The organism is Candidatus Glomeribacter gigasporarum BEG34, assembly GCF_000227585.1.
Taxonomy (GTDB): domain Bacteria; phylum Pseudomonadota; class Gammaproteobacteria; order Burkholderiales; family Burkholderiaceae; genus Glomeribacter; species Glomeribacter gigasporarum_B.
Window position 1 is genome coordinate 1 of the sequence record NZ_CAFB01000040.1, and the last position, 57,671, is coordinate 57,671.

Here is a 57,671-nt window from a genome sequence, read left to right on the forward strand (position 1 = left end):
CGCAGGCAAAGGGTTCAATACCTATTACGCAACCTGGAATCTGAGGGGGGGAATCCGGCTGCAGGCGCTGCGCAACTGGATGACCGAGTCACCTTTGATGCAGAGGCAAGCCTAGAGGGTCAGCCTTTTTCAAACGGCAATATCAAAGATTTAACCATTGCATTGGGCAGCAGCCTGCTGCCTGAAGAGTTTGAGCAGGCCGCGCTGGGATTGAAGTCAGGCGAAACGCGGAGATTTGAGATCAGCCTGCCTGCCGATCATCCGGATGCCCAGCTTGCTGGCAAAGCGATTCAATATATATTAACGCTCAAGAAAGTCGAACAACCGCGCTATCCAGATATAGATGCGGATTTTGCCGTCTCGCTTGGCATCGACGGCGGCGATCTCGAAAGGATGCGCGCTGAAATCAAGGAGAACCTTGAGCGCGAGACGCAGCGCTGCATCCGGTTGCTGTTGCAACGCCAGGTGATGGATTGTCTTTTAGAATGCGCTGCGCTTGACGCGCCGCGCACACTCGTTGAACAGGACCAGCGGCGCCTGGCGGAAATCGCGCGCCAAAATATGGAAAAACAGGGCGCGCGCAACCATAATGCGCCGATCTCGGCGGAAATGTTCAAGGAACGGGCTGAACGCCGCATCAAACTGGGGCTGATCTGCGCTGAATTGATCCAGCAGCATGATTTACAGGCGCAGCCTGAGCAGGTGCGCGCGGCGGTTGAAACCCTATCCAAAAGCTATCAGGCGCCGCAGGAAATCGTGCGCTGGTATTATGCGGATACCCAACGGCTGGCGGAAGTTGAAGCGGAAGTCGCCGAGCGCAATATTATCGACTTCGTGCTCAGCAAAGCCAAAGTCGAGCAACAGCCGATGAGCTTTGAAGCATTGGCGAAAGCTTCCCAGAGCCTGTTCACGATCTGCGACAAGCGCCCGGAAGCCAAGGAGGGCCCGCCGGAACGCTGACCGAGGGACCCGCGCAGCGGGATCGGGCCGTAGGGCGGGCCACAAGCCGCGCAGTCAGATCGTGAACAGGCTCTCATTGAAATTTGTTTTCAGCGCCTCCATCTTTTATGACACTCAAGAATCCTGTGCACCCGCTGCAACGAGAATTCCCCAGTTGGGAAAAACCGCAGAGCGCTGTTGATGCGCAAGCGCTTGGCTTGGTGCCAATGGTGGTGGAAACCAGCGGTCGCGGCGAGCGCGCGTATGATATCTACTCGCGACTGCTCAAGGAGCGCGTTGTATTTTTGATCGGCGAAGTCAATGAACACAACGCCAATCTGATTGTGGCTCAGTTGCTTTTCCTCGAAAGCGAGAATCCGGACAAGGACATCAGCCTGTATATCAACAGTCCCGGCGGCTCAGTTTGCGCTGGAATGGCCATTTATGACACATTGCAGTTTATTAAACCGCAAGTCTCCACATTATGTATGGGGCTTGCCGCCAGCATGGGGGCTTTTCTGCTGGCGGCTGGCGCGCCTGAAAAACGTTTTGCGCTACCGAACGCGCGGATCATGATCCACCAGCCTTTGGGCGGCGCACGCGGCCAGGCGTCCGATATCGAAATTCACGCGCGTGAGATTCTGTATTTGAAAGAGCGTCTGAATCAATTGCTCGCGCAACATACCGGCCAGACGGTTGAACGCATCTCAAGCGACACGGATCGTGATAAATTTATGTCGGCGGAAGATGCCAAAGCTTATGGCCTGATTGATCAAATCCTTTCCAAACGCACTTGAGGACGGTTTGTATCGATGGCAAACAAAAAGGATTCCAGTTCCAAGAAATTTCCGCATTGCTCGTTTTGCGGAAAAAGCCAGCATGAAGTCAGAAAACTGATTGCCGGCCCGTCTGTATTTGTGTGCGACGAATGTATTGATTTGTGCAATGAAATTATCCGGGACGAAGCGGCGATTGCGCACAACAATGCGCATATCTCTAAAACGGAGCTGCCGGCGCCTCAGGAAATTAAAGCCTTCCTTGATCAATATGTCATTGGACAGGAGCGCGCAAAGAAGATACTTTCAGTGGCCGTTTACAATCATTACAAAAGATTGAAACATCTGGACCGGAAAAACGAGATTGAGCTTGCCAAAAGCAATATTCTGTTGATCGGTCCCACCGGCTCTGGCAAAACCCTATTCGCACAAACGCTGGCGCGTCTGTTAAATGTGCCCTTTGTGATCGTAGATGCCACCACGCTGACCGAGGCGGGATATGTGGGCGAAGATGTCGAAAACATCATTCAGAAACTGCTGCAGAATTGCAATTATGATGTCGGCAAGGCGCAAAAAGGCATTGTCTATATTGATGAAATTGACAAAATTGGCCGTAAATCCGATAACCCCTCAATCACGCGGGACGTTTCCGGAGAAGGCGTGCAACAGGCGCTGCTGAAACTGATTGAGGGCACGATGGCGTCCGTGCCGCCCCAGGGAGGACGTAAGCATCCCAATCAAGACTTTATTCAAATCGACACGACAAATATATTGTTCATCTGCGGCGGCGCTTTTGACGGCCTTGAAAAAGTGATTATCAGCCGCACTAAAGAAGCGGGTATTGGCTTTGGCGCAATGGTTAAAAGCCAGAAACATGCTTCCAGTGAAGCGCTATTAGAAGTCGAGCCTGAGGATTTGATTAAATTCGGCCTGATTCCCGAATTGATTGGCCGTTTGCCAGTAGTGACCGTCCTTGACGAACTGGATGAGAATGCTTTAATAAAAATTTTGGTTGAGCCCAAAAACGCGCTCGTCAAGCAATATCATGAACTTTTCGCAATGGAGCATGTAGCGCTTGAAATACGACCAGAGGCGCTTAAAGCGATTGTGCGCAAAGCCATCCAGCGCAAAACGGGCGCACGCGGGCTGCGCTCGATTCTGGAACAGGCGCTCCTCGATACGATGTACGAATTGCCCACGATGAAAAATACCAGCAAAGTTATTGTGGACGAGAAAGTCGTCCACGGCGCCGGTCAACCTCTGCGGATTTGTGAAGATGCGCCTAAGGTTGCAAGTGCGAATTGAAGCGCACATCTTGTGCATAGGCTCTAGAAAATAACCGATCTTCCACCTGGGACATCAATCCTATGTCAGAAACATCCAATCTCCCATCGAAGTGTGTATTACTCCCGCTATTGCCGCTTAGGGACATCGTGGTATTTCCGCATATGGTCGTTTCCCTGTTCGTCGGGCGTCCAAAGTCGATCAAAGCGCTCGAATTCGCGATGGCCAGCGGTAAACGCATCATGTTGACCGCGCAGAAAAATCCCGCCAAGGACGAGCTGAAATCCTCGGACCTGTACCCAGTCGGATGTATTTCGAATATTCTGCAGATGCTTAAACTTCCGGACGGTACGGTCAAGGTGCTGGTCGAAGGGTTGCAGCGGGCGCGAACCCACACCGTTGAAGAACAGGACGCGCAATTCTTCTGCGCCGCCGTTCCGCTGGATATTGCGGCGCCCGCGGGCGTGCAGGCTGAAGCGCAAACAGAAGCCTTGCGGCGTACCATCCTTGCGCAATTTGAACAATACATTAAACTGAACAAGAAGATTCCGGCTGAAATTCTGTCATCCCTTGCCAGCGTCGATGACGCGGGCCGTTTTACGGATACGATCGCTGCGCACCTTTCCATCAAACTTGACCAGAAACAGCGGGTTCTTGAAACTTTTCCGATCATCGAGCGTCTTGAATATCTGCTGACGCAAATCGAAGCGGAAATCGATATTTTGCAGATTGAAAAACGCATCCGCGGGCGCGTCAAGCGTCAGATGGAAAAAAGCCAGCGCGAGTACTATTTGAATGAACAAGTCAAAGCGATCCAGAAAGAGCTTGGCGAAGGCGAGGACGGCAGCGATCTTGGGGAGTTGGGGAAACGGATTACCGCCGCGCGCATGCCCAAGGAAGCGCACAAAAAAGCCGAAAGCGAGCTGAAGAAACTCAGGCTGATGTCCCCCATGTCAGCGGAAGCCACGGTGGTGCGCAATTATATCGATGCGATGATCAGTTTGCCGTGGCGCAAGAAAAGCAAAACCAATCATGATCTGGCCAATGCGCAGACGACGCTGGACGAAGATCATTACGGACTGGAGAAAGTCAAGGAACGCATCCTTGAATATCTTGCGGTGCAGCAGCGGGTTGGAAAAGTAAAAGCGCCGATCCTCTGCCTGGTTGGGCCGCCAGGGGTGGGAAAAACATCACTCGGACAATCCATTGCGCGCGCAACGAGCCGGAAATTCATACGCATCGCATTGGGGGGGGTGCGGGACGAGGCGGAAATCCGCGGTCACCGGCGTACCTATATTGGTTCAATGCCGGGCAAAATCCTCCAGAACCTTGCCAAGGCGGGCGTGCGCAATCCGCTTTTTCTGCTGGATGAGGTAGACAAAATGGGCATGGATTTCAGAGGCGATCCCGCTTCAGCATTGCTCGAAGTCCTTGACCCTGAACAGAACCATACTTTTGCCGACCATTACATCGAAGTCGATTTCGACCTATCCGATGTGATGTTTGTTGCAACCTCCAATTCTCTTCACATCCCCTCCCCTCTTCTGGACCGGATGGAAGTGATCCGTCTTTCCGGTTATACAGAAGATGAAAAAGTCAATATTGCGCGGCGCTATCTGCTCCCCAAGCAGAAACGCCTGAACGGGCTCAAGGAAGACGAGCTCGATCTGAGCGCAGCGGCTTTGCTTGGCATCATTCGCTACTACACGCGGGAAGCGGGCGTGCGTTCGCTTGAACGGGAAATCTCAAAAATTTGCCGGAAAATCGTTAAAAAACATCTGCTTGAAAGATCAGAGGTTACGCTGAAGATCGAAGAAGAGCATCTCGGCGACTTTCTGGGCGTGAAAAAATACAATTTCGGCGTCGCGGCGAAAGAAAACCAGATCGGTCAGGTGACAGGACTCGCGTGGACAGAAGTCGGCGGCGATTTATTGACCATCGAAGCCGCGCTGATGCCAGGCGAAGGCAAGGTGATCCGCACCGGCTCGCTGGGAGACGTGATGAAAGAATCCGTCGAAGCCGCGCGTTCGGTAGTGCGTTCGCGCGCGCAGCGCCTCGGCATTGCCGATGAAATATTTCGGACTCAAGATATCCATATCCACGTTCCGGAAGGCGCAACGCCCAAAGATGGTCCCTCGGCAGGTATTGCGATGGCCACCGCGCTCGTTTCCATATTGACGGGCATCCCGGTGCGCTCGGACATCGCGATGACCGGTGAAATTACCCTGAGAGGCGAAGTATTGCCGATTGGCGGATTAAAAGAGAAACTGCTCGCTGCGCACCGGGGCGGCATCCGGCTGGTGATCATTCCGGAAGAAAATGTCAAAGACCTCGCCGAAATTGCCGATGTTGTCAAAAATAGTATTGAAATTGTTCCTGTACGCTGGATTGACCGGGTGCTGGAACTGGCGCTTGAACGCATGCCTGAGCCCCAGGGCATCAATGCGCCGCCACACGCCGTTGTTCCAATCCCGGCGTCTGAATCCGCTTTGAACATCCCCTCGACGCGCACCACGCATTGAGCAATGGCTTGCATCGTCTATATTCTTAAACGTTTCTGTGTATGAGCGGCCCTCAATTGACAGAAAGCGGGAAAGAAAAAATGATCATTGAGGCCGCCTTGATGTGCGCTCAGGAGCCGCTCAAAGTCTCTGATTTGCGCAAACTGTTCATTGAGCCGGTCCCGGACAAGCACATCATGGGTTTCCTGGATACGTTGCGTGCAGACTGGTCAGAGCGGGGACTTGAACTGGTTGAGGTCGCGCAAGGCTGGCGTTTTCAGAGCGCGCCCGCGGTCCGGGCGTTCCTTGACCGCCTAAATCTTGAGAAACCGCCCAAATATTCCCGCGCGGTATTGGAAACGCTTGCGGTTATCGCTTACCGGCAACCCGTCACGCGGGGCGATATCGAAGAAATCCGCGGCGTCGCTGTCAATACCCAAGCGATACGACAACTCGAAGAACGAGGATGGATCGACATCATTGGCCAGCGCAATACGCCTGGACATCCGTCGCTTTATGCAACCACGCAGACCTTTCTGAATGACTTTGGCTTACAAACGCTTGACGCATTGCCCGCCCTGCCTGGCAACCACCGAGACAGCTCGAATCGCCAAGCTTGACGCGCTTACATTTAAAAATCTTTCAGAAGTCACCCCAGAGACTGCTTTGAAACCATCTGACTCCATTGATCCATCAGAACCTGAATCGGTGCAAGAAAACCGCAGCGAAGGGCGAAGCAGGCACGGTTTACGGCGCGGTCCGCGCAGCCTCATTGCCCGCCGTCATGCATTGAAGACACAAGAATCCGATACCCAGGCTTTGGCGTCCAATGCGTCTATACATCATCAAAAAGCCGCGCCCCGCAAACGCCAGTTCCCGCTTCAAAAGCCTCGCTCAGAGCATTCTTCAGTGAGATCGTCACTTGCGCGAGCGCGCAGACAGTATGAACAATACGGCGAGCGCAAAGCGATACAGGGCAAGTCACTGAAAAATGCGCCAGTCGTGGAGGACGATGCGCCCAAACTGCACAAGGTGCTTGCTGAGGCAGGCATTGGTTCGCGGCGCGAAATGGAAGAGTGGATTATGGCGGGCCGCATCTCTGTCAATGGCGAACCGGCGCATATTGGCCAGCGCATCATGCCGACGGATCAAGTCCGCATTAACGGAAAGCTGCTTCCGCGCAAGAATGCCCCCTGCCTGCCGCGCATCCTGCTATACCACAAGCCTAGCGGAGAAATTGTCAGCCATGCGGACCCGCAACATCGCCCATCGGTATTTGACGCGCTCCCGCCATTGAAAACGGGTAAATGGCTTTTCATTGGCCGGCTTGATTTCAATACGGAGGGTCTGCTGCTGTTGACAAGCTCCGGCGAGCTAGCGTATCGCTTCACACATCCGCGTCACAAGGTGGAGCGCGCGTATGCAGTACGAGTGATTGGCGAACTTTCCGAATCGGCCCGGCAACAACTATTGCACGGCGTCGCGCTCGAGGACGGGATGGCGAATTTTCTGCGCATTCAGAACGGCGGCGGCGAAGGCGTCAACCGCTGGTACCACGTTACGCTGGCCGAAGGCCGAAATCGGGAGGTGCGGCGGCTATTTGACGCGGCCGGCATCAAAGTCAGCCGGCTGATCCGCACCCGTCATGGCCCGGTCACTCTGCCGCGCGGCCTAAAACGCGGCCGCTGGGAAGAACTGGATGCGCGGCAGGTCAACGCTGTACTCGAAACCGTTGGCCTAAGCGCGCACGCACCTGAGCCTAATATCAATAGGAGCGCCTTTAAGCCTCGCCGTCAACCGGATCCTATGCAGTCTTCGGTTGATTTTTCAGAATACGTTAACGGTCGGGGCAAGGCATACCCTTATGCACAGATGCGCGCCCAATTCAATCATGCGCGGCGCCCAAACCGCGCCCTGCCAGAGCGCCGCGCAAGCTACGATGATCACCGTTCTGACATGATCAGGAGCCGTGGCCGCTCATGGAAACGCTAGGGCCTTTCTCATATTAAACACGTTGAGCGCGCGCAATCAGAGCGATTTTGACAAAATCATTCAAACCAAGCGTGCAGAAGCCTGCATAGCTGAAGATCAAGGCGCTTTGCGCGAGCGGCAATGGATGGAGTCTGCCCAGGCCGTATATCCCAATCCACAGGCCTGCGCAAGCATCGATTGCGATTGCAGCGGCAAACGGCGCGCTCGGCCGGGAAGTCCAGAACGCGCGCCGCTCGCGAACCGACAGGATGGAGAATAAACCGAAAAACAATAAAGTCTGGAACGTAAAAAAAGCATCTGTGTTGCAAGTCAAGTGGTTGGCGCTGGATTTTCCTGCCAGGGGGAGCGGCGCTGGACGAGGCTGTTCAGGATAGAGAGCAGCTTACGCAACACAGCGATCAGAGCTTTTATGGGTTTTCCAGCGGCTCGTAAGCGTTCGTAGAACGTTTTCATATCCTCGTTGCAACGAGCCGCCGATAAAGCCGCCATGTAGAGCACGCGCCGCACGCGCGCCCTTCCCCCCTGCATAAAGCGCTCGCCTTGATGCTTACCACTATCGTGATTGAAAGGCGCGCCCCCTACCAAGGCTGCCAGAGACTGATGAGCACAACGACCTAACTCCGGTAGAAAAGCTTCCAGATGCCAGGCAGTAAGATTTCCAACACCCGGCACAGAAGTTAACAAGGCATGCGTTTCCTGCATCTCTGCGGTTTTGGGTTGCTTTTCGATGGCTGTCTCAACGTTGCCTATCTCCTTGTCCAGCCAACGAATATGGGCTTTGAGCGAACGCTTGATCACCGTGTCCGTACAATGCTCCAAGTGATTTTTATCTCTTTGTGGTCCTTAACCCGCTGTTCACGTCGCTTGATCAGCCGCCCTCATTGCGCCTGCTCTGCCGATAGAAGATGCTCGTCCCCTTGGACTTTCATCGCTCCCCGTATTCACAGATCCACTGGGCGTCTATCCTGTCTGTTTTAGCGAGATACCCCTGCTCTTGGCAAAGGCTCGAACGCGCTTGGCATTGGCGAGATGGATAGGGAACCCAGCCTTGCGCACGGTCAACATTCAATCCCTTTCATAGCCACCGCTGGCTTCACAGACCACCGTACTGACTGGATTCCCTGATTGAATACATTTTTCTAGTGCCCGGATGAATTTCTTCAGTCCTTTGGCTGTGTTTTCTACTTGGAAATAATGAGCACCCATTTGTGCATCCAGCACGTGTTTACTGACATCTACCCCTATATAAGCTGCCATTGGATTGCATCCTCCTCTAGCTGTATGCTTGAAAAGTTGGCTCTCCCCATACTTGCCGATTGGATGCGAGGCTTGAGCCTCTCCCATCTGTCCGGAGCTTGACCAACATAAAAAGCAGAGAGCATCCTGTCTTTCTCCCAGTACTTCATTAACCTGTTTGCACGCGATTCCTCTCTGCCACCTCATAAAGTGATCAGCTTTATGGGGCCAATCCAATATACAACAAGGTTTGCCACGAGGGCTGCGAAGCCCCACTTGATTGAAGCGCGCAACGATCTGCGAGTCGGACAAATGCTGCGACAGTTCGCGGACTTGCTCGACGATAGTCACCGGATAGCGCATTGCGTCGGCGATGGGCTTGGGCAAATTGACGGTGATATCGTTACAGGTGCCGCCTTGCCAACGGATATGCAGAATGATTTGCCGCTGGCCGGACAATTTCTTCACCGTGATGCCTCGGATAAGGAGCCGTAGCATACGCTTGCGATCCTTCGCTTGTGTCGTCGGAGCATGCCACAGGCGTGGTAGATCGCGGGCCAATGCGAGGATTTGGGCCTCTTGCTCAGGCGTGACGATACGCGCCTTCTGGCTTTGAAATTGGGCAGCCTCGGTCTTACTCGATTCGAGGCGAAGCAACGCGTCGTTCCAACGCCGCTCAAGGGTTCCGGCGACCAATCGGTTAGCGGGATCGCACTCTTGATAGCGTTGCTCGGCGAGCGCGGCCTCATATTGAGCACGTTCAATGCGCATTTGCCATTGACGCATGATGGTTTGATCGCGTTGCTCAAGTTCCTTCAGCGCTGTTACGGCCAGTTCGAGTTCGGCCGGTTGTAGCCTCTTGAGCACCGCTTCGCTGATCGCGTCGTCGAGTAGGCTGCTGCGCACGCTCATGCAATCTTTGGTCGCTAAACTTTCGCGACGCTGCCAACTGCACAGGTAGACTGGGTAGATGCCACCGTGACCTTGATAGCGTATCGTGATTGCCCGGCCGCAGCGACCGCATACCAGTAGCCCCTGAAGCAGCGCGAGGCCTTCACGAGCCGGGCCGCTCAACAGGGTTTCTTCGCTGTTGGTCCGATTGTGCGCCATGTGGGCTTGGTTCTGCTCAAACTCATCCAGGGTGATATATCCCTTATGGTGTTCTGGCAGGTGAACACGCCAGCCCGCCCTCGGGACTCGCTGCACGCGCTGGCGCACGTCTCCCTGGCGAGTGATATGCTTGCGGTACTGGTAACGTCCAAAGACATACACGCCCGCATACGAAGGATTCTTAATCAGTCCAAGCACACGTCCATGGCTCAGCCGCCCCCAGATGAGTTGGCCCGCCCAGGCTCCGCCGTAGGCGCGCTTGGGAAAACGTAAGCCACTTTGCGTGAAGCGCTTGACGACCGCATAGGCACTACCAGTTTTCTGAAAGAGGCGAAACACCCACTGTACAGCACCGCGAACCTCGTCATTGGGATCAAGGACAATGCGACCTTCATCGTCATAACACAGGCCAACTGGCAGGGGAAACCGCAATTCCCCCTTCTGTGCTTTGTTAAGCTTACCGCCCTGGAGGCGCCCGCGCAAAAAGTGTAGTTTGGCCTGCGCCATTGTCCCTTTCAGACCTAACAACAGCCCGTCGTTGAAGTCCCCTGGATCGTAACAGCCATCGGCATCGATAACCAACGTATGGGTGAGTGCGCATAACTCCAACAACCGATGCCAGTCCAGGTTCGAGCGCGCCAGACGCGAGACCTCCAAAGCAAACACCGCGCCCACTTGCCCCATCGAGACATCTGCCACCAGTGTCTTGAAGTCCTCGCGTCCCTTCATCCGTGCACCCGACTGACCCAGATCCCGATCCAACGTGCGGATGGCCGTCTCTGGCCAGCCCAGTGCCAACGCTTTGTCCCGCAGCGCATACTGGCGTTCGGTACTCTCCTGATGATGCCGTACCTGGGCCGGAGTCGACTGACGGATATAGATGTACGCCGGTTTGCTGTAGTGCTGTTCGGTGATCTTGGTGATCATTCATAGCCTCCTCGGTCGCTTCTAGCGCGGGGGCCGCCGTGAGCCAAGCTTCGAGCATGTTGGCGATCAGCACGCCAGCAAATTGCGCATCGACGGAGGGAGTGAGCAATGGCAACGGCTGGTGGCTCATCAGGTCCCCTTAAAACGCTTCTCGGCGACGTAACAATTCGCGGTTGATCTCGCAGATCGCTTCGATGATCTCGCGAACCCGATGATAGTTTGCCAGGCGCTTGGTAACGTCGACGTAATGGGCTTGTGGCACGTAGTCCATTTGCGGTCGACGGCCGGAAAAACTCACCGATAGGTAGTACTTGGGACCGTGACCGGGAGTATGGGCGCACTTGCAGCCAGGTTTGCCACAACGCTTGTAGCGCTCGACCAGTGAACCCCGCAAAAGGGTCTCCAACACTGGCATTTGCCGTACCAACTGGGTGCGGCGTCTGCGCAAAGTGGACGATGGAGTATCCTGCATTATCAGACCAGTTAAATGTATGGTCTGATAATAGATCGACAATGTTCACTGATCAAGCCCTTTCCTAAATGACTCCTTGGAGGGGAACGTGGTGAGGCGCTCGACCAAAGCGATCAGCTCCAGCAGCATGTCAAGATCAAAGTAACATGCCGAGGCTTCACGATTGCCTTCGGCAGGCAGCGCGCCCCAGTCAGTCCATTCACGGTTAAGGCTGAAGCTGCCACGCTCCGAGTGCGCTAGGATCAGCGTGTCGATACCTGAAACTCGTCGCGTCTTCAGGACTGGAAATCGTTGACCTTTGAGCGGATGAAATGGATGACAGATCTCCACCCAACCCAAAGGCTCGTTGGATGTATGTGCAGTTCGCACTGACCATCGCAACGGTAGAAGATCGCATTGTGCAAACGGCAATGAAACGGGTCATGGAGCCCATCTTTGAAGCGGAATTTCAGGAATGCTCCTATGGATATAGGCCGAGACGAAACGCCAAGCAAGCCAGCGAGGCGATTCGACAAGATTTATATCAACAGGCATGGAGCGTTGTGGAAATGGATTTCCAGGCTTACTTCACCAGTATTCCGCACAATAAGCTCCTAGAGCTGATCAGCCGCAGGATATCGGACGCAAGCCTGCTGAAATTAATCAAACAAACGCTCAAGATTGGCATCAGCCACAAAGGGAGTGTGCAACCAACGAAAATTGGAGTGCCGCAAGGCTCCCCGACTTCCCCGTTGTACAGCAACATTTACCTGAACGTCATCGACCGAAAGTGGCAGGAAGAAAAGTGCCCAGAGAAACTGGGCGCAACCTTGCACCGCTACGCGGATGATGCCGTGCTGGTCTGCCGAAAGAGCGCCCAGACTGCGCTACAAGCATTCTCTGAAATGGCAAGGGAGATGAGACTTACGCTAAATAGCAAGAAGACGCGGATAACGAAGCTGACTCAAGGGTTTGATTTCCTGGGTATCCACTTTATCAAGCAAAAGAGTCTCAAAGGCGGCAGGAATACCATCTATCTGCACCCCTCCAAACAGGCGCAACAAAGCATACGCAACAGACTGAAATCTTGGACATCACGAAATGCGCCTATTAATCCTGAAACATTTGTCGAGCAGATCAAACCGATTGTGTGGGGGTGGGTCAACTATTTCAAGCACACGAATGCCAGCAAAGCCTTTAAGGGATTACAGCGTTTTATCAACATCCGGTTCCGAAGATACTTAACCCATAGAAGGAAAGGCCACGGGTTTGGATGGAAGAAATATCCAAACAGCAGGTTGTACGCAATGGGGATGCCCTATATTGCGGGCGGCGTGCTTGAGCATCAAGGAACCCTTGCGCATGGTTCACGATGAAGACTGTCGGACCGCCGTATTCGGGAAAACTGAACGTACGGTGGGATGAGAAGGGGATGATGAACCAGACACGACAAAGCTAATGAGGCACTGCACGGAGAAATCCGCAGAAACAGATAGGCTAAGTCTAACGCTGCTGAGTCATTCCTTTACTCTAGAGTAATTTCTAGCGTTCTTATCTGTGAAGTTTCCAAAAAATCCCGTTTGAACCGTTCGCGTATCCGGTTCCCAAATATTGCATCCTCTTCATTCCAGTATTGATGAATGAGGGATGCAAGCCCTGCAGGCTGCAGTTCATAGATGCAATTCAGAATGTTATTCTTGCTTGGATGAAGGCACCTATCTTCATAGATTTCTTGTACCAATGCTGCGTGCTTAGAGAGCTTGTGTTTTTCTTCATCAAGAAAGTCCATATCTCCACCCAGATTCAATGTTAAAAACAGAGTGCTTAGGCGGCTATCGTCAACTTATTCTGGATAAGAGGATACGGTGCAAAATATTGGATGATGATACTAAAAGAAGGAATCTGTAAGAAGAATCACGTAATGATAAATTTGATATAGGTTGTAAATGTTTATTGAGAAAATGATGTCATTTCTCTGAAGATGCACCGTCACGGACGAAATGATCTAAAAATCCCACTGAATTTAAGATTGCTCACGTTACTTGCTGCCATTCTGCGTCACCTTCACTCTTTTGCAGCGACCCCCATTTGCGCCTTTTTAGACAAAATTAAACGCGCCCCGAAAAATGTTCAGCATATTGATCAAGCAAATTCCGTATCATTTTTTGGTAGCCTGTATGATGCTTGTTTGCCGTTTCTTTGAAGAAATCGACACTTTTTTTACTCAAGGAAAGAGTCACTTTGACGGCCTCTTCTTTTAAGATAAGCGCTTCTGGCGCTGGCAAGAAATCGGGAACCACGGCTAGTTTTCCCAGTGGTTCATTTTGGTAAGTTGGTTTGCGCTTGTTCATAAATCTTTTTACCTTGCCTCCAATAGCCGGCCCCTATGATTCGGATGGTTTTACCTCGATAGGTAAAACGGACTGTCATAATTTTTCCGTGCACTTTGCCAAAGCAGTAATAACGTTTCTCTGTTTGACTATGCTCCAAATCTTATGCAATCACACGATAGCAATCTAGAAAAGCAAGCTGTGCTTCATGAAAGGAAACTCCATGTTTTTGGAGATTCAGCTCTTATTTTTGATCGTTCCATTCGAATGAAGCCCTTTGCTCTTTCATTCGGAAAGTATACAAGATAACCTTACTAAAGGCCATATATTTGTATGGGAAATTTCCTTTATGAAGTCGGCTGAGGGCTGTTCCGTCACTTGCTGCCTTTCTGCATCATCCTCTTTCAAAAACTTGAATTTTCCTCCAAGGCTTAAATCTTGAGACGATGCGTTTAGGGGCCGATAGAGCGTCTATATTCAATTGAAGACGCACCCGCATGCGTGAATGAAGGTGCGATATTCACTGGCAGGGACGCTGGATCAGGCTAAATACGCCTGTAAAGTTCAGTTGAAAAATGCCCCCTCCCCCCGTGAGTCCAACAGACCCTATTATTGAGTTGTGTCCTGCCCGTTTTGTTCTTTTTTCAGTTCTTCAACCGCCCACTTTTGTTGGCTGTTTCCAGCACAAGGCAAGGGTAGGTGAACCGAACAATGAGGGTTTGAGTCATCTGGGTGTGCCCAAAGACGTGTACCCATTCTTCGAAATTCAGGTGCGTTGTGATCAGGACTGACCCTTTTTCATGAGGTTGGACAGCCATTCAAAAAGCAGGGGGTCTGGCTTTGGGATCGATGGGCACGTAGCCCATCTCGTTGATCCCGATGAAAAGGGAGTAGAGCAGTGGGTTCATCCGGCGGCTTGTAAAGGTGTGGGCGAGCGCCTTGAGTCAGGCGCTAGCGAGGTTCACGGACTTGAAGCCGCGGACTGAGGGAGCGATGTTGCAAGGCGCGATAGGGGAGTTCCGGAGCCAGGTGAGATTTGCCGGAGCCGCCTACGATGAGCCCATTTTCACAGTGGCCTACCAATTTCAGTGGTTTTGCCTGTTCAAATCGTGTGAGGTTGATCGGCAAGCCGGCACCCTCGCACTCCTCGAGGGAGTGGAGAGGGGGGCGCTGAGCCCGCTGCATCCGGTACGCGAAAGAGCGGCTTTGGCGGTAAGCGACTTCGCAGCTGAATGGCCCTCCGGACCTCTGGGACGAATCGGCGGCGTTCAGGAGGCAAGGGCCTGTATTCCTCGAAGGATGGCCCCATGCCGGTATAGCCAAGTGCTGGCCATTGTGCGGCGATGTGTCATGCAACAGGGGCCTGTCCTGCTGGTAAAAGCGCCTGGTGGTCGCTCCTGCAATCGCCTGTGGGGGGATCGGCAGGGGTCGCCCGGAAGCATCGCAGGGGGGTGTGAGCTGGTGTTGAGGCGGTCAATGAGACTGAAGCATTGCAGGCGCCTGGTCTGAGCGCATCCGCACAAGCGAGCTCGACCGGGTCCAGGCCGTGCTCCGGTCTGGCCCATAAAACCTGGATGAGTGGCTGGGCGCATCCGGATGAGCGCTCAGTGGTTTTTCCAGGGCGGCCAGTGCAGGCGGCTTTTTCCAATGCTTGAAGGGGGCGCCGGGCTTGTATTTCAGCGCTGGAAGGTCATGAAGCCCCTCGTAGCGTGTCTGGCTCATGCTTACCCCTCCCCTTCTCCCTGACATCGCACGACAAGCCGGTGGGCGTAGACCCTGATTTCGACCCGTTCAGTGACAAGGCGCAGTCCACGCGGTATCGGTGGGGGTCAGAACAGATCAGGCGGGGGGGCGTGACGACGGGGGGGCAGCTTGTCAGAGTCAAAAGGGGATCGATCAGCGAATCCACGGGGCTTTTCTTCCGGATCGGCCTGCCAGACGGTCCTGGTTTTGAAATGCACGTGCTGAGTACGCTTGGCCCAACTGAGGCCGTGGGGAAAAAAGTGAGGGCGGGCTGTCCTGACCTGCCTTTCAACCGCCCCTTTCTCATGAGGGGCAGGGGGTGTGCGGGCAATCGGGGTCAAAACGTCGTGACGGGCCCATTCCAGGAAGCGGCGGTTGAATTCCCGGAGCCTGTCAGGAATTTTGTGTGTTGAGGTCATGTGAAGATATGAAGAAAAGGAACTCACATGATCGACAAGATGAAGAAAGACACACCGCGAACTCAGAGCAGCAAAATATTTTCAGATGAACGGATAGACCCATTGCTGAGCCAGGTACAGAGCAAAGATGCGGAGTCGCTGTTAGGCGAAACGGGACTGGCAGGTCAACTGAAGAAACGGTTGGCGGAGCGGATGCTGGAGGCTGAACTGAACCACCCTCTTGCTGAACAGAGCGCGCAAGGAAAAACGGGTAACCATCGTAACGGCAGCAGCGCGAAGACCGTGATCACGCCTGCGGGTGATTGACCGTTGGATATTCCGCGAGACCGGCTTTCCACGTTTGAGCCTGCGCTCATTGCCAAAGATCAACGGCGCTTGCCTGGCTTTGAGGATCATGTGATCCGCATGGATGCACGTGGGATGAGCGTGCGTGAGATTCGCGGGCATTTGCTCGAGTTGTACGGACTTGAAGTCTCGCCTGATCTCATTTCGACCCTCACCGATGAAGTGTTGGCTGAAGTGGAACAATGGCAGACGCGCCCGCTTGAAGCGATGTCTCCCATTGTCTCTTGATGCGCTGCGGCTTCAGATTCGGGAGGAAGGGAGTGTCAAAAACAAGGCCGTATCTCTTGCGTTAGGCATGGGCGCGGATGATTGCTAAGAAGTGCTGGGCCTGTGGATCGAACAGACCGAGGGCGCCAAATGCTGGCTGAAGGTCTTTAATGAGTTGCGCAATCGGGGCTTAAGCGATCTTCTCATTGCCGTCGTCGATGGGCTGCATGGCTTTCCGGACGCTACCCAACCGTCTATCCGCAGACCCAGTCAAACCTGCCGTCCATTTGATCCGCAATTCACTGTCTTTTGCCCATTGAAAAGAACGCAAAACCTGAGCCGCCGCGCTCAGGCCCATTTACCAGGCCGCCCATAGCGACGCGGCTCAAGCCGCTTTGGATGATTTTGAAAAGGGTGAATGGGGCCGAAAATTCCCGATCATCAGCCAGATGTGGCGGCGGCAATGGGAGCAGGGGATTCCTTTCTGCTTATCCGCCTGAAGTTCGGAAAATGATTTACACGACCAATGCGATTGAAAGCCTGCATATGCAACTGCGTAAAATCGTTAAAACTCGACTGCAACCGTAATCGGCTACCTCTTGCCCCATCCTGAAGGTGAAGTTAGGTAGCTTTGTGAAGTGGTTCCCATGAGGGGAGCACATCAACCAACTCATCGGGCCGACCCACAGCGCGAACACGACCTTCCTCAAGAAACACCACCTGATCCGCTTCCATGACAGCTGACAGCCGGTGGGTCACCGCAATCACGATACGATTGCGGGCCTCGCGTACCAAAGAGGCCAGCAATGTCCGCTCGCTGACTACGTCTAATTGAGAGGTGGCTTCGTCAAGCAGTAACACGTCCGCATCGCGTAACAACGCACGGGCAACGGCCAACCGTTGTCGTTGCCCACCGGAAATCGCTGTTCCCCTTTCACCTACCGTGGTGTCTAGCCCATCTGGCAATGAGGCAACCCACTTGTCTAAAGCCACCGCGCGTAGTGCAACATGAAGGTCAACCTGTTTTCGATTGGGTACCCCATAGAGTGCGGCCTCTCTTACCGTTTCGCCCAAGAGCGGCGCTTCCTGCTGCACGTAAGCCAGTCGACTGCGCAGCACGTCGAGATCAAATTCGCACACATCCCGGCCGTCGAGCATCACCTTTCCCGTATCCGCCTCGGCGAAACGCTCGATCAAACTGAGCACAGTGGTCTTACCGGCCCCAGATGGCCCAACTAATACTGTCAAACCCAAGCCTGCAGAAAAAGAGACATCCTGTAACACGGGCCGATTCGCGTAAGCAAACGAGACCTGATTAAACTGGATTTGACCGCAACCCGCGTTACCTGCCATGCCGATGCTGCGGGAAGAGACGGTATTCGGTTCCAGTGGTAAGTCTTCGATTTCTATAATCCGCTTCATCGCAGCCAAGCCTTCTGACAGGGCGGATGCGCCACATGCCAAATTCTCCACCGGCTCCCGAAGATACCCAACATACAGCAAAAAGGCGACAAGATCGCCCAGCCCCAGCGTTGAAGCCGCCGCGCGTAGGGTACCAACTGTGAGAACAACGAGGAACGGCAAGTCCAACGACGCAAAGGCAATGATCTGCACAATCGTTTTGGCCTTTTCCATTTGCACGCCGGATCGATATGCTGAATAAGCCCGCCTACAGATTTCACCTTCCTCATAGGCTCGAGTATTCGAGGCTTTAATCGTCCGGAAGGCGATCAGTATGCGATGCAACGCTGAGGTCATCGCGGCGACTTGCTTCTGCGCTCCACCAGCGGCCTCACTGACCCTGCTCAACACGAGCTTCTCACCCCATGTAGTCAGTGCGAGCAACGCCACGACCAAAACGGTCATATACCCGTCTATCGTGCTCATTAAAACGACCGCAGCAAGCATCACAACTGGAGCTGCCACTGCACTGACCGCAATTTCGCCAATCGTGCTTTGTAATAACGTCGTGTCGCTGCCCGCCCTCGATAAGAATTCACCAATAGATCGCGGTTCAATCGCGCTGACCTTTGCGCCCAGTATTCGGCTAATCAGGCCAAACCGCAGGTTGCGGACTAGCCATTGACTTGTGTGTCCAAGAGAATAAGTGCATACGCCGGTGAAGACCAATCCGATAAGGGAAGCACTCGCTAATAATAAAATCGGGAGCGACAGGGATCCGGATCCGCCATGCTGCAACCGGTCTATGAGTATTCCCGTGACAATGGGTTGCGCAAGCGCAGCCCCGTGAGCAGCCAGTTCCAATACGAGCACACCGGCTAACAAGCCCCGCTTGCCTTGCAGGACATTCCACAGCGTTTGCGCCGGATTCACCCACACAGATATCCCTTTTAAACGGTGTCAGACTAGCCGAAACGAGTATGAATGCCGGTTAAGGTGCATCATCATGCAGGACAACATGGCTCCGCTTTTTTGATATTCGCTGAGATTAAACAGGGTTACCTCAAAGGCTAACTTCCCGGCAATATCTTCCAGCTCACGATTTTTGGCTGCCTCTATTACGTAACCTTCCGTTCCTGCCTTGAGGTCATGAATATCTGAAGCGCAAAGAATCGTATTGTTCAACCTCACAGAATTGCATAGTCCGGCAGTGGCAGATTCCTTCGAGACATCAATGATCTCAGTGTATTTTTCGAGTTCCTTGATTTCCTTTTCGTCGTAAAGCTGGGTGCATACCAAGGTTTGTTCTTTAGTAATAGGGAATACACTGCAATCCAGATGGTACAAGTAGGGGTCAATCATCTTAAGCCTAATGATACGCATATCAAATATACGTTTCATCCAGTTGTAAACTTCGGGATCTGAACGGATTCCATATCCGCCCACGTAGATGTTGTCATAAAGGGGTTTAAGCTCTGCCTCCCCCTCAAACTTGGCATCAGGTACATAAGTCTGATAACCCATTGATTCAAAAAACCGCATGCCGACTTCGGTTTCTCCTTGCCGCGGCGCTGATGAATAGTTCGAGATGACTACTGTGTTTTTACCTTCAACATGCTCAAGCACAATGCCAAGGTTGGCAGTGAACACTAAGTCTTGTAATCCCTCGATGCGTGGGATAGGCAGTAGATAGACAAGCGCTTCGGCTGCCAAGAAGTTGTAGAGTTTCAAGAACTGCACCATAGACCTCTTGCGGTCAGGTATTCTCTCGGCTTCTGTCATCTCTTGCATCCACACGTTATTGGCTTCCGCTGTAGAATATGAGAATGGAGCATTCATGAGAAACGCAGGGCGTTGCAACTGCGTAGGGTTCATTTCTTTCTCCTTGTGGATCGATACTCTCGACCTTTCAGATTACTTCTCGCCAATACGCACCAGCGGGTCTAGCCCAGCTTCGATATGATAACCAGGCTGCTGAATGGGATTGAACTCGTAGCGTTCAGACAATGGAATGATCAAATCCACCTGTGAACCGTAGCGGATCTGGGAAAAGCGCTCACCCTGCGCACGCTGATGATTCTGCTTTAATATAAACGGCGTAATGCAACTCACGTCGTAATCAGCAATCTGCAACACATGATAAGACTGGCTCAACTGAGAAGCATATATTATCGTATTGACCATGCGCTGGTTGTGATGCAAATAGCCAGCGCTTTCAAGCGGGATCCGCAGTTCATCAAGCAGTGCCCTTTCGACATCCAACATCGGATGATTCAGCGTATCGATAGGATCCAATTCACGGTAGGACAAACGACCCGAGTACGGGATTCGGTTCACATGCACATCAAAGAATGTCATGAAAACGCCAATGACCAAGCTCTTCTGACTATAGGATTCATCCCGAATAGCATCTCGCAATGAATATGACTTACCTTTGATATCCAACAGACACTCGTCTGGCTCAACAACCTGCTGATAAAGTATGATGCCGTCTGCAGGCGAAAAGAAGTACTGAGAATCGAGATAAGTCAACCGACTTGGATCACGGAAAAAATGATATTGGGAAAGCCACACAATTGGCTTATCTCGCACCTCCTGAACGTCCGTATTAATCCATTCTTCAAGTGTTTTAGCCATATAGCCGCTCCTATTGTGATCTTGCTCATTCTGCAAACACAGCGAATGCCTGTGTTTTCCAAGCCGGCATCCTTTGAAATTTCCAATAAATTATTTATGTCGAGAACAGCGTTCTCATGAGCCAGCATATCCATTTAAAGATGAATTTCTATTTAAGAAAAACGTAAAGGTTGCATGCAATTCCGTCAGTCAATACGAAAAACCTTAATAGGATAATGACTTCAACATCAATATTTTGTTGAGGACGATTCAAGCGCAGAGCAGCAGGCAATGCGAACAAAGCAAATAAAATGATGTAAAAAGCAGGAAACAATAACAGCCCCGTTTTATTCGTCATCCAGGTACAAACAAGCGGGGCTGTACTCCCTCAAGAAATCAAGGGAATGGTTTGCGATAGATTGACACCGCGGCAGCGTACAAAACGAGGGAATTCTGCCGCTTGTACTTGCATCACCACTCCCTCCATGCTGCCGAGCAGCAGCGCTAATACACACTGGAGTGATATCCATCTCGCGGGATCCATTGAAAGAGCGCTTGCTTCTGCTCTTTAAGGTTGAAAATGAATCTATCCATTGTTTAAGCAGCACAGATTGAATCGTGAACGCACACAGATTCCTGCCTCATGCAAACTATTCTCCCTGTTCTTTATCTGTCAATCAGGTATTAACCTGATTTGAAAAATGTTAGAAAAACAAAATCATCTCATGCAAACTTCAACGGCACGTTGAAATAACGCAGATTCGTTGTTGTTATCTTTCATGCGCCTCCTTCCAGACCGGAAAATACACGGTACAGCGGCAGATCGTACAGCGCTTCTTCCATCGCCGCATCCGACAGACCGAACCACTGCTGCAAAATGCCCCACGGTACCCCCCATTCATCTCCTCTGGAAAGACTTGTTTGCGTGTGCGCTTTGCATCTCTCGTAAGCAAAATTAAATGTTTTGGTATATATCTCTGCAATAGAGGAATCCTCTCAAGCATACAGGCCAAGCTTTATGCAGTCCTTCCTTAACATAAATTACTGTCCTTTACGCTTTATTACAGAACGCTTCAATGCCATTCGATAGCATTTGAATGTATCCATGAATTGATCTAAATCAGCGCCTTCTATTTTTAATTGCATTGATTCTATTGAGCTTGTTTCTACAGGATTCGGCATGAATCTCAAACCTTTTCATATCCGGATGAATCGGAATCCACCCTTCATGGCCTGTTTCAATCGAGCGCCGAGGCTTTTGAGGCATTCCATGCGCTGGCCTTTTCTGGTAGTCGAGCCAATCGCGGTTTCAAATTGCGCATTTCGCCTTTGACCGAAAAGTGTGCCGCCCTTCCGCTTTTTATTCGGGCTCACGGAACAGTTTGACGGTTTGAATGACCTGGTTTTCGATCTGCATCACGTGCATCCGGCAATGGCCGATTTTTAGACAGATTTCCCCTTCCGGAATTTCACGGAGCGCTTCGAGAATCAGGCCATTGAGCGTTTTGGGACCGCGCACAGGCAATTGCAGCGAAAGGGTGCGGTTCAGCTCGCGCAAGGGCATGCTGCCTGGGGCAATGCATTCTCCTCTCCAGTTCCACCGCAAGCGCGCGCCTTGCAGATGAGGCAGCGCGCTGGCGAATTCGCCGGTCAATTCTTCGATGATGTCCTGAGGCGTCACAAGCCCCTGCACTTCACCGTATTCATCGACGACAAGCGCCACTGGGTGCGGATGTTTCTGAAAGGATTGCAGTTGCTGGAAGACAGGCGTGCCGCTTGGGATAAAGCAAGGCTCGCTGAGCAGAGCGCGCAGCCTTTCATGTTGAAACAAACCTGCGCGCCGCGCCGCGAACGTTTTGCGAACTTCCAGAATGCCGAGCGGCCGGTTGATATCATCTTCGTAGACCGGCAGCGCATGGCGTTTGCTGGCGTCCAGTTGCTGCAGCAGATGTTCAATCGGCGCGTTGAAATCAAGCGCCTCAATGCGCGTGCGGGGGGTCATTACATCATCGACAGAGGTATGTTCAAGGTCGAACAGATTCAGCAGAATGCGGCGATGCGGATAAGGGAGAAAATGACTCTCTTCCAGCACCATCGCGCGCAGCTCGTCGATGGACAGGCGATGCGTTTGCGCATGGCGCGTGTCGATGCGTAACAGGCGCAGAAGACCGGACGCGAACAGGTTGAGGCATCCGACAAAGGGGCGCGTGATGCGCATTAAAGGAGCCAGCACAAGGCTGACCGGCAGCGCGATTTTTTCCGGATAGGTTGCGCCGGCAATTTTCGGCGTAATTTCGCTTAACAGAATGATGAGGAATGCAATGCCGGCGGTTGCGATGGCCAGTACGGAAGGGTGAACGCCAAAGACGCGCAGCGCGATAGAGGTCGCCAGCACGGAAATGACGGTATTGATCAGACTGTTGCCGATTAACAGAAAACTGAGCAGTTGATCGGTGCGCGCCAACAGGCGTTGAGTTGTGCGCGCGCCAAGCGCGCCCTGTCTGACGGCATGTTTAAGCCGATGGCGGTTCAGCGCCACCATCGCCGTCTCGGAAATGGAAAAAAAGGCGGAAAGCAGCAACAGGGCGACAATGACGCCCAGTTGCGTCCATAGGGGAAAAGCGTTCAAGCGAAGTGTTTGAACAGTTGTCGTCAAAAATGTGGTCGGGGTGAGAGGATTCGAACCTCCGGCCTCTACGTCCCGAACGTAGCGCTCTACCTGGCTAAGCTACACCCCGATTCTTTTCAAATCGGCTGCAACGGCGTCACCCGCCGCTCGCCGTATTACTCATACTGTCTTCGCGACGGGTTCCTTGTTGCAACGCGATTTGAAAAGAATCTAAAGCCCTAGAATTTTCGCGTCGTCGAATATGCGCACAATTCTAGCAAGCTTTGTGTGTAGATCGAGTGAGGGAATGCGCGCAGCGCGCTAGCAGCGTGTTGCGCTTCGCGCTGCGCGCATTCTCGAGTGTAGTCGAGCGCGCCCGATGCGCGCAGTGCATCGGAAATGTCTTCAAAATGGCGTCTGTCGCCTTTTTCGACCGCCGCGCACACTTGCGCGCGTTGAGCGCTGCCGCCGTGCTTGAGCAGATAGATAAGCGGCAGCGTCATCTTGCCTTCGTGCAAATCATCGCCGGCATTCTTTCCCATCGATTGCACATCGCCCGCATAGTCAAGCCAATCATCCATCAGTTGGAACGCGGTGCCGATGCGCCGGCCGAATTCGGCGGCGGCGTTTTCCAGCGCGGTGTTCGCATCCGAAATGAGGGCGCCGAGCTGCGCCGCCGCTTCGAACAGCTTGGCCGTTTTGTAGTGGATGATCTGCATGTAGCGTGCTTCATCCATCTCTGTCTGTCGCGCGTTCAGCAACTGCAAGACTTCTCCTTCGGCAATCGTGTGGGTCGCGTCAGCCAGAATGTGCATCACGCGCGCGCGCCCGACACTGACCATCATCTGAAACGCGCGCGAATACAGAAAATCGCCCGTCAATACGCTGGCCGCGTTGCCAAAGAGCGCGTTGGCCGTTTTTTTACCGCGTCTGAGATTGGACGCATCGACCACGTCGTCATGTAGCAGCGTAGCGGTATGGATAAATTCGATGACGGCAGCCAGAAGATGGCGTTCCTGGCGTTGCGCGCCGAGCGCGGCGCTCACGAGCAGCAACAACGCCGGCCTAAGCCGTTTGCCGCCCGCGGCAATCAGATATTGGGCGATGGTCCGGATAAGTTCGACTTCAGAATCGAGGTGCTGCCAAATCACGCGGTTGAGCTGAGCAAGCTCGTCGGCAATGGGGGTAAGAAAACCGTAGGAATTGTGCACTTTACAACAGGCGTTTCGCACCGCCGCGCTGGCAAGGCGCGCCGACGCAGACAGTACAGTGAGTATGGCAAGGGGCGCTGCGCCGACCAGCGCGGCTGTGCGAAACGCCTGAGAGGAACGGATTGATGCGCGGAATTATTATAAACGGCCTCTTTGAGAAAGCCGCATCCAGCGCCGCAGCGCGATGAGGCTGCCGATGGCTTCGACGAGTGAAGCGGGAATCCACAGAATCAGGCCGCCGATGCTTTGATCGACCTGCGCAGGCAAACCAAAGGCGCGACCGCACAGATCGAAGATCGGATACAGGTCGCGCTGCGTGAAAGTGATGTAAGCGCCCGCGAGAATCTGCGGCGTCATCGTGAAAAGCGGCGACAGGACGCGCAATCCTGCGCGCAGCCGCGCGGGCGGCGCGGGACGATGATCGAGCAGGATGCCCCAGTACGCTAAACCCGTGACCGCAACGGACCCGTTCATGAACCGGTAAAGCCGCGCGTCGATCATCGATAGAAACTGGATCGATGGCACCAGCCAGATCAGCACAGAGACAAGGAAAATGATCGAGACCAGCGCCGGATGGAGCAAAGCATTGAGTATGGCGCGCAGCGCGGCGGTTTGACGGCAGGCGCGCACGCACATCCGTCCGCGCAGCGGCAGCCCAGCGTGCAGCACGGAGATTGGATAAGAAGCCATCACCAAAAGCGGCGCTAAGTGGTGCAATACGAGATGCTGGCTGCGGTGCGCAAAAAACTCATGCTCGGCGTAATAATCGACGCGTGTTTGCAGCGCCAGATAGAACAGCGCAAAGCCAGACCAGAATGCAATCCTGCGCGCGCGGCTCACCTGTATATGGCAGGCGCCGCGCAGATAGAGCGCGCCGGCGGCAATGAAAATCATCGGTAATACGATGGACGGTTCCCACGGAATCAAGAATTGCAGCAGTGACATGGCGAACATGGAAAAGGTGAATGCAGCCGGGCGCGCCGATGCAAACGCTATAATTGCTGATTCGTCTTAGGCCGTCTCACAATGACCCGATACATCTTTATCACCGGCGGCGTCGTGTCTTCTCTGGGTAAGGGCATTGCTGCCGCCTCTCTCGGCGCGATCCTTGAATCCCGCGGACTGGCCGTCACGCTTCTCAAACTGGACCCTTATATCAATGTCGATCCAGGCACGATGAATCCCTTGCAGCACGGCGAAGTATTCGTGACCGAAGACGGCGCGGAGACGGATCTTGATCTCGGCCATTATGAACGCTTTGTGCAGACCAGAATGCGCCGCGAGAACAATTTCACCGCCGGGCAGATTTACGAGTCTGTATTGCGCAAGGAGCGGCGCGGCGCGTATCTGGGCAAAACCGTCCAGGTGATTCCGCATATTACCCACGAGATTCAAACCTTCATCGAGCGCGGCGTACAGGCGGCGAAGGCGTTGCCTGATATTGCGATTGTTGAAATCGGCGGCACGGTCGGTGATATTGAATCGCTGCCCTTTCTGGAAGCCGCCCGCCAGATGCGTTTACGTCTTGGCCAAAGGCAAGCGTGTTTTGTGCATCTAACATTGGTTCCGTATTTGCCCGCATCTAGCGAACTCAAAACCAAGCCGACCCAGCATAGCGTGCAAAAGCTGCGTGAAATCGGCATTTCTCCGCATGCGCTGCTCTGCCGGGCGGATCGCGATATTCCGGATGAAGAGCGGGCCAAGATTTCCCTGTTTGCCAATGTGCCGCAAGACGCGGTGATTTCAGTGCGCGATGTCGATAATATTTACACGATCCCGCATATGCTGCATGCGCAGGGGCTGGACGATCTTCTCTGCGCTGAACTGGACTTAACGCCGCCGCCCGCGGATTTATCCGTCTGGACGCGGATGGTCGATGCACTTGAACATCCGCGGCGGCGCGCGGTGATTGGCCTAGTCGGGAAATATGTCGATTCAGCCGAATCGTATCAATCGCTGGTTGAAGCGTTAAAACATGCGTCTATCCACACATTGACCCAGGTCGAGATTGAATATATCGATTCAGAGGCGATTGAACAGAACGGTTTGTCCGCGCTAGACGCTCTCGATGCGATTCTCGTCCCAGGCGGATTTGGCGCGCGCGGCGTCGAGGGCAAAATCGCGGCGATTCAATATGCGCGCGAGGCAAAAATCCCTTACTTAGGCATTTGTCTGGGGATGCAGCTTGCGGTCATCGAATTTGCGCGCCATGTCGTTGGACTTGCGCACGCGAACAGTACCGAGTTTGATCCGGCAACGCCCTATCCAGTGGTGGCCTTGATCACAGAATGGTGCGACCGCGCGGGCGCGGTTGAAAAGCGCTCTGCGCATTCCAATCTCGGCGGTACGATGCGGCTGGGCGCGCAGCGCGCGCCGGTCAAAGCCGGTACGCGGGCGGCGCGCATGTATGGCGCGAGCGTGAACGAGCGGCATCGCCATCGCTTTGAGGTGAATGGCCGCTTTGTTCCGCAGCTCGAAGCGCACGGGATGATCATCAGCGCTGCGACGCCTAAAGATCAATTGCCCGAAATGGTGGAATTAACAGAAACCCTGCATCCGTGGTTTATCGGCGTGCAATTTCACCCTGAATTCGCTTCGACGCCGCGCGCGGGCCATCCGCTTTTCAACCGCTTTGTAGAAGCCGCGCTCCAACATCAACGCGCGCGTCAACTGCCTGCGCCCGCGCCTTTAAAGATGTGTCACGGATGAATTTATGCGGATTTGAGGTTGGACTTGACCGGCCTTTCTTTTTGATTGCCGGGCCGTGCGTCATTGAGTCCCGACAAATGGCGCTTGAGATGGCGGGCGCGTTGAAAGACATCTGCGCGGCGCTGGCGATTCCGTTCATTTTCAAAGCCTCATACGACAAGGCGAACCGCAGCTCAAGCCAATCGTTTCGCGGCTGCGGCATTGACGCCGGACTGGAGATTCTCGCGGAAGTGCGCAGCCGCGTCGGTGTACCCGTGCTGACCGATGTGCATACCGAGCAGGATGTGGCGCGCGCCGCCGCAGTCGTCGATGTCTTGCAAACGCCCGCTTTTCTGTGTCGGCAGACGGATTTCATCCAGGCCTGCGCGCGTTCCGGCAAGCCAGTCAACATCAAAAAAGGCCAGTTTCTGTCTCCGTATGAGATGAAAAACGTGATCGATAAAGCGCGCGCGGCGGCGCGCGCGGCGGACTTGGACGAAAACCGTTTCCTCGCGTGCGAGCGCGGCGTATCCTTTGGCTACCACAATCTGGTGTCCGATATGCGCGCGCTGGCCATCATGCGCGGAACGGGCGCGCCGGTGGTGTTCGACGCCACGCATTCGGTGCAATTGCCAGGCGCGCAGGGCGCGGCTTCAGGCGGCCAGCGCGAGTTTGTACCGGTTCTGGCGCGCGCCGCGGTCGCGGCGGGCATCGCCGGACTGTTTATGGAAACGCATCCAGAGCCGTCGAAAGCGTATTCCGACGGCCCGAACGCAGTCCCGCTCGCGCGGATGCGCGAATTGTTAGAGGTGTTGGTCGCGCTGGATGCGGTTGTCAAAAGTCAGATTCTGAACGGATGCTCAAAAGATTTTTTGGAGTGACAAAAATGAGCACGATTGTTGACATCATTGGCCGCGAAGTGCTGGATTCACGCGGCAATCCCACGGTTGAATGCGATGTCTTGCTGGAATCCGGCGCAATGGGGAGAGCTGCGGTGCCGTCGGGCGCATCGACGGGTGCGCGCGAAGCGGTTGAATTGCGCGATGGCGATGCGAGCCGTTATTTGGGCCGCGGCGTATTGAAGGCGGTCGAGCATGTGAATACTGAAATCGCCGAGGCGGTGATGGGACTCGACGCCTGCGAGCAGGCCTTTCTCGATAAAACGCTGCTTGAACTTGACGGAACCGAGGATAAGTCACGGCTCGGCGCAAACGCGCTGCTCGCTGTATCGATGGCGGTCGCGAAGGCGGCGGCCGACGAAGCGGGACTGCCACTGTATCGCTACCTGGGCGGCGCGGGCGCGATGCAAATGCCGGTGCCGATGATGAATCTCATCAACGGCGGCGCGCATGCAAATAACCGGCTGGATTTTCAGGAATTTATGATCGTGCCGGTGGGGCAACCGAGTTTTCGTGAAGCGCTGCGCTGCGGCGCGGAAGTCTTTCATGCGCTGAAGACAATGCTGGCCGATGCTGGAATGCGTACGGCGGTCGGCGACGAAGGCGGATTTGCGCCCGATTTCGGCAGCCATCAAGAATGCTTGACAATCCTCGTGCGCGCCATCGAACAGGCCGGTTATCGCGCGGGCGAAGAGGTATTGTGCGCGCTCGACTGCGCATCGAGCGCGTTTTATCGCGACGGCCGATATCATCTGGCGGGTGAAGGACTGCAATTGAATGCCGCCGAATTGACCGATTATCTGAGCGCGCTGGCCAAACAATTTCCGCTGATATCGATTGAAGACGGCATGGCCGAAAACGATTGGGATGGTTGGGCATTGCTGACCGAAAGGCTCGGCAAACGCCTCCAACTGGTCGGCGATGATGTATTTGTCACGAATACCCGCCTGTTCAAAGAGGGCATTCAACGCGGCATTGCAAATTCGATTTTGATCAAAGCCAACCAGATTGGAACGTTGACGGAGACTTTTGCGGCCATCGAAACGGCCAAGCGCGCCGCTTATACGGCAGTCGTCTCACACCGTTCGGGCGAAACGGAAGACACGACCATTGCCGATATCGCCGTCGGGCTGAACACGGGACAAATCAAAACCGGCGCTTTATCGCGCACCGAGCGCATCGCCAAATACAACCAACTGCTGCGCATTGAAGAGGATTTAGGTGAAATCGCCGCGTATGCGGGTCATTCGGCGTTTTATCACTTGAAAACGTTGCGTTGAGATTCTGTTTTGAATGTTTGCATGCCGCCCCTCACTTTTATCCTGGCAGTTCTGTTAGCGCTTATCCAATATCCGCTCTGGTGGGGGCATGGCGGCTGGCGCTCCGTTCACCGGCTCGAACATCAGTTGACGGGTCAGCAACGTATCAACGCACGGTTAAAACAGCGCAATGAACAGTACGCGGGCGAAGTGCGGGATCTGGAGCAGGGAACGGCGGCAATCGAAGAACGCGCGCGTTATGAACTGGGAATGGTCAAAGAAGGCGAGGTGTTTGTGCAATTTGTTTTTGCCGCAGGCCAGGCCAGAAAAAACCGGGTGACTCCCTGAAGCGGGACAACTCAGCGCCGATTCATTGATACGCTTGCTGGAACTCAACATCCAAGGGTTGCGGGGGTAGGATTTGAACCTACGACCTTCGGGTTATGAGCCCGACGAGCTGCCAGACTGCTCCACCCCGCGTCTGAAGAGGTTGGACTATAGCATATCTGTGTTCTGTTTGAATAGACATTCCGCCCAACATTATTTATGAATATTCATTCGTTGCAGGCAGTGCCCGCGCGTCTTGCGCAGGTGCGCGCTGTCATGGCACGCGAACATCTGGATGCTTATATTGTGCTTTCGTCCGATCCGCATCTGTCCGAATATCCGCCTGCGCGCTGGCAGAGCCGGGCGTTTTTATCCGGCTTTACCGGCTCCGCGGGCACATTGATTGTGACGAATGATTTCGCCGGCGTGTGGGTCGATAGCCGTTATTGGACTCAGGCGGAAACGCAGCTCGCCGGCAGCGGCGCTGCGCGGATGAAAATCACCGCGCAATCCGCGGTTCCATATCTGGACTGGCTGCTGGCGCATATCCCGGCAGGCGGAACAATTGGCGTCGATGGAGGCGTCCTAAGTCTTGCGTGCGCGCATACGCTGCTGGATGCCTGCAACGCGCGCGATATCGCGTTGCGTCCTATTGATCTGCTGGAAATCGACCCAGCGCTGTGGCCGGATCGCCCTCCGCTTCCCATAAATCCCGTGTTTGAGCATACGCTGCCGTATGCCGGCGCGCCGCGCGCGGACAAACTCGCGCGCATCCGTGCGGCGATGCGCGAACACGGCGCTGACTGGCATTTCCTCTCAACGCTGGATGATATTGCCTGGCTGCTCAATATGCGCGGCGCGGATATTCCTTACAACCCGGTCTTCATTGCGCATGCGTTGATTGGCCCGGAATCGGCCACATTATTCGTTGCACCGGGCAAAATGCCCGCGCCATTGGCCGAATCACTGGCTGCGCACGGAGTGCGTCTTGCGCCATATGAACAGGCGGGTGATGCGCTCGCGCGTCTGCCCACAGGCGCAGCCCTGTTATTGGATCCGCGCCGGACCGCCTGGGCATTCGCGCGGCGCATCCCAGAACAGGCGCGCATCATTGAGGCGGTCAATCCGTCCACGCTGGAGAAATCGCGCAAAACGGCGTCTGAAGCGGCGCACATCCGGATGGCAATGGAGCAGGACGGCGCTGCATTATGTGCATTTTTTGCCTGGTTTGAACAGGCGTTGGGCTCGCACATCCTCACCGAGTTGAGCATCGATGAACAATTGACTGCCGCGCGCGCGCGCCAGCCGGATTTTATCAGCCCCAGTTTTGCAACCATTGCCGCGTTTAACGCGAACGGCGCAATGCCGCATTACCAGGCCAGCGCTGCATCGCATGCCAGAATTTGCGGCGACGGTATCTTACTGATCGATTCAGGCGGCCATTATTCAGGCGGGACGACGGATATTACGCGCGTCGCGCCGGTTGGCGCGCCAAGCGCTGCGCAGAAGCGCGATTTCACCCTGGTGTTAAAAGGGGTGATTGCGCTATCAAGGGCGCGTTTTCCAAACCGAATCCGCGCGCCGATGCTCGACGCCCTGGCGCGCGCGCCCCTGTGGGCGGAAGGGATGGATTATGGTCATGGCACGGGTCACGGCGTTGGCTATTGCCTGAACGTACATGAAGGCCCGCAGGCGATTTCCTATCGCGCGGATGCGCGCCCTGAGACGGCGATGGAGGAGGGCATGGTCACGTCGATTGAACCGGGCATTTACCGGCCTGGACAATGGGGGGTGCGGATTGAGAACCTGGTGTTGAATCGCCGTGTTCAAAGCGCGGAAGAAGGGGACAAAGAACGCGTTTTTCTCGAATTTGAGACGCTCACGCTTTGCCCAATCGATACGCGCTGTATTGAACGCGATTTGTTGCGCGCAGATGAAATGGATTGGCTGAATGCGTATCACGCAATGGTGCGCCGCCGGCTCGCGCCGCGGTTATCTGGCGCGGCGCGCGCCTGGCTGGAAGAACGCACGCGCGCGATTTGATATAGCCAAGCGCATTTAATTTGAGACAAGGAAGCAGCCGCGAAGACAGTATACAAATATGGCGAGCTTTGAAGCCACCGTATCAGATTAAATGCGCTTGGCTATAAAAGTCGCCATCATAAAATTTGCAGCAATAAAGGAGACATTGCTCATGTCATTTGCCGTACTGTTTGACACACATAAATTTGTCCATAAGCTCAGAGACGTCGGATTCCTAAGAAACACCCGTTGCAGCTTGTAGAGTAAAGCCGAATTCTGCAGCACGAGGATGTAATTGCTTGAGCACCCGATCACGGTAGCGCTGCTCGTAGTAGTCAGCACCTGGGTCGCGGTAGTCCAGTCCATGGCGCATCGTGTGATAGAATAGGGTCACAATTTTGCGTGCAGTGGCGGTGACGGCCTTGGCCTTTCCAATTCGGGCGGCCAAGCGCCGGTAGAAAGCGCCGAGTGCGGTATGCGTTCGCCCGACGGCCACGGCGGCCCGTCTCAGATGGGCGGTAACGCGATTGATCGTTTTTCTGGTTTTGGCCGATAAAACCTTTCCGCCGCTGATTTTGCAGCCAGGCGAGAGACATCACCAGGAAGCAAAATGTTTGGCGCTGGGCCATCGGCTCAGATCGGTCCCGCATTCCGAGACCAGACGTAGCGCCAGATGGGGGCCGATGCCATGAATTTGAGTGAGATGGGTACCGGTGAGCGGGTAAAGAAGGGGGCGGACCTCAAAATTCACCGGATGAGCAGATCGGCTACGATGACGGAGTGCGGGCAAAGGGCTCATAGGCTCCGGCTTTTCAGCGGTGATGGAGGCCAGCGCCTGCTCAATTTGCGCATCGCATTCCTGGATGCGAGCTTGATAGAACTCATAGAGTTCCAATGCCTGCTTGAGAGCACACACATGTTCCGGCTGATCATTGCCAACCCGGGCGGATTGAACGGTGTGTTCACTCGCTTTACAGCGGTCGTCCCGCATCCTGGCCAGCACTTGCGGGTTCCGCTCTCTGCCTACAATGGCGCGAATCATCCGCATCCCGGTCGCTCCCGTCATGTCGCTGACAACGGGATGCAGTTGCAGATTCATAAACGTCAATGCTTTTTGCATAGGCTGAATATGAGAAGCAGCGTATTCCAGGTGACATTCCCGCAAACGCAGAGAGGCTCGCAATGCCGCGATCTGCCTGCCTGGGCGAAAACTGGCGTGAAGTCACCCACAGGCAGGCAGACGTTGCAGCCACTGTGCATCACTGACATCACTCTTGCGGCCTGGTACGGCACGGGCTTGGCGCGCGTTGGCCAGCACGACCTCCATGCCGTGATCTTCCAGTATCTCGTAGACGGGTACCCAATAAACGCCGGTCGACTCCATAGCCACTGTTTTAACGCCCATTTCCTGGAGCCACCGTGCCATGCGCTGAAGTCACCGGTAAAAGCTTGAAAAGTCTGCACCGGCTCGGCGCATCGTTCCGGATCAACAGCGGCTACGTGAACACGTGCGCCGATGTCGATGGCAGCCGCCCGTTCATTAATCATCGGTCATCCGGATGACTTGCGTTTGGTTTTGGACATAAAGACCTCCTGCGGCGAATCATGAAAGGATAGAAATACGCAGGACGGGGATTCGGATTACGTCACTTTCCTAAACGGGGTCACATAAGCGCCACCACAGCTTGGTCCGCAGCTTCCCCTAGGCCATGTTAAGGAACGGGGTCAAATGCCTCCAAAAGACCGGCGGCCTCAAGTCCATGCGCGCAACTAGACGACTCCTCCCGTGTTTCTACCCATAGGGGGCGGGGCGTAGCCCCGTAGACGGTTTAGGAGGCACAGCACGATGTCAACAAGAAGTCTGTATCGTCGGCACAGTCCGCAGTTCAAGTTGCCACTGTGCGCGGATATTCGGGACGGTAAGATTGGACGGCGTGAAGCCAAGCGTACTTACCCAATTTCAGCCAACCGGATTCAGTTGTGGCTGAGCCAGTATGATCGCGGCGAACTGAATGCTGAAGAAGCGGCGGCTATCACGATTTCAGAATATGAAGCCAAAATCGCGGCGTTGGAGCGCACAGTCGGACAACTCACGATGGAGGTCGGCCTACTTAACCCCCCCGATTGCGACTCGAAACCAGCAGCGAAAACCGCTCTATCGTCAGCGCCCCTGGGTCTTTCCATTCGACGGGGGCAAATGATCCAACTCCCACGGAGCACTTTTTATGATCAAGCCCAGCAGTCAGCATAATTGGCCGACATACTCAAATCTATATTTATAGTCTGTGTTGTCCAGTCTCAGGGATTCGCTCCATTCCTGGCTCACTTTTCGGTGCATTTCAACACATGAGATTCCGATGATCGGCGCGGGCGGGATTTTTCAGCGGACGACGCGCGCGCCAAGCGCGCGGCGGGTAAACGCATGGCGCATCCACTGAGCGCATTTTTCAGTGAGATTGCGACTTTCGCGAGCGCGAAGCGACATAGTGCAAGCCGCTGAAAAATGCGCTAGTCGTCCTGCACAATTTCGATCTCGACCCGCCGGTTCGGTTGCAGGCAGGCGATCAATTCCGCCCGGTTCTTCTGTGCGCATTCGACGAGCGGGTTTTGTTTACCAAAGCCGCGCGCGGCCATCAGCGCGCGCACGCCGCGAGCCGCCAGATAATGCTTCACCGCTTGCGCGCGCCGCTCGGAGAGCCTTAGGTTATACGCCGCGCTACCGAGCCGGTCGGTATAGCCGGTAATCGTCAGTTGCTTCACCGTATCGACCTGTTGCACGTCCTGCGCCAGTTGGTCGAGTTTTTCCCGGCGCTCGCTCGGTGAGGTCGATAAATCGGCTCGGTCAAACGCAAATAAAGCATCGGCGCCCAACACGCGCTTCGCCGGCAGCGCGGGCTTCGGAGCGGGGGCAGGCGCGGGCGGCGGCGGACATGCCTCGGCCGCCGCCTGCGCGGCGCTGGTCCAATCCTCTGCAATCTGGATATACGGATTCGCATGCCGCCAGCCTTGCTGCTTGTATTCATTGCCCGCGTGCACCAATTCGACTTCCGCGCACGCGGTTTTTTGCGCCGCGCACGCAGAGCCAGCATGACGCTTTAGTGCATTTAAGCGCATCCATAAATCGTCGCGTAGTTTCGCCGCGTTATTGACCAGCGGCGTCTGCTCGCCTGGATTGGGCGTCGTATTTGTCTCCAGCGCGCGCACGATTTTCTCTGATTCGCTGAGCGCCGCTTGTGGAAACGCCGAGCGGTCATTGCGCGTATATTCATGAAACGACACATCGAGCCAGCACTGCGCCTTGGACAAGAAATAATCCGAGACCTGAATCCCACGGTCATTGAGCGCCTTAATCCGCTGCTGCACCGCCTGATACGTCTTCTGATCGACTGAGATCGCCGCATCGGTGATGCGCGCCTTCGGTGCATTGAGGGCGGCCGTCTGCGCGGACACGCGATGGGCGATGCTCGCGCCAAGCAAAGCGGCGCACAGAGCCGTATAAGTGCAGATACGAAGAATGGGTTTGGTATTCATAGTCATGGTGTGTGTGAGCGTCAATTGAGAGGGGATAATTCAACACCGTTTATCTTGGCAATGTACGGTTGATCTGCGGATTGCGGCCACTGAACAGATGTTCGTCAAATTTAAAGCGCAGACGCAGATACGGGCCGCGCGCGGTATAGTCCGCCTCGTTCAGATCCGAATGAAAGCCGGCCCAGTTATAGCCCGCGGAAACCCACAGGTTCTGACCGAGTAGCCGGCCCACTTCGACCCCCTGCGCCCATTGTCCTTGGCGGTTCTTGTCCCGCTGATACATCCCCAGCATGCCGACATCCCAGTTCTCGGTGATGTCATACACGATTCGGCCACCCGTCAGCCAGGCGTAATAGCTGTCCTGTTGACCCGTGCGCAGCCGATCCGTCTGGCGTTTGCCCGCTAGCCGAAGCGTCATCCACCACGGTCGGCTGGGGTGATAATCCATGTGCGTCGATAGGATGTGCGCATCCGTCCGAATATTCGCCCGCTCCGCCTGCGCATCATCGCGCTCAAGTTTGTATTCATACATCGCCAGCGCATTCACCCGGTTGTTGTCCACCGGCCGCCATGCGACGCCGATCTGCGCCCGGTTCTGCATCGTGTTTCCCAACGGCTGCGCCTGCGCGTTGTCCTGATTCTGCGTGTAGAGCACGTAATTGCGCGCGAGCAGCGTCCAGTCCCGATCCAGCTTACGCGCAACCGCAACCGTGCTGAGCCATTGATTCTGCCCTTGATTGCCCAACAATGCCGGATTGTCAAATAATCGCCGGAATTCCAGCTTCGTCGATCCTCTCCACAGCGGATTGGCCGCATAATCCAAGCCGCCCGACAGCGCGAGCGCCTTTTGCTGCGGCCCGTTAAACACATGCAGATATTCTGCGCTGGTCGTTGCGCTTATGCCTTCCGCGATATTCCAGGTGTTACGCACCCCTGAGGCCTGCGCCATATCCCGCACGTTCGCCGTCTGGCCCGAGAGCGCATCGCGCAGCCGGTATTCGCTGAAGAGCGCGCCGCCCGGCATATAGGTGTTTTCAATTCCCGCGATCCAACTCGCGCTGCGATCCGCTGGATTGAGCGAATAAATCGACGCCAAACCACTTTGCCTTTCGTACCGCGTATATAAACGCGTGCGCTCGGCGACCTGATACGAGGCCCCGACCCCATAGCGGTGCTGAGTTTCGTTGTGAATGCCTTTTTCCACATCGCCTGAGAGCGTGAACTGATCGCTCACTTTGTATTGCGCGCCGACCCGCACCGTTGTTGCGTTCAGCGCTTTCACATTCGCGACGCCCGCGGTTGAATTTAACGGCGCAAAGGTGTTGATTGTTGCGCCGGTGACTGGATCGATTGAGGTATTGGGGATGCCGTTCCCAAAGAAACCGCCGGTCGGGCTTTGATTCATATTCAGCGGGGCGGTATTCGGCGCAATCCCCGCCGTCGAGGGCATTCCCGCTGTCTCCCGCACCCGCTGCAGCGATACATCCGTGGTAAGCCGCTCTCCGAGCTGAAACGCCACGCCTGCGCGCGCCGCATCACGGCGCGCAGCCGTGGTCCGATCTTCGGTGCGGAGCGCTTCTCCAAACAGCCGGACGCCATCGGCGACTTGAACGCTGCCTTTGACGCCCGCTTCACCGCGTCCGCCACTTAAATCCGCTGCGGTATTGTTAAATCCTGTGTCTGTGCGGCGCCAAAACGCATTTAAGCGCGTCACATCCCCTTGATGCACTAACTCGACGCGCGCGGCGTTACCGCTGGCTTTTTCGGACACTTCCCCGCTTTGGCCGGACGGCGTGGTATATACCTTGCCATCCGCGGTATAGGTGGTTGACGTGGTGCGCGCCACTTCGGCCACTAAGGCCGTTTTTTGGCCCAGCGCAATCACGGTATTCGCGCTATAGAGTTTGTACGGCGACAGCGGATTTTTATCTTCCACCGCCGAGCCGCCGAGGGTCACCGGCCCCAAGGTGAGCTGACCGTCCGCGCCTATCGTCCAGAATTTTTCCCCGCCTTGCTCCACTTCATACGTCACCCGAATCGATTGCGGATCGCCTTCCTCTGTAACGCTCGCAATCGGCCGCGTAAACAGAATCCGCCCTGAAAACGGTTCAAAGCTATAGTCTTCAAACCGGGTCAGCCGAGTAACGCGCTTGACCACGCCGAGCTGATTACGATCCCGCACCAGCAACTCGACTTTTTCAGAGTTCACAATCGCGGTATTGTTCTTCACAGCGAACGGCCCTGAGGTGCCGTTGGCCGGATATTCCTCAATCACTTGCTTTAGATTGTCATAGCTCGCAAAGACATTGCCGAGCGCCGGCCCCCGCTCATAATGCCCGCGCACTCCGGTTGCGCTGCGGTTGTATTGGCCGAACATCCGTTGCCGCACATTCGCCACCGCCCCGCCGCCCGTTCTCTGGCTAAAGCCGTCGCCGGTCGCGAAGTCTCCATACAGCAAATAGCTCTTCTTATGGTCAATCCGCACATATAGACGGTCGCTTGAGCGAGCGTCAAAGCCGCTGACCGAGCTATCGCCGTAGACGGGATAAAACTGCTCAGGGTCAATATCGCGCATCAACCGTGAGCGCGTTTCTTTGTCTGAATCAAAGGCGGCGGTGAGCAGCGTCTGGCCTAAAATTTTCCCTTTTAAGAAAAAGGCCGTGCGCGCCGCGGCATTCGCTTTGCCATGATTAAACTGCCGGCTCCAGCGCTTCAATTCCTGCTCGAACCCATCGTTTGAGCGCGCCGGCGCGAGCGCCGCCGCATTGAGCCGCCGCAGGCTGATCACCCCTTCAATCAAACCCGCCGCGATCATTTCGCGCAATTCCGGTACAAAGCGGATGACCCCTTCGGCCACCGCTGCGCCAGCGCTGACCCGCACTCGCACGTCCTGCGGGTTCATCGGCGCGAGCAGGCGGAAGGTTGCTGTACCTTGATCGACCTGGATTTGCGTACCGGGCGTGACCCGATCCAAATCGCGCTTTTCCGGCCCTAATTCATCGGTCGGCGCGCCATTGACCAGAATCCGGCCGCCGTCCGTCTCCACCGTAACGAAGGCCGGTTGAGTCAGCGGCGCGCCATTTTTATCGAACAGTTTGACCGTCACCTGCACCGGCGATTGGCCGTCTGCAGGTACCTCGTTGCGATCTGTGTCGACCACCACTTTCCCCACGGCGGCGTTCGCCGCATAATCCGCCTCGCCAATTTGACGCTTCAATACCGCCGGATTCGGCGCATATGGATCCAGCAGAGGCCAGCCTATCCGTGATTGCGCTGCGCCGAAAGCGGGATACGCGGCCGCCAGCGCGAATACCACCGGTTTAATTTGCATCAGAGCCTCCTGAGGATTCGCGCGGCGCGTCCTGGCGCGGTTTCACCATCGGTTGATTCGCACGGTCCGTGCCCTGGCGCGGAGTATCTGGCGCCTTGCCTTCAAATTTCAGCCCTGGCCCGGCCGCTTCGCCAGTCGCTTCGTTTTCCACGCTGCGCACTTCGCCTTGCGCTCGCCGCGCCTTGACCTGCTCCAGCACCCGGTTTGAACACGACCCTTCCGCAAAATCCGCGCGAATCAACTCGCCCTTCTTCACATCGAGGAACAGACTGTTCGCATCGCCCAGATTGCGGTTAGACGTGGTCGTCAACCGGCTGCCGCGCGGCAGCGTGATTGGATCGATCTTAATCACATGGCTCTTTGCGCTTAAGCCGCAGTAACTGTATTTGCCCTCCGCGTCGGTGATGAAATAGGCGCCGTCTTCCAGATACAGGCGCACGCCCGGGATACCCAGTTCTTCCGCATCCTGAATATGGTTGTGGTTACAGTCGACAAATACTTTACCGACCACGCACGCTTCCTCAGTAAACACGCCGCCGCGTACCTTCACCTGTGCGCTTGTCTCATTTGAAGGTTCGCCATAGGGCGGTCGCGCCTGCGCGCGGTTAGTGCCATCTCCCTGTTGCGCGCCGACCCCAATCCGCACGCGATAGCTGTAGCGCACCGCCGCTTGCGCAGGAATAGGTGGCAGCTGGAACCTCAGTTGTGGACCCGGTTTACCCTCCGGCTCCGTCATTGGCGTGTGGTTCATTAGCGCGCTGCCCTCGATATACCGAAAACCCGCCGGCAATTGATCGACGACCCGAACGCCCTCGACCGCGCCATGACCCAAGTTCTTCACTTCAATGGTGTACTGCACCGCATCGCCAATCTCGGCCACGCTTTTGTTCGCTGTTTTGATCGCGAGCAGCTTCGGCGCCTGCACCTCGGTTGTTGTCTCGCATTCATTAGGCGCACAGGAGGCGTTGCCGCCGGGCCCGATTGGATCACTCGGGCCGCCCGGGCCACCGGGCACGACGAGGTTTTTCAATGTGCCCGCCTGTTGCGCGCGGGCAGCAATCTCGATTTTCGCTTCACCGCCCGCCGCCAGACCCGCCGGCACTGTGCATACCAAGGTGCGGCCTTGGAGCGGCGCACACGTCGTCGGTGCGATTGGTTTGACCTCAATCTCCGAGAGATGTTCCGGTAAGGTATCGGTGAGCGTGATGGCCTGCGTCGTCGCGCCGTTGCCTTCATTCTTCGTGCTCAGCGTCCAGACTACCGACTCTCCAATTTGCATTTGCGCCGGGTGCGCCGTTTTACGCACCTGCACCTTCGGACCGGTCACGTCGATCTCGACGGTGACCGGCGGATTCGTCGGCTCGCCCCCGATCACCGCGTTCTTGTACTTCCCCGCCTGGGTTGGTTTCGCGCTGACCTCAATCGTGGTTTCGGCCCCCGCCGCAAAGCCCGCCGGCACGGAACACGTGAGCGTGCGGCCTTGAAGCGGCGCGCATGTGGTCGGCGCCGCTGGCTTCACCTCCACATCGCTCAAATGCTCCGGCAAGGTATCGGTTAACGGGTAGGCGTGGACGGTCGCGCCGTCGCCGCTGTTCTTCACGGTAATCGTCCAGCGGATCGGCTCGCCGATATTCACTTGTTTTTGTTGCGCGGTTTTGAAGAGCTGGATGTCCGAACGCGCCACCTGTGTCGTCGTCTCACATTGCCCCTGCGGACATTCCGGTTTATCCGGTCCCTCAGGCACTACCGCGTTCACATACTGCCCGGCCTGCGTCGCGGTGCCGCGGATTTCTACTTTCGCCTCGCTCCCCGCCGCGAAGCCCGCGGGCACCGCGCACTTCAGCTCACGTCCCTGCACCGCTGCGCAGGTCGCCGGCGCGCTCGGCTCGACCACAATATCGGTCAGATGCTCCGGCAAGGTATCGGTTAAGGTGACTGCCCCCGTCGTCGGCCCATCTCCCTCATTCTTGACCGTTAGCGTCCAGCGGATCGTCTCGCCCACATGGACCTGAGGCCGATCCACCGCCTTATGCACCGTCACCTTCGGCGCCGTGACCTGCGTGGTTGTTGTGCAGCCGTTGTTATCCGGGCATTTCGGCCCATCTTCTCCCGCCGGTGTCACCACATTGGTCGCTTGGCCAGCTGCCGTGACCTGCGCTGAAATAATGATTTTCAACTCGGCATTCACCCCCAGACGACCCGCCGCAATCGTGCACACGGGTTGGCTGCCTGGCGTCCATTGGTCCACCGGCGGGCAGTTCACTCCGTCATCCGGGGTCACTGCCTTCACCTGCACATTCGACGGCAGCGTATCGCTCAGACGGATTTCGCCCTTATTCGGGATATTGCCGATATTCCTGGCCGACATCGTCCAGTTCAACGTCTCGCCAATATTGACCTTGTCCTTGTCCGCCGTCTTCGTTACCTCAATCTGCGCCGCCAACTTCGGCATCGTGTTCGTAAACGTGCAGAAGATCTCGCCAAATTTAGTTGGATCAAAGCGCAGCGTCGCCGATGTCACCGGCGCATTCGTCGGGAGCCCGGTATGGATGGGTTGATTGTTCTCATCCGTGGACGACGTGCACGTCAAGGTACTCGGCGCATACCCCTCCAGCGGCGTTCTGCTCCCCGGCGCCATCTGCTCCGACACCACCACCGTATCCGCATGAGAGATCGCCTTCGCTTGCAGCACATTGCCCTGTGCATCTTTTTGTTCGCCTAATTCAGCGCCGGTCGTTGTCGCGCTACCCCGCTTATCGAACTGATTACCATTCGCGTTGGTAATGCTCAGCGTAAACTGGTCAGACGGTGCGATCCGTCCCACCCCTGTGTTATTCGGATCGAGAACGGTTTTCTTCACTTCTACGCCAGTCATTCCCAGCGCAAATGCGATGCCCTCTATACCGCCGCCGACCAAAACCGCTTCTACCTCTGACGGGGTAGAGGTTGTGACTACAGGCGCTGCCATACCAATACCAACACACCCAGAATTCCATTTGAGGCTTTTTTCTCCTTCTGGCTTAGAAAGAACAATACAATCAGGCCTATTGCTTTGATCGGGAATGAACTCAAGTACCTGCCAGACTCCCCCATTGGTCTTCACCGTAATACTTTCTATAGGGCCAGTGGACTCTCCATCGATCGCCACGAAATGGAAATTCGGCACGGGGTTGTTCAAGCGGTCAGTCACCCGAATGTCGCTGAATTTCAAAGTCGATGTCGTCTTGTGTTCGACAGTGTATAGAACAGGCTTGCCACCGATGCCTTTATAGCCCATATTGCCCAGCGGTGCCCCTCCAAAAGTTGGCACTGTCGCCGCCCGTAATGGGCGGCCCTCCCTTTTCAACGTAAACGATAAATTGCCTCCAGTCTCTAGCTCGAAGCTGAATTGCTGCCCTGCTGCGGAGCTGGCCTGCTGATCGTCATAGCCGGTCATATCAAAGAAGCACAGCGAATCTAAATATTTGCCTTGATATTGAGCGTTCTGGTTTTGCGCCGGGTCGGCCAAATAGCAACTTGCCGCCTGAGTCCATCCGCTTCCGCTATACAGAAGAAGGAGCGCGCCAAGCAGCAGCGCTTGCGCGATGCCCCGTGCATGGGCGCGTGCGCTTTTGATCGTATTCATCGTATTCATCAATAAAACCATTTCTTGTATGGATATTCTTTAGATTTTTAATCAAAACAGAAATAAAAACTGAAGCACACTTTAAACAATCGATCTTTCGATGGAAATAGATCAAATACCTGAGATATAGACTGGACTTATGTTGCTTTTACCCTGCCAAGACTTGTTTGCGTGTGCGCTTACGCGACAGGTTCGGGCCTGGATTTATGGGCATCATCGGATATCTCTGCAATAGAGGAATCCTCTCAAGCATACAGCCCACGCTTTATGCAGTCCTTTCCTAAGTGTAGTACTGTCAGATCAAGTCTTGGCTCATACATTTTTTATATATCCTCTTCCAATCCCTTGCCTTTGATCAATGCTGGCCAACGATACCTTTCTACGCGCGCTTGCGCGCGAGCCGACCGATTACACCCCCGTCTGGATCATGCGTCAGGCGGGCCGATATCTTCCCGAATACAACAAGACACGCGCGCGCGCCGGCAGTTTTCTGGCATTGGCGCAAAATCCGGATGATGCAACCGAGGTCACGCTTCAGCCGCTGGCGCGTTTTCCGCTCGATGCCGCGATTCTTTTTTCCGATATTCTGACCATACCGGATGCAATGGGTCTGGGCCTCGCGTTTGAAGCCGGCCGCGGCCCGCGCCTTGCGCATCCAGTACGCGAGGAAGCGGATATCGCGCGCCTTCAGGCGCCCTCCATTGATCTGGCGTTGCGTTATGTGACCGATGCAATCCGCCAAATACGGTATGCGCTGAGGAATGCCAATGGCATCCAGCGCGTGCCGTTGATCGGCTTTTCTGGCAGCCCGTGGACATTGGCGTGCTATATGGTCGAAGGCGGACCTTGCGATGACTTTCGCCGGATTAAGTCGATGCTCTACGCGCGCCCGGATTTAATACAGCGGATTCTCGACATCAATACGCGCGCTGTCGTGGACTACCTGAACGCACAGATTGGCGCCGGCGTGAACGCACTGATGATTTTCGATACCTGGGGCGGCGCGCTGGCGCATCGCGCATTTCAACACTTCTCGCTGGCCTCCATTGCGCGCGTGATTGCGCAGTTGCGTCAATCCCGCGCCGCTGAACAGATTCCGGTGATTGTGTTTACCAAAGGCGGCGGCCTCTGGCTTGAAGCGCTCGCGGCGAGCGGCGCCGATGCGCTTGGCCTCGACTGGACGGTCGACCTTGCTTCCGCCCGGCAACGCGCCGGCAAACGGGTGGCATTGCAAGGCAATCTCGACCCGGCGGTTTTATTGGCGCCGCCCGATATCATTCGCGCCGAGGTGCGCGCGGCGCTGGATGCCTATGGCCCATATCCAGGCCATATTTTCAATCTGGGACATGGCATTCTGCCGTGCACCCCGCCGCGCCATGTCGCTGCAATGGTTGAGGAGGTGCACGCCTACAGCCGCGCTTTACATCAAAAGGCATCCAAAAAGCCAGACTTATGCACATTTTCCAGGACCGGCCTTACAAATCAGGTGCAGCCCTCAGAAGCGCCTGGCTAAAAGCGCATAGATGATGTAACCCATTGATTTTTATACAAATGATGAATCTGCCTAGAATCTGGGCAAAGCCAGGCGGCGGCCTGTATCTTGGCCTTCCGGGAGATTCCAGCGCGGGTTTTCAACAGAGTTATCCACAGAATATGTGGAAAGTCCAGAAAAGTGTTGATAAATCTGCACGTTAGAAAAATATTCAATGTTTCACTTTAACTCCTATGGACAGGCATGAAGAATGGATTGTCCGCGTTGCGCTGGATCAGCCTACCCCAACCCTGTTTGAGTACCGTTATGCAACTGCGCACAAACCGCAGGCCGGTCAACTGGCGCATGTGCCATTTGGCCGGCGCATGGAGACCGGCCTGATTTGGGGCATTGTGTCACAAAGCGCGCTGCCTTTGGCCCGCCTGCGCGAGGTTGAAGCCATTTGGCATGTATGCCCTCCTTTGTCGGCGAAATGGCGCGCGTTATTGCAGTTCGCCGCTGACTATTACCAGCGCGGACTGGGTGAGATCGCCCTGCCCGCCCTTCCGGGCGCGCTGCGCGATACGCGTCGCTGGCCGCGTTTGAGCGCGCATCTGCACAATGCGCAGCAGGCGCAACCGGCAAGCGCCGCAGTGTCAGGATCAGAAATCCACATCGCCGCGCCCGCGCTCACTTCCGGACAGGCGCAGGCGCTGCAGCAACTCAATACGGCACGCGGGTTTGCGCCTTTTCTGTTGCATGGCGTGACCGGCAGCGGCAAAACCGAGGTCTATCTGCGCCTGCTCACCGCTTTATTCGCCCGCACTCCGGATGCACAGGCATTGGTGCTTGTACCTGAAATCAATCTCACGCCACAGATTGAGGCCATCCTCCGCGCCCGTATTCAAAGTGCGTCAGACGCGGCGATCATCACATTGCATAGCGGTTTGAGCGAGGGGGCACGGGCGCGGCGCTGGCTCGCCGCGCATTGCGGGCATGCGCGCATTGTGATTGGCACGCGGTTAGCGGTGCTGGCATCGCTGCCGCGCCTGGCGTTGATCATTGTCGACGAAGAACACGATGCCGCCTACAAACAGCAGGAAGGATTGCGCTATTCAGCGCGCGATCTGGCCGTCTGGCGCGCCAGGCAACTGGACATTCCCGTGGTGCTCGGCTCCGCAACGCCCGCGCTGGAAACATGGCGCCATGCCGAACAGGGCCGTTATGCCCGGCTGAGCCTGCCGCGCCGCGCGCATTTTGAGGCCGCGCTCCCGGCGGTGCATTTAATCCATACGGGAGACGCCCGGCAGCGCAGCGCACAGAACGCCTTGCCAGACATTTCGGCGCCGCTGCTTGAGGCGCTGCGCGCGCGCCTGGAACGCAAGGAGCAAAGTCTGATTTTTTTGAACCGGCGCGGCTATGCGCCGGTGTTGGCGTGCGATGCGTGCGGATGGCTCGCCGGATGCGCGCGGTGCAGCGTCTATGCCGTATTGCACAAAGCGGAGCGGGCGCTGCGCTGCCATCATTGCGGCCTTCAAACATCTGTTCCGCGCGCCTGTCCGGTGTGCGGCAATATCGATCTAGCCCCGCTTGGACGCGGCACGCAGCGCATTGAAGAAAGCCTCCTGCCGGCCTTCCCCGGCGCGCGGATTGCGCGTTTGGACGCCGATAGCGCACGCCGTAAAGGGTGCGCGCAAATGCTCTTTGACAGGATGCACGCGGGCGATGTGGATATTCTGATCGGCACGCAAATGATCGCGAAAGGGCACGATTTCCAGCGCGTAACGCTCGTCGGCATCCTGAATAGCGACGCCGCCCTGTTTTCTCATGATTTTCGCGCCGGCGAGCGGCTTTTTGCCCAACTGATGCAGGCCGGAGGGCGTGCGGGACGCGCCGGCTGCGGGGAAGTGCTGATTCAGACGCGCTACCCGCATCATCCGCTGTATCAGGCGCTGAGGCGTCACGATTACGCTGGCTTTGCGGCGGCGGCACTGGCGGAGCGCCGCCAGGCGCGCCTGCCGCCTTTTATCTATCAGGCATTGCTGCGCGCCGAGGCGCACACCCTGGAAGCGGCGCTTGATTTTCTCAGCCGCGCAGCCGCCGCGCTTGACCGACAGCCCGAAGCCGTCGCAGTGACGCGCTATGATCCTGTACCCATGAATATTGTGAAAATCAGGCGCCTCCATCGGGCGCAGTTTCTGCTTGAGTCCGCTTCGCGCGCCGCGCTGCAACGAACGCTGAGCGCATGGCGGCCCGATCTGCGCGCGTTGAAAGTCAGGGGTATAGTGCGCTGGATGATTGAGGTTGATCCTCTGGATATTTAGCGCATTTTTCAGCGGCTTGCACGGCGTCGCTTCGCCGTTCCGTGTATTCGGGCTCGCTGCGGGGTCGCCTCCATCGCTTCGCGACGGAGCCTGCTCCGCCCGCATCAAGCCCTATACTGTCTTCGCGCTCAACTCCTTGTGCAATCTCACTGAAAAATGCGCTAAGCAGTTTCTTAAAACTGCTTGCTTTTTCCTTTTTATGCTCGACGCCCGCGCCCGCCATCTGCTTAAAACGCTGATTGAACGCTATATTGCCGAAGGTCAGCCGGTCGGTTCGCGCACCCTATCGAAAGACTCCGAACTTGAACTGAGCCCGGCGACGATTCGCAATGTCATGGCGGACCTCGAAGACGCCGGTTTTGTATCAAGCCCGCACGCATCCGCGGGCCGGGTGCCGACGCCGCGCGCATACCGGCTGTTCGTCGATACGATGTTGACGGCGCAGCCGCTGCCGGAGGATGCGCAGATTGAATTGCATGTGCGCGCCCAATTGCAACCCGATGAACCCGTGAAGCTGACCAGCGCCGCCGCGGGCGCGCTTTCGGATTTATCGCAGTTCGTCGGCATCGTATTGACGCCGCGCCGCAGCCATGTATTTCATCAGATCGAATTTATGCGCCTGTCCGAGAAGCGCATTCTGCTGGTCATCGTCACGCCGGAGGGCGATGTGCAAAACCGGATCATGGCGACCCAGAAAGCCTATTCGCCCGCGCAACTGACTGAAGCGTCGAACTACATTAACGCACACTATGCGGGCCTGAGCTTTGACGCCGCGCGCCAGCGTTTGCGCGAAGAACTGGACGCGCTGCGCGACGATATGACACAACTGATGCAGGCGGCGATTGCGGCGGGCACGGACGAGTCCAACGGCAGAGAAGCGGTGCTCGTCTCCGGCAAGCGCCATCTGCTCGAAATTGCCGATCTTTCCTCTGATATGAACCGTCTGCGCCAACTGTTCGATGTATTTGACCAGAAAACCAGTCTGCTCCGACTGCTCGATGTCTCCAGCCATGCGCAAGGGGTGCAGATTTTTATCGGCGGCGAATCGGAGCGGATTCCGCTGGAACAGATGAGTGCGGTAATCTCCCCGTATCAGGCGGGCGGCCAAGTTGTCGGCGCCTTAGGCGTGATCGGCCCAACGCGGATGGCGTACCAGCGCGTGATTCAGATTGTCGATATTACGGCGAAGTTGTTGTCGAAAGCCTTAAGCCAGAATGAACTTTAGACTTTCAGATAATGCGCCCGCCGCCCCAGCCAACGGTCCAACTGCTGCTCAGCCTGCTCTGGCCAGGCGTGCAGCAGACGCTCCGCAGCGCGGCGCGCCGGTTGAATCAGACAGGCATCGCGCCGGATGTCCGCAAAACGCAACATCGCAGCGCCGGATTGCCGCGCGCCCAGAAATTCGCCGGGGCCGCGGATTTCAAGGTCGCGCTGCGCAATTTCAAATCCATCCTGAATTTCGCGCATCGTGCGCAGCCGCGCATACGCGGCGCGCGATAGCGGCGGCGCGTAGAGCAGCAGGCACACCGAGGTTTGATGACCGCGCCCGACCCGTCCGCGCAGCTGGTGCAACTGTGCCAGACCGAAACGCTCTGCATGTTCGATGATCATCAATGAAGCATTGGGAACATCCACGCCGACCTCGATCACCGTCGTCGCCACCAACAGCTGAATTTCATTGCGCATGAACTGTTCCATCACGATGGTTTTTTCAGCCGGTTTGAGCCGGCCGTGGATCAGGCCAATGCGCAATTTGGGCAAGGCGGCGCAGAGCGCTGCGAAGGTGTCGAGCGCGGTTTGTAACTGCAGGGCTTCGCTTTCCTCGATCAATGGGCAGACCCAGTAGATCTGGCGGCGGGCGCGCGCTGCCGCGCGAATCCGTGCAATGACCTCATCGCGCCGCGCGTGCGAAATCAGACGGGTCAGCACTAGCGTGCGTCCGGGCGGCAATTCGTCGAGCGCGGAAATATCCAGGTCGGCGTAATAACTCATCGCAAGCGAGCGCGGAATGGGCGTAGCGCTCATCATCAATTGATGCGGCTGCTCATTGGAGACTTTGCCACCGCGTTGCGCCTTGGCGCGAAGCGCGAGCCGCTGTTCAACGCCAAAGCGATGCTGTTCATCGATAATGGCTAGCCCAAGCTGCATAAATTCGACCGCGCTTTGAATCATCGCATGCGTGCCAATCACGAATCGCGCAGCGCCGGTTGCGATGGCGCGCAGCGCGGCGCGCTTTTCACTGTCTTTCAGACGGCCCGCCAGCCAGACGGGCGGCGCGCCGCAGGGTTCAAACCAGCCGCGTAACTGGCGTAAATGCTGTTCAGCGAGCAGTTCGGTCGGCGCCATCAACGCGACCTGATAGCCCGCCTCAATCGCCTGCGCGGCGGCAAGCGCGGCAATCACCGTTTTGCCGCTGCCGACATCGCCCTGTAACAGCCGCTGCATCGGATACGGCGCGGCCAGATCGGCGCTGATTTCATCCCGGACGCGCTGCTGCGCGCGCGTCAGCGCAAACGGCAAGGCGCGCTCAATGCGGCTGGACAGCGTATCTGCGTGCGTCGCGCGCGGCATGCGCGGCGCGCGGATTTGACGGCGCGCGAGATGCGCGCGTTTCAGCGACAACTGCTGCGCCAGCAGCTCCTCAAATTTGATGCGCAGCCACGCGGGATGGGTGCGCTCAGCCAATGCCCCGGTATCCGCGTTTGCGTCCGGACGATGCAGGAATGCCACCGCGTCTGCCAGTGATGGCAGGCGCAGCGGGACAATGATTTCGGCTTGCAGGGTCTCGGGCAGAATTTCCGGCAGAGGCGTATCGGCCAGCGCCTGGTCAATCGCGCGGCGCAGCCATGCCTGACCCACGCCCTGACTGGCTGGATACACAGGCGTCAGCGTGTTCGGCAATGGGGTATTTTCCGTGATGATGCGCATCGTCGGATGAACCATCTCCGGCCCGGAGAAAGCCTTGCGGATTTCGCCGAGCGCGCGCAGACGCACGCCCGCCTCGAACTGTTTGACCTGAGCGCTGTAGAAATGAAAAAACCGCAGTTGCGCCGTATCGCCGCGCCGGTCGACGAGCGTTAAACACCATTGACGGCGCGGTTTCAGCGTGATTTCACTCGCCGAAACAATACCTTCGATCTGTGCAGCAATCCCCGGCTGCGCAGCGCGGATGGGCGTGAGCGCGGTCTCGTCTTCATAACGGAGCGGCAAATGCAGAACAAAATCAAACGCGCGCGCCAACCCAAGCTTTGCGAGTCTGGCCGCCGATGGCGCGGTTTTGTTGCGGATGGGAAATGACCGTGAATTCTGAACAGCGGGCGCGCGCCCATCATGCGATACTGGACAGGTGAACTGGTCCGTTCGGTTCATTATTTTCCGCTGCCTGATGCGCTTCGCTGGCTGCCATTGACATGCCAATGCCGATATACCCGCCATCACCTTTAAAAGTATAAAGCGGGCGTCCCATCTCTTCCATGAAGCCCCGATAAGCGGAGTTATTTTTAAATTTCCTGATCGGCTGCCGGTAAGCGCCTGTTCACGACCTTTTGACGAGCAGAATGAAGAGATGAGCAGGCATCGCTACCCGAACGATATCAGTCGCCGCCAGTCTGAATAGATCAGGCGGTTATATGTCGTCCTTTCCATTGGAATCAACATTCAATGTTTGAGCGATATGATCGCAAACATGCGATTATGAGTTGATCGGAATGTCAGATGAAGGCCTTTGCCTTTACATGTGGGGAGCCGGAAAGAGGATTTGAACCCCCGACCTTCGCATTACGAATGCGCTGCTCTACCGACTGAGCTATTCCGGCAAAGACTCAAATTATACGACGGTCTGTTTCTGTTCAATCAGAGCGCGTCTTCATCCATTAGCGCTCCAGCAAATCCAGCTTGTCTTCAACGTCTTTCCATTCATCCGCATCAGGCAGTGGGCCTTTGCTTTTTGTGATGCTGGGCCAGCGTTTCGATAGTTCAAGATTAAGTTTAATAAAGTGCCGCTGGTTGCCTGGCACGTCTTCCTCCGCATAAATAGCGTTGACCGGACATTCAGCGACACAGACTGCACAGTCGATGCACTCATCCGGATCAATTGCGAGGAAATTTGGCCCCTCGCGGAAACAGTCCACCGGACATACATCCACGCAATCGGTATAACGGCATTTAATACAACGCTGTGTCACAACGTGCGTCATTCGCGCTCCTGAATGCTGGCAAGGCTTGGCGGTCGGTATGGCGTCCGCTTTCTATTCCGAAAGCATGATTGTATCTTGGCATTGACGTTCCACCCGTAGCGCCTTCCGTCACTTACAATTCAATGGTGCACAAGTGCTACCATATCTGCTTCTTTTATGGAGTGTTGATTGCATGCGTATTCTCATTTGGCTGATTCGCATTGTCCTCTTTGCCCTCTTTTTAATTCTGGCCGTTGCCAATACGCAGGATGCAACGCTCAATTTCACTGCAGGCATGGCGTGGGAGGCGCCACTCATCCTGATTGGATTTGCATTTTTCGCGGCCGGATTGCTGGCCGGGTTGTTGTTGACGTTGCCCACGAGTATACGGCGACGATTTGAGATCGCGCGCCTTAAACGCGAACTCGCAGTAGCTCAGCAAGCGCGCGATAAAGATGAGCTGCCTCCGCCTCCGCCCTTTATCTAGAGCATTTTTCACTGATGTTCCCGATGTCGCTTCTCTGCTTTCCGTTATTTGGGCTCGCTGCGGGGTTGCCTCCATCGTTTCGCGATGGAGCCTGCTCCGCCCGCATCAAGCCCTATTCTGTCTTCGTGCTTGCGAAAGTGCAATCTCGCTGAAAAATACTCTAAATCAATATTTCCATACCGTTCACAACGCCTGCCTGTCTATGGAGCTTGATTTCTGGTGGCTGCTCGCGATTCCGGCGATATTCGGGCTTGGCTGGATTTCAGCGCGCCTCGATCTGAAGCATTTGCTCGCAGAAAATTCAGCTCTGCCGCGCTCCTATTTTCGCGGCCTGAATTTTCTGCTACGTGAGCAGCACGATCAAGCCATCGATGCTTTTATTGAAGTCGCCAAACTCGACCCTGAAACCACCGAACTTCATTTCGCGCTTGGTAACCTGTTCCGCCGCCGTGGCGAGACCGGGCGCGCGATCCGCGTTCATCAAAATCTGCTCAGCCGCGCTGACCTGCCTCTGGCCGAGCGGGATCACGCGCTTTATGAATTGGGACAGGATTTCCTGAAGGCAGGGTTTCTGGATCGTGCCGAAGAAGCGCTGACGCGTCTGGAGTCTGGCACTTATGCGGCGGATGCGCAACGCAGTCTGCTGACAATTTATACCATTGAGAAAGACTGGCCGCGCGCCATTGATCTGGCCCGGCAACTCAGCCGGCACAACGCAGCGGACTACCATAAGGACATTGCGCATTTTTACTGCGAACAGGCTGAGGAAGCATTGCAGCATCAGCGCGTCCCGGAGGCGCGCGCGGCCCTTAAGCATGCGCTCGCGGCCAACCTGGCGAATGTTCGCGCCACGCTGTTATTGGGCGATGCAGCATTTGCCGATGGCGAGCCATCCGCGGCGATCAACATTTGGACGCGCATTGAACAGCAGAATCCCGCCTGTTTACCGCTGATCGCGCAGCGTTTGATACATGCGCATCAGAAACTCGGACGCGGCGCGCAAGCAGCGCGACTATTGATCAGCTACATAGACCGTTGCGCGTCTGACGAGCTTATCGATGTTGCGTTTCCCTTCATCGCTGAACAATGCGGCGCCGATATCATCCATACGCTTGCGCGCGCGCAGATGCAAAAATCGCCAACGCTCGTGAGCATGGCGCATCTGCTCAACGTGCAACGTACGATTGCAGACGCGCCGATGCGCAGCGAACTGGACGCGATGCACGCGATGCTCGCCGCGCATCTCAAAAATGTGCCGCGTTACACCTGCTGCGAATGCGGTTTCCGGGCGCGGCTTTTTTATTGGCAATGTCCTGGATGCAATGGATGGGAAACGTATTTGCCGCATTGCGCTTAACAAGCCTTCCCTAAGCCCCGATTGCGCGTCATTGAAGACCGCATCTTTGCTCTGTACTTCGAAGCGCCTGCGGCATGTGGATGAGCGCGAATCGCTATACTATTGATCAATGCTTCTCCTATCTGCATCTTGATGTAGATGCTTGAGCAAGCTCTCCCATACGCCCGATTTACACTTGTCATTCATCATCCAAAATCTTCTTTTTTCTTAAAATTTATTTGAGAACACGGCCCAGGAAGATCCAATGCAATGGATTAAAACCGAACGGAATCAATTAATACCACCGCTGCAGATGGTCAGCGGTATTGTCGAACGTTGTCATACGATGCCGATTCTTGCCCATGTAATGATCACCAAAAACGGCTCGGAACTGGCTTTTCTTGCGACCGATCTGGATGTGCAGATCACCGCCCGCGCCGATATTGGCAGCGGGCCGGAATCTGCCGCAACCACTGTGGCGGCGCGCAAACTGCTGGATATTCTGCGCGCCGTGCCGGCGGGCGAAGTCCAGATCTCCGTGGCTGATCAACGCTTGACGATTCAGGCGGGCAAAAGCCGCTTTGCGCTGCAAACCCTGGATGCGGGCGATTTTCCCACCGTAGCGCAGGCTCAAACCTTTGATTTAAGCGTGCAGATCACGCAAAAGGCATTTAAAGCCCTGCTGGGCTGCACCCATTTTGCGATGGCGCAGCAGGATATCCGTTATTATCTGCATGCAATGTTGCTGGCGGTCGAAGGCGGCGTCTTAAGCGCGGTGGCGACCGACGGCCATCGTCTTGCCTTTGCTTCGACCGCGGTTGAAGGCGCGTTTGAGCGCCGCGAATGGATTATTCCGCGCAGGACGGTGCTGGAACTGCAGCGTTTACTGGAGGAGAGCGACGCGCCGGTCAAAATGGATGTGGCGCCGAATCAGGTGAAATTCAGCTTTGCTCAGGTCGAATTCATTTCAAAACGGATCGATGCCAGGTTTCCCGATTTCCAGCGCGTGATTCCCCAGGGCTACACCCGCGCCTTCAACATTGGACATGCAGCGTTTCAGCAGGCGCTTGCGCGCGCCGCCATTCTGACCTCCGATAAATTCAAGGGCGTGCGCTGCCTGATTGCGCCCGGACAACTGAAGATCATTTCGAACAATGCGGAGAATGAGGAAGCGCAGGAAGAACTCGACATCGATTACGCCGGCGAATCGGCGGATATCGGTCTAAACGTCAGTTATCTGCTGGACGTACTGACGCATGTCAAAGCGGAAACAGTGCGGTTCAGCTTTGCCGACGCCAGCGCGAGCGTGTTGCTTACCCTCACGGACAATGAAAATTTCAAATACGTGGTCATGCCGATGCGTATTTAGGCAAATCAAATGACGCCTCTCAAAAAACAGCCAGACCCTTCCTACAGCGCCGCCTCCATTCAGATTCTTGAGGGTCTGGAGGCCGTGCGCAAGCGCCCCGGCATGTATATTGGCGATACCTCGGACGGCACCGGCCTGCACCATCTGGTGTTTGAAGTGCTGGACAATGCCATCGACGAAGCGCTGGCCGGTTATTGCGATGATATCCAGCTCACAATTCACGCGGATAACGCCGTCTCGGTGCTCGACAATGGCCGCGGCATTCCAACCGATGTCAAGCTCGACGATAAGCACGAGCCGAGGCGCAGCGCGGCTGAGATTGTGATGACCGAGCTGCATGCGGGCGGCAAATTTGACCAGAACAGCTATAAAGTCTCCGGCGGCCTGCATGGCGTGGGCGTCTCATGCGTGAACGCTTTATCGCAATGGTTGCGTTTGACGGTGCGACGCAACGGCAGGAAGCATTTTATGGAGTTTCACCGCGGCATTGCGCAAAACCGCGTCACCGAAATGGCGGATGGCATCCCGGTCTCTCCGATGGCGGTCGTTGGAACCGCCGAGCATAGCGGCACCGAAGTGCATTTCCTGCCGGATGCGCAGATTTTCGGCAAGGTGGAATTTCACTACGACATTCTCGCCAAACGGATGCGCGAGCTGTCCTTTCTGAACCACGGCGTGCGCATCCGGTTCACCGATGTGCGCAGCGGCAAAACGGAGGCATTTGCATTCGCCGGCGGCGTCAAAGGCTTTGTGGAATATATCAATAAAAGCAAGCAAGTCCTGCATCCCACTATTTTCCATGCGTCTGGCGAGAAGGACGGGATTGGCGTCGAGGTCGCGATGCAATGGAATGATAGTTATAGCGAGCATGTGCTGTGTTTTACAAACAATATTCCGCAGCGCGACGGCGGCGCGCATTTGACCGGTTTGCGCGCGGCGATGACGCGCGTGATCAATAAATATATCGAGCAGATGGAGCTGGCAAAAAAAGCGAAGGTCGAAACCAGCGGCGACGATATGCGTGAAGGCTTGAGCTGCGTGTTGTCGGTCAAGGTGCCGGAGCCGAAATTCAGCGCGCAGACCAAAGACAAGCTGGTGTCCTCCGAAGTGCGCGCGCCGGTGGAAGAGCTGGTCGCCCGCGCGCTGGAAGCCTTTCTGCTGGAGACGCCCGCGGATGCGAAGATCATCTGCAGCAAGATTGTCGAAGCGGCGCGCGCGCGCGAGGCGGCGCGCAAGGCGCGCGAGATGACGCGCCGCAAGGGCGTGCTGGACGGCATCGGATTGCCGGGCAAGCTGGCCGATTGCCAGGAGCGCGACCCGGCCAAAAGCGAGATTTGCGTCGTCGAAGGCGATTCGGCGGGCGGCTCGGCGAAACAGGGCAGAGACCGCAAATTTCAGGCGATTCTGCCGCTGCGCGGCAAGGTGCTCAATGTCGAGAAAGCGCGCTACGACAAACTGCTCTCCTCAGAACAACTGGTGACACTGATCACCGCGCTCGGCTGCGGCATCGGCAAGGACGATTACAACATCGGCAAATTGCGCTATCACCGCGTCATCATCATGACCGATGCGGACGTTGACGGCGCGCATATCCGCACATTGATTCTGACCTTCCTGTACCGGCACATGCCGGAGATCATCGAGCGCGGCCATGTCTATATTGCGCAGCCGCCGCTGTACAAGGTCAAGCACGGCAAGGAAGAACGCTATCTGAAGGACGACGAGGAACTGAACCGTTATTTATTGCGGCTCGCGCTGGCGGGCAGCGCACTGATTCCCTCCCAGGACGCGGCGCCCATCGCGGGCGAGACGCTTGGCGAACTGATGCGCATGTACTGGCAGGCTCAAGCGATCATTGACCGGGTCGGCCAAATCCTCGATCCGGGCGCGCTCAAAGCCGTGACGGCGGGAGTGGACATTGATCTGTCATCGCGCGAATGCGCAGAGGCGAGCGCGCAAAGGCTGGGCGCTGCGCTGCGCGACGCCTCCGCTGCCTCTGAGGTGAATGTGACGCCTGTCTATGATGAGGCGCGTGAATTGCATGCGTTGCGGATTGAGCGTGATCTGCATGGCAGTCTGAAAACCAGCCTCATCGATGCAGAATTGCTGGCCACCGCTGATTTCAAACAGTTGCAAACGACCGCGCACACCCTTAAAACGCTGCTTGACGCCGGCGCGCAGATTAAACGGGGCGAGCGCAGCCGCGCGATCAGCGACTTCAGGAGTGCAATGCAATGGTTGATGGACGACACCCAGCGCAATCTGACCAAGCAGCGTTATAAAGGGCTGGGCGAGATGAATCCTGAACAGCTTTGGGAGACAACGATGGACCCGAAAGTGCGGCGTCTGCTGCGCGTGCAGATTGAAGATGCGATTGCCGCAGACAAGCTGTTTACCATGCTGATGGGCGATGAAGTCGAACCCCGTCGCGGCTTTATCGAGGCGAATGCGTTAAGAGCGGCCAATATTGATATTTAATCAAGTACGCTGTTCTGGAAGGCATAGGCAAAAGCATATTCGAATTCAGCCGCATACCAGAGACCGCAGCAGAACAAGCAAAGTACGTGCAGTACAGCCCGCTGTGCCAGAGGTAGGCGCAGTTTTAGATCGACGACTTGATATATTTTGTAATCTAGCCTTTTAAAGTCTGTTCCAGCACGTGCAATTCATGGTTGAGTTGCGCGTCTTTGCCGCGCTTTTCCATCATTTTGCGCACCGCGTGCAGCACCGTCGTGTGGTCGCGTCCGCCAAACAGCTCGCCGATTTCGGGCAGACTCTTCTGGGTCAGCTCTTTAGCCAGATACATCGCAATCTGGCGCGCCTTGGCAATATTGGCCGGCCGCTTTTTCGAATACATCTCTGCGACTTTGATATTGTAAAAATCCGCGACGGTTTTCTGGATATTTTCCACTGAAATCTGGCGGTTCTGTACGGTCAGCAAATCTTTCAGCGCTTCCTTGGTGAGTTCGATCGTAATCTGCCGCCCGTGGAAATTTGAATAGGCGCGCACTTTGCGCAGCGCGCCTTCGAGTTCGCGGATATTCGAGCGCAAGTGCTTGGCGATAAAAAACGCCACCTCTTCCGGCAAGACAATATTTACCGCATGGGCTTTGTGCATCAGGATGGCGACGCGCATCTCAAGCTCAGGCGGCTCGATGGCGACCGTCAGCCCGCAATCGAAGCGCGAGATCAGCCGGTCATCAATGCCGGAAATCTGTTTAGGATAGGTATCGCTGGTGATAATGAGCTGCGCCTGATGCGCAACCAGCGCTTCAAAGGCGTAGAAAAACTCTTCCTGAGTGCGCGATTTTCCGGAAAAAAACTGGATATCGTCGATCAGGAGCAGATCAAGTGAATGATAATAGCGCTTAAAGGCGTCAAAGGCTTTGCGCTGATAGGCTTTCACGACATCGGAGACATACTGTTCGGCATGAATATAGCGGATCCGCGCGGCGGGCTTCTCGTGTTTCAAGTGATTGCCAATCGCGTGGATCACGTGCGTTTTACCCAGGCCAACGCTGCCGTAAAGAAAGAGCGGATTATATGAACGTCCTGGGTTGCTGGCGACCTGCAGCGCCGCCGCGCGCGCGAGCTGATTGGCTTTGCCGGTGACAAAATTCTCGAAAGTCAGCAGCGCATTCAGTTTCGAGCGCTCCGGCGCGCCATGTTCAGTATCCGCCCGGGCGGGCGGCGCGCTGGCAAGCGGCGGATGCACGCCGTTCCCGTTCCCATTGGGGCGCAATTCCGGCTTTTTGGGCGCAAGCATAAATTGCACTTCAACCGGCTGTTGCCAGAAACCGCGCGCCAAATCGGCAATCCGTCCCGAGAACTGAGTTTTCACCCAGTCCAGCTTGAAGCGGTTGGGCGCTGTGATACATAACACGCGGGCTTCGGTATCAAAAGCCAGCGCGGCAAGTGGTTTAATCCAGGTTTGATATTGCTGGGGCGTAAGCTCTTGCCTCAGCAGATTGGAACAATGCTGCCAGAAGTCGTTCATAGAGGATGCGGCTGAAAGGAAAGCAAAAATATTCTACGCCAAAGCGGGGAACGCAATGGATGAAAAACCGCGCCCGGCGCGCAGCGCGCGGCGCGCTACAGACATCGCCGCGCATACGCCGATGATGCAACAGTACCTGAAAATTAAATCTGGATATCCGGAGATGCTCCTCCTCTACCGGATGGGCGATTTTTACGAGCTTTTTTATGAAGATGCCGAAAAAGCGGCGCGCCTGCTCGACTTAACGCTGACCCAGCGCGGCGCTTCAAACGGTCAGCCGATCAGAATGGCAGGCGTACCGCATCACGCGCTGGACGCTTATCTGGCCAGGCTCGTCAAACTGGGCGAATCAGTCGCGATTTGCGAACAGACCGGCGACCCAAACGCAAGCAAAGGGCCGGTAGAGCGTAAGGTGGTTCGGGTCGTGACGCCAGGCACCCTAACCGATGCCGCGTTGCTGGCGGACCGGCAGGATGCGTATTTGCTCGCGCTGTGCACGGTTCAGAACCGGAGCGGCGGCCGCGCGCCGTTAGAGCATTTTTCAGTGAGATTGCACAAGGAGCAAGCGCGAAGACAGTATGCGCAATACGGCGAGCGCGAAGCGACACAGAGCAAGCCGCTGAAAAATGCTCTAATTGGGTTGGCTTGGCTGAACCTGGCCAGCGGCGCGCTGCGGCTGGCAGAGATGGCTGCGGACGAAGCGCCGGCGGCGCTTGAACGGATCCGGCCCGCCG

45 protein-coding genes, 3 tRNA genes and 5 pseudogenes (1 of these 53 running past the window's edge) are annotated in these 57,671 nt (G+C 55.8%); 23 read left to right on the forward strand and 30 right to left on the reverse strand.

Annotation, left to right across the window (positions count from 1 at the left end; all coding sequences use genetic code 11):
• The 6 genes and pseudogenes from tig to CAGGBEG34_RS12140 form a co-directional block, all read left to right on the forward strand.
• The coding region (tig, locus tag CAGGBEG34_RS04070; protein ID WP_050009313.1) for a trigger factor at positions 1 to 960 on the forward strand (960 nt) is incomplete at its 5' end.
• Between the two features lie 107 nt (positions 961 to 1,067).
• Positions 1,068 to 1,736, forward strand: coding sequence for an ATP-dependent Clp endopeptidase proteolytic subunit ClpP (gene clpP, locus CAGGBEG34_RS04075; protein ID WP_006682570.1), 669 nt, complete (start codon positions 1,068 to 1,070; stop codon positions 1,734 to 1,736).
• Positions 1,737 to 1,751: 15 nt separating this feature from the next.
• Positions 1,752 to 3,020, forward strand: a complete 1,269-nt coding sequence (clpX, locus tag CAGGBEG34_RS04080) for an ATP-dependent Clp protease ATP-binding subunit ClpX (RefSeq protein ID WP_006682571.1) — start codon at positions 1,752 to 1,754, stop codon at positions 3,018 to 3,020.
• Between the two features lie 62 nt (positions 3,021 to 3,082).
• Positions 3,083 to 5,521 (forward strand): endopeptidase La, encoded by a 2,439-nt coding sequence (gene lon / locus CAGGBEG34_RS04085; RefSeq protein ID WP_042688095.1) that lies wholly within the window; start codon positions 3,083 to 3,085, stop codon positions 5,519 to 5,521.
• A 41-nt stretch (positions 5,522 to 5,562) separates the two neighbouring features.
• A pseudogene (gene scpB, locus CAGGBEG34_RS04090) lies at positions 5,563 to 6,105 on the forward strand (SMC-Scp complex subunit ScpB); the annotation flags it as partial.
• A gap of 400 nt (positions 6,106 to 6,505) precedes the next feature.
• Positions 6,506 to 7,327: pseudogene (locus CAGGBEG34_RS12140) on the forward strand (pseudouridine synthase); the annotation flags it as partial.
• Between the two features lie 178 nt (positions 7,328 to 7,505).
• On the opposite strand, the gene CAGGBEG34_RS04100 reads toward CAGGBEG34_RS12140, so the two are convergent.
• The 5 genes from CAGGBEG34_RS04100 to CAGGBEG34_RS04120 form a co-directional block, all read right to left on the reverse strand.
• Entirely contained in the window at positions 7,506 to 7,805 is a 300-nt protein-coding gene (locus CAGGBEG34_RS04100) for a hypothetical protein (RefSeq protein WP_238984962.1), read from the reverse strand.
• Entirely contained in the window at positions 7,802 to 8,290 is a 489-nt protein-coding gene (locus CAGGBEG34_RS04105; RefSeq protein WP_050009316.1) for an IS110 family transposase, read from the reverse strand. The genes CAGGBEG34_RS04100 and CAGGBEG34_RS04105 overlap by 4 nt, the downstream gene beginning before the upstream one ends.
• Before the next feature lie 267 nt (positions 8,291 to 8,557).
• Entirely contained in the window at positions 8,558 to 10,765 is a 2,208-nt protein-coding gene (locus CAGGBEG34_RS04110; RefSeq protein WP_006682574.1) for a recombinase family protein, read from the reverse strand.
• Between the two features lie 139 nt (positions 10,766 to 10,904).
• Positions 10,905 to 11,237 (reverse strand): DUF6788 family protein, encoded by a 333-nt coding sequence (locus CAGGBEG34_RS04115; protein WP_042688098.1) that lies wholly within the window; start codon positions 11,235 to 11,237, stop codon positions 10,905 to 10,907.
• A 45-nt stretch (positions 11,238 to 11,282) separates the two neighbouring features.
• A complete protein-coding gene (locus CAGGBEG34_RS04120) occupies positions 11,283 to 11,567 on the reverse strand; it encodes a DUF5372 family protein (protein WP_238984964.1) in 285 nt (94 codons plus the stop codon).
• Here CAGGBEG34_RS04120 and ltrA point away from each other — a divergent pair.
• Positions 11,549 to 12,592, forward strand: coding sequence for a group II intron reverse transcriptase/maturase (gene ltrA / locus CAGGBEG34_RS04125; protein WP_238984965.1), 1,044 nt, complete (start codon positions 11,549 to 11,551; stop codon positions 12,590 to 12,592). The two genes, CAGGBEG34_RS04120 and ltrA, sit on opposite strands and share 19 nt — an antisense overlap.
• A 149-nt stretch (positions 12,593 to 12,741) precedes the next feature.
• Here the strand turns inward: ltrA and CAGGBEG34_RS04130 are convergent, their stop codons facing one another.
• From CAGGBEG34_RS04130 to CAGGBEG34_RS10990, 5 genes are all read right to left on the reverse strand, one after another.
• Positions 12,742 to 13,005: a hypothetical protein gene (locus CAGGBEG34_RS04130; protein ID WP_006682576.1), complete on the reverse strand. Its 264-nt coding sequence runs from the start codon at positions 13,003 to 13,005 to the stop codon at positions 12,742 to 12,744.
• A 319-nt stretch (positions 13,006 to 13,324) separates the two neighbouring features.
• On the reverse strand, positions 13,325 to 13,567 hold the full coding sequence (locus tag CAGGBEG34_RS04135) for a hypothetical protein (protein ID WP_006682577.1): 243 nt from the start codon (positions 13,565 to 13,567) through the stop codon (positions 13,325 to 13,327).
• Entirely contained in the window at positions 13,536 to 13,706 is a 171-nt protein-coding gene (locus CAGGBEG34_RS12145) for a BrnT family toxin (protein ID WP_203224836.1), read from the reverse strand. Before CAGGBEG34_RS12145 ends, CAGGBEG34_RS04135 begins: the two co-directional genes overlap by 32 nt.
• Positions 13,707 to 14,190: 484 nt before the next feature.
• Complete coding sequence (locus tag CAGGBEG34_RS12150; RefSeq protein ID WP_420885875.1) at positions 14,191 to 14,364, reverse strand: ATP-binding protein; 174 nt, start codon at positions 14,362 to 14,364, stop codon at positions 14,191 to 14,193.
• A 655-nt stretch (positions 14,365 to 15,019) separates the two neighbouring features.
• Positions 15,020 to 15,268, reverse strand: a complete 249-nt coding sequence (locus tag CAGGBEG34_RS10990; protein WP_158641792.1) for a hypothetical protein — start codon at positions 15,266 to 15,268, stop codon at positions 15,020 to 15,022.
• Positions 15,269 to 15,735: 467 nt separating this feature from the next.
• Between CAGGBEG34_RS10990 and CAGGBEG34_RS04150 the strand changes: the two are divergent.
• Positions 15,736 to 16,836, forward strand: a pseudogene (locus CAGGBEG34_RS04150) (IS256 family transposase); the annotation flags it as partial.
• A gap of 45 nt (positions 16,837 to 16,881) precedes the next feature.
• On the opposite strand, the gene CAGGBEG34_RS04155 reads toward CAGGBEG34_RS04150, so the two are convergent.
• The 8 genes and pseudogenes from CAGGBEG34_RS04155 to CAGGBEG34_RS04190 all read right to left on the reverse strand — a co-directional run bounded on the left by CAGGBEG34_RS04155 (position 16,882) and on the right by CAGGBEG34_RS04190 (position 25,041).
• Positions 16,882 to 18,600, reverse strand: coding sequence for an ABC transporter ATP-binding protein (locus CAGGBEG34_RS04155; protein WP_006682578.1), 1,719 nt, complete (start codon positions 18,598 to 18,600; stop codon positions 16,882 to 16,884).
• A gap of 21 nt (positions 18,601 to 18,621) precedes the next feature.
• The gene (locus CAGGBEG34_RS04160) at positions 18,622 to 19,536 is read right to left on the reverse strand and encodes a dimethylarginine dimethylaminohydrolase family protein (protein WP_006682579.1); all 915 of its coding nucleotides are present in this window, start codon (positions 19,534 to 19,536) and stop codon (positions 18,622 to 18,624) included.
• Between the two features lie 39 nt (positions 19,537 to 19,575).
• Positions 19,576 to 20,298 (reverse strand): phosphatidylserine decarboxylase, encoded by a 723-nt coding sequence (locus CAGGBEG34_RS04165; RefSeq protein ID WP_006682580.1) that lies wholly within the window; start codon positions 20,296 to 20,298, stop codon positions 19,576 to 19,578.
• 765 nt (positions 20,299 to 21,063) lie between these two features.
• Positions 21,064 to 21,156, reverse strand: a pseudogene (locus tag CAGGBEG34_RS12155) (transposase); the annotation flags it as partial.
• Positions 21,157 to 21,637: 481 nt separating this feature from the next.
• The gene (locus tag CAGGBEG34_RS04175) at positions 21,638 to 22,906 is read right to left on the reverse strand and encodes an HlyC/CorC family transporter (RefSeq protein WP_006682584.1); all 1,269 of its coding nucleotides are present in this window, start codon (positions 22,904 to 22,906) and stop codon (positions 21,638 to 21,640) included.
• Between the two features lie 32 nt (positions 22,907 to 22,938).
• Positions 22,939 to 23,015, reverse strand: a tRNA-Pro gene (locus CAGGBEG34_RS04180).
• Between the two features lie 109 nt (positions 23,016 to 23,124).
• Positions 23,125 to 24,096 (reverse strand): polyprenyl synthetase family protein, encoded by a 972-nt coding sequence (locus CAGGBEG34_RS04185; protein ID WP_006682585.1) that lies wholly within the window; start codon positions 24,094 to 24,096, stop codon positions 23,125 to 23,127.
• Between the two features lie 138 nt (positions 24,097 to 24,234).
• Positions 24,235 to 25,041 carry a cytochrome c oxidase assembly protein gene (locus CAGGBEG34_RS04190; protein WP_042688111.1) on the reverse strand — a complete coding sequence of 269 codons (807 nt, stop codon included), beginning with the start codon at positions 25,039 to 25,041 and terminating at the stop codon, positions 24,235 to 24,237.
• An 81-nt stretch (positions 25,042 to 25,122) separates the two neighbouring features.
• Between CAGGBEG34_RS04190 and CAGGBEG34_RS04195 the strand changes: the two genes are divergently transcribed.
• The 4 genes and pseudogenes from CAGGBEG34_RS04195 to ftsB form a co-directional block, all read left to right on the forward strand.
• Complete coding sequence (locus CAGGBEG34_RS04195) at positions 25,123 to 26,805, forward strand: CTP synthase (protein ID WP_006682587.1); 1,683 nt, start codon at positions 25,123 to 25,125, stop codon at positions 26,803 to 26,805.
• Positions 26,802 to 27,665 carry a 3-deoxy-8-phosphooctulonate synthase gene (gene kdsA / locus CAGGBEG34_RS04200; RefSeq protein ID WP_006682588.1) on the forward strand — a complete coding sequence of 288 codons (864 nt, stop codon included), beginning with the start codon at positions 26,802 to 26,804 and terminating at the stop codon, positions 27,663 to 27,665. Before CAGGBEG34_RS04195 ends, kdsA begins: the two co-directional genes overlap by 4 nt.
• 5 nt (positions 27,666 to 27,670) lie before the next feature.
• Positions 27,671 to 28,963, forward strand: coding sequence for a phosphopyruvate hydratase (gene eno, locus CAGGBEG34_RS04205; protein WP_006682589.1), 1,293 nt, complete (start codon positions 27,671 to 27,673; stop codon positions 28,961 to 28,963).
• Positions 28,964 to 28,984: 21 nt separating this feature from the next.
• Positions 28,985 to 29,266 (forward strand): annotated as a pseudogene (ftsB, locus tag CAGGBEG34_RS04210) (cell division protein FtsB); the annotation flags it as partial.
• A gap of 82 nt (positions 29,267 to 29,348) precedes the next feature.
• On the opposite strand, the gene CAGGBEG34_RS04215 reads toward ftsB, so the two are convergent.
• Positions 29,349 to 29,422: transfer RNA gene (locus tag CAGGBEG34_RS04215), tRNA-Met, on the reverse strand.
• A gap of 66 nt (positions 29,423 to 29,488) precedes the next feature.
• Here CAGGBEG34_RS04215 and CAGGBEG34_RS04220 point away from each other — a divergent pair.
• Positions 29,489 to 31,312, forward strand: coding sequence for an aminopeptidase P family protein (locus tag CAGGBEG34_RS04220; RefSeq protein ID WP_006682591.1), 1,824 nt, complete (start codon positions 29,489 to 29,491; stop codon positions 31,310 to 31,312).
• 214 nt (positions 31,313 to 31,526) lie between these two features.
• Here CAGGBEG34_RS04220 and CAGGBEG34_RS11645 read toward each other — a convergent pair whose 3' ends face one another.
• The 3 genes from CAGGBEG34_RS11645 to CAGGBEG34_RS11655 form a co-directional block, all read right to left on the reverse strand.
• Positions 31,527 to 31,787 carry a hypothetical protein gene (locus CAGGBEG34_RS11645; protein ID WP_238984967.1) on the reverse strand — a complete coding sequence of 87 codons (261 nt, stop codon included), beginning with the start codon at positions 31,785 to 31,787 and terminating at the stop codon, positions 31,527 to 31,529.
• A gap of 99 nt (positions 31,788 to 31,886) precedes the next feature.
• The gene (locus tag CAGGBEG34_RS11650; protein ID WP_238984968.1) at positions 31,887 to 32,390 is read right to left on the reverse strand and encodes a transposase; all 504 of its coding nucleotides are present in this window, start codon (positions 32,388 to 32,390) and stop codon (positions 31,887 to 31,889) included.
• A 123-nt stretch (positions 32,391 to 32,513) separates the two neighbouring features.
• Complete coding sequence (locus CAGGBEG34_RS11655) at positions 32,514 to 32,717, reverse strand: IS110 family transposase (RefSeq protein WP_238984969.1); 204 nt, start codon at positions 32,715 to 32,717, stop codon at positions 32,514 to 32,516.
• Here CAGGBEG34_RS11655 and CAGGBEG34_RS11660 point away from each other — a divergent pair.
• Both CAGGBEG34_RS11660 and CAGGBEG34_RS04230 read left to right on the forward strand, forming a co-directional pair.
• Entirely contained in the window at positions 32,711 to 32,854 is a 144-nt protein-coding gene (locus CAGGBEG34_RS11660; protein ID WP_238984970.1) for a hypothetical protein, read from the forward strand. The genes CAGGBEG34_RS11655 and CAGGBEG34_RS11660 overlap by 7 nt on opposite strands.
• A gap of 283 nt (positions 32,855 to 33,137) precedes the next feature.
• Positions 33,138 to 33,542, forward strand: a complete 405-nt coding sequence (locus CAGGBEG34_RS04230) for a hypothetical protein (RefSeq protein ID WP_238984971.1) — start codon at positions 33,138 to 33,140, stop codon at positions 33,540 to 33,542.
• A 257-nt stretch (positions 33,543 to 33,799) separates the two neighbouring features.
• Here CAGGBEG34_RS04230 and CAGGBEG34_RS04235 read toward each other — a convergent pair whose 3' ends face one another.
• The 3 genes from CAGGBEG34_RS04235 to CAGGBEG34_RS04245 are packed head-to-tail and all read right to left on the reverse strand — an operon-like array spanning position 33,800 to position 41,778.
• On the reverse strand, positions 33,800 to 34,828 hold the full coding sequence (locus tag CAGGBEG34_RS04235; protein WP_081463738.1) for an OmpA family protein: 1,029 nt from the start codon (positions 34,826 to 34,828) through the stop codon (positions 33,800 to 33,802).
• 43 nt (positions 34,829 to 34,871) lie between these two features.
• Positions 34,872 to 38,153: an Ig-like domain-containing protein gene (locus CAGGBEG34_RS04240; RefSeq protein ID WP_006682593.1), complete on the reverse strand. Its 3,282-nt coding sequence runs from the start codon at positions 38,151 to 38,153 to the stop codon at positions 34,872 to 34,874.
• Positions 38,143 to 41,778 carry a CshA/CshB family fibrillar adhesin-related protein gene (locus tag CAGGBEG34_RS04245; protein WP_158641793.1) on the reverse strand — a complete coding sequence of 1,212 codons (3,636 nt, stop codon included), beginning with the start codon at positions 41,776 to 41,778 and terminating at the stop codon, positions 38,143 to 38,145. Before CAGGBEG34_RS04245 ends, CAGGBEG34_RS04240 begins: the two co-directional genes overlap by 11 nt.
• Positions 41,779 to 42,136: 358 nt before the next feature.
• Here CAGGBEG34_RS04245 and hemE point away from each other — a divergent pair, with 358 nt between their 5' ends.
• The 3 genes from hemE (at position 42,137) to hrcA (ending at position 46,798) form a co-directional block, all read left to right on the forward strand.
• Entirely contained in the window at positions 42,137 to 43,291 is a 1,155-nt protein-coding gene (gene hemE, locus CAGGBEG34_RS04250; protein ID WP_006682595.1) for a uroporphyrinogen decarboxylase, read from the forward strand.
• Between the two features lie 212 nt (positions 43,292 to 43,503).
• Positions 43,504 to 45,573, forward strand: coding sequence for a primosomal protein N' (locus tag CAGGBEG34_RS04255; RefSeq protein WP_006682596.1), 2,070 nt, complete (start codon positions 43,504 to 43,506; stop codon positions 45,571 to 45,573).
• A gap of 199 nt (positions 45,574 to 45,772) precedes the next feature.
• Positions 45,773 to 46,798 carry a heat-inducible transcriptional repressor HrcA gene (hrcA, locus tag CAGGBEG34_RS04260; protein WP_006682597.1) on the forward strand — a complete coding sequence of 342 codons (1,026 nt, stop codon included), beginning with the start codon at positions 45,773 to 45,775 and terminating at the stop codon, positions 46,796 to 46,798.
• On the opposite strand, the gene recG is transcribed toward hrcA, so the two are convergent.
• The 4 genes from recG to fdxA all read right to left on the reverse strand — a co-directional run bounded on the left by recG (position 46,795) and on the right by fdxA (position 49,769).
• Positions 46,795 to 48,942 carry an ATP-dependent DNA helicase RecG gene (gene recG / locus CAGGBEG34_RS04265; protein WP_006682598.1) on the reverse strand — a complete coding sequence of 716 codons (2,148 nt, stop codon included), beginning with the start codon at positions 48,940 to 48,942 and terminating at the stop codon, positions 46,795 to 46,797. The two genes, hrcA and recG, sit on opposite strands and share 4 nt — an antisense overlap.
• Positions 48,902 to 49,039, reverse strand: coding sequence for a hypothetical protein (locus CAGGBEG34_RS11665; protein ID WP_238984972.1), 138 nt, complete (start codon positions 49,037 to 49,039; stop codon positions 48,902 to 48,904). Before CAGGBEG34_RS11665 ends, recG begins: the two co-directional genes overlap by 41 nt.
• Positions 49,040 to 49,315: 276 nt before the next feature.
• Positions 49,316 to 49,388: transfer RNA gene (locus tag CAGGBEG34_RS04270), tRNA-Thr, on the reverse strand.
• Between the two features lie 57 nt (positions 49,389 to 49,445).
• A complete protein-coding gene (gene fdxA, locus CAGGBEG34_RS04275) occupies positions 49,446 to 49,769 on the reverse strand; it encodes a ferredoxin FdxA (protein ID WP_006682599.1) in 324 nt (107 codons plus the stop codon).
• 172 nt (positions 49,770 to 49,941) lie between these two features.
• Between fdxA and CAGGBEG34_RS04280 the strand changes: the two genes are divergently transcribed.
• From CAGGBEG34_RS04280 to gyrB, 4 genes are all read left to right on the forward strand, one after another.
• The gene (locus CAGGBEG34_RS04280) at positions 49,942 to 50,235 is read left to right on the forward strand and encodes a lipopolysaccharide assembly protein LapA domain-containing protein (protein ID WP_006682600.1); all 294 of its coding nucleotides are present in this window, start codon (positions 49,942 to 49,944) and stop codon (positions 50,233 to 50,235) included.
• A gap of 202 nt (positions 50,236 to 50,437) precedes the next feature.
• Positions 50,438 to 51,592 carry a lipopolysaccharide assembly protein LapB gene (lapB, locus tag CAGGBEG34_RS04285; protein ID WP_006682601.1) on the forward strand — a complete coding sequence of 385 codons (1,155 nt, stop codon included), beginning with the start codon at positions 50,438 to 50,440 and terminating at the stop codon, positions 51,590 to 51,592.
• Positions 51,593 to 51,836: 244 nt separating this feature from the next.
• Positions 51,837 to 52,940, forward strand: coding sequence for a DNA polymerase III subunit beta (gene dnaN / locus CAGGBEG34_RS04290; RefSeq protein ID WP_006682602.1), 1,104 nt, complete (start codon positions 51,837 to 51,839; stop codon positions 52,938 to 52,940).
• Between the two features lie 9 nt (positions 52,941 to 52,949).
• Complete coding sequence (gyrB, locus tag CAGGBEG34_RS04295) at positions 52,950 to 55,418, forward strand: DNA topoisomerase (ATP-hydrolyzing) subunit B (RefSeq protein WP_006682603.1); 2,469 nt, start codon at positions 52,950 to 52,952, stop codon at positions 55,416 to 55,418.
• 154 nt (positions 55,419 to 55,572) lie between these two features.
• On the opposite strand, the gene dnaA is transcribed toward gyrB, so the two are convergent.
• Positions 55,573 to 56,937 (reverse strand): chromosomal replication initiator protein DnaA, encoded by a 1,365-nt coding sequence (dnaA, locus tag CAGGBEG34_RS04300; protein WP_006682604.1) that lies wholly within the window; start codon positions 56,935 to 56,937, stop codon positions 55,573 to 55,575.
• Positions 56,938 to 56,992: 55 nt separating this feature from the next.
• On the opposite strand from dnaA, the gene mutS reads away from it, so the two are divergent.
• Positions 56,993 to 57,671 carry the beginning of a DNA mismatch repair protein MutS gene (mutS, locus tag CAGGBEG34_RS04305; RefSeq protein WP_006682605.1) on the forward strand. 2,033 nt of this gene lie beyond the right edge of the window, so only the first 679 of its 2,712 coding nucleotides appear in the window; it begins with the start codon at positions 56,993 to 56,995; its stop codon lies off the right edge, out of view.

Bases quoted from the DNA above. Each gene is read 5' to 3' on its own strand.
- clpP (WP_006682570.1), top strand. From the start codon at position 1,068: ATGACACTCAAGAATCCTGTGCACCCGCTGCAACGAGAATTCCCCAGT.
- clpX (WP_006682571.1), top strand. From the start codon at position 1,752: ATGGCAAACAAAAAGGATTCCAGTTCCAAGAAATTTCCGCATTGCTCG.
- lon (WP_042688095.1), top strand. From the start codon at position 3,083: ATGTCAGAAACATCCAATCTCCCATCGAAGTGTGTATTACTCCCGCTA.
- CAGGBEG34_RS04110 (WP_006682574.1), bottom strand. From the start codon at position 10,765: ATGATCACCAAGATCACCGAACAGCACTACAGCAAACCGGCGTACATC.
- CAGGBEG34_RS04115 (WP_042688098.1), bottom strand. From the start codon at position 11,237: ATGCAGGATACTCCATCGTCCACTTTGCGCAGACGCCGCACCCAGTTG.
- ltrA (WP_238984965.1), top strand. From the start codon at position 11,549: ATGGATGACAGATCTCCACCCAACCCAAAGGCTCGTTGGATGTATGTG.
- CAGGBEG34_RS04130 (WP_006682576.1), bottom strand. From the start codon at position 13,005: ATGGACTTTCTTGATGAAGAAAAACACAAGCTCTCTAAGCACGCAGCA.
- CAGGBEG34_RS04135 (WP_006682577.1), bottom strand. From the start codon at position 13,567: ATGAACAAGCGCAAACCAACTTACCAAAATGAACCACTGGGAAAACTA.
- CAGGBEG34_RS12150 (WP_420885875.1), bottom strand. From the start codon at position 14,364: ATGGCTGTCCAACCTCATGAAAAAGGGTCAGTCCTGATCACAACGCAC.
- CAGGBEG34_RS10990 (WP_158641792.1), bottom strand. From the start codon at position 15,268: ATGAGCCAGACACGCTACGAGGGGCTTCATGACCTTCCAGCGCTGAAA.
- CAGGBEG34_RS04160 (WP_006682579.1), bottom strand. From the start codon at position 19,536: ATGAACCCTACGCAGTTGCAACGCCCTGCGTTTCTCATGAATGCTCCA.
- CAGGBEG34_RS04165 (WP_006682580.1), bottom strand. From the start codon at position 20,298: ATGGCTAAAACACTTGAAGAATGGATTAATACGGACGTTCAGGAGGTG.
- CAGGBEG34_RS04190 (WP_042688111.1), bottom strand. From the start codon at position 25,041: ATGTCACTGCTGCAATTCTTGATTCCGTGGGAACCGTCCATCGTATTA.
- CAGGBEG34_RS04195 (WP_006682587.1), top strand. From the start codon at position 25,123: ATGACCCGATACATCTTTATCACCGGCGGCGTCGTGTCTTCTCTGGGT.
- kdsA (WP_006682588.1), top strand. From the start codon at position 26,802: ATGAATTTATGCGGATTTGAGGTTGGACTTGACCGGCCTTTCTTTTTG.
- eno (WP_006682589.1), top strand. From the start codon at position 27,671: ATGAGCACGATTGTTGACATCATTGGCCGCGAAGTGCTGGATTCACGC.
- CAGGBEG34_RS04220 (WP_006682591.1), top strand. From the start codon at position 29,489: ATGAATATTCATTCGTTGCAGGCAGTGCCCGCGCGTCTTGCGCAGGTG.
- CAGGBEG34_RS11650 (WP_238984968.1), bottom strand. From the start codon at position 32,390: ATGAATCTGCAACTGCATCCCGTTGTCAGCGACATGACGGGAGCGACC.
- CAGGBEG34_RS11655 (WP_238984969.1), bottom strand. From the start codon at position 32,717: ATGGCACGGTGGCTCCAGGAAATGGGCGTTAAAACAGTGGCTATGGAG.
- CAGGBEG34_RS04230 (WP_238984971.1), top strand. From the start codon at position 33,138: ATGTCAACAAGAAGTCTGTATCGTCGGCACAGTCCGCAGTTCAAGTTG.
- CAGGBEG34_RS04235 (WP_081463738.1), bottom strand. From the start codon at position 34,828: ATGACTATGAATACCAAACCCATTCTTCGTATCTGCACTTATACGGCT.
- CAGGBEG34_RS04240 (WP_006682593.1), bottom strand. From the start codon at position 38,153: ATGCAAATTAAACCGGTGGTATTCGCGCTGGCGGCCGCGTATCCCGCT.
- CAGGBEG34_RS04245 (WP_158641793.1), bottom strand. From the start codon at position 41,778: ATGAATACGATCAAAAGCGCACGCGCCCATGCACGGGGCATCGCGCAA.
- hemE (WP_006682595.1), top strand. From the start codon at position 42,137: ATGCTGGCCAACGATACCTTTCTACGCGCGCTTGCGCGCGAGCCGACC.
- CAGGBEG34_RS04255 (WP_006682596.1), top strand. From the start codon at position 43,504: ATGGACAGGCATGAAGAATGGATTGTCCGCGTTGCGCTGGATCAGCCT.
- hrcA (WP_006682597.1), top strand. From the start codon at position 45,773: ATGCTCGACGCCCGCGCCCGCCATCTGCTTAAAACGCTGATTGAACGC.
- recG (WP_006682598.1), bottom strand. From the start codon at position 48,942: ATGAACCGAACGGACCAGTTCACCTGTCCAGTATCGCATGATGGGCGC.
- CAGGBEG34_RS11665 (WP_238984972.1), bottom strand. From the start codon at position 49,039: ATGGGACGCCCGCTTTATACTTTTAAAGGTGATGGCGGGTATATCGGC.
- fdxA (WP_006682599.1), bottom strand. From the start codon at position 49,769: ATGACGCACGTTGTGACACAGCGTTGTATTAAATGCCGTTATACCGAT.
- CAGGBEG34_RS04280 (WP_006682600.1), top strand. From the start codon at position 49,942: ATGCGTATTCTCATTTGGCTGATTCGCATTGTCCTCTTTGCCCTCTTT.
- lapB (WP_006682601.1), top strand. From the start codon at position 50,438: ATGGAGCTTGATTTCTGGTGGCTGCTCGCGATTCCGGCGATATTCGGG.
- dnaN (WP_006682602.1), top strand. From the start codon at position 51,837: ATGCAATGGATTAAAACCGAACGGAATCAATTAATACCACCGCTGCAG.
- gyrB (WP_006682603.1), top strand. From the start codon at position 52,950: ATGACGCCTCTCAAAAAACAGCCAGACCCTTCCTACAGCGCCGCCTCC.
- dnaA (WP_006682604.1), bottom strand. From the start codon at position 56,937: ATGAACGACTTCTGGCAGCATTGTTCCAATCTGCTGAGGCAAGAGCTT.